Genomic DNA, 56068 nt, shown 5'->3' with positions numbered 1-56068 from the left:
CGCTGACGTCGCCGTTGAAAGCGCGGGCATCACGCTGTTGGGTGGCGATCTGACGGGCATTGTGCGCGCACGGAAGCTGGCACGCGCCACGCTTAAGAACATCAAGCAGAACCTCTTCTTCGCCTTTGCCTACAACGCCCTCGGCGTGCCTGTGGCTGCAGGTGTGCTCTATCCCGTCTTCGGATTGCTGCTGTCGCCCATGATCGCGGCGGCCGCGATGAGCCTTTCTTCCGTCTCTGTTATCACCAATGCCCTGCGCCTCCGGCGCGTGGACCTCTGAACGCGAAAGGCACACACAATGGCAACCGGACATTCAGGACATCTGCCATCAGGTGGCTGGGGTCTTGCGATCTCAGCTTGGTTGACCGGCATATACTTCTTCGTGGAGCTTGGGATCGGTCTTTGGACCGGGTCTGTTGCTGTCATGTCGGATGCGTTTCACACGTTTTCCGCAGTCGGCGGTGTGTTGGTAGCCATCGTGGCCCGCCGCCTGGCGGAGAGGCCAGCGGATGACACAATGAGCTTTGGATGGTACCGCGCCGAGGTCATTGGAGCGCTGGTCAACGGTGGCTTCCTCCTCGCAATGGCCATTGTCGTTATTGCCATGGCGGCCATGCGGCTATCAGATCCAATTGATCTACCCACGACGCCTTTGTTGATCGCGGCGGCCGGTGGATTGTTCACTGAGTTCATATCCTTGGCCCTTTTGTGGAAGCAAAGCAAAGACGACCTGAACACAAGGGGCGCGCTGTGGCATATCATTCAGACGTTCGTTGGCAGCTTGTTGATCATTGTGACGGCGTTGGTGATAGAATTTACGGGGTTTCTCCTCATCGACCCGATCCTTGGTATGGCCTTCGGCGTTGTCCTCATCTGGGCCAGCTGGGGTATCCTGCGCGATGCGATGCGATTGTTGATGGAGGGCACTCCTGACGGAGTAGACTTGCCCGATGTCGACTTAACTCTTGAGCTGATCCCGGGCGTCCAAGACGTCCATCATTTGCATGCTTGGGCGTTGACCAGCGGTCGCAATGTCGTTTCGGCTCATATGCGCATTGAAGAGGGAGCTGACGCAGAGAAGATCCTGGAAACTGCGCACGCGCTCCTCAAATCCCAGTTCGGTTTCTTCTTTGCAACGATCCAGATAGAGACGACCTGCCTCGACGAGAGCGATGCGCGCAGTGTCGACCTGAAGTTCATCTCTGACACGCCCCATGGCACGCATTCGTGATGTGCCGAGACATACGTCACCTTTGTTGTGACGCTGCTTCCAGCCTATGGTTCAATCAAAGGGCCAAACCATCAAAACTTATATTACTTCGACAAGTCAAAGGACCTACTCCATGAATCGACGTACGCTTCTTCTTTCTGCCATCGCATTGCCGCTCATGTCGCGCGTCGCATTGGCTACTCCAACCAGAATGACGGTGTATCTCTCGCCCACATGTGGGTGCTGCAGTGCTTGGGTCGAACATGCTCGGACTGCTGGCTATGATCTAACAGTGATCGAATCTGATCAGGAAGAACTTATGCGCCAAAAGAGTGAGCGCGGTGTCCCCGATGCCCTTGCCGGGTGCCATACGGTGGACGTGGACGGTTATACCATCGAAGGCCATGTGCCGATGGAAGACATCGCTCGCCTTCTGTCTGAGCGGCCTGACGCGCTCGGCCTTGCTGTGCCGGGTATGCCAGCAGGATCGCCGGGGATGGAGATGGGCGCACGCGTCGATCCCTTTGACGTCATTCTCTTTGCAGCAGACAATGAAAGCAGCGTCTTTGCGAGCCATAGCTAGAATGCCTCGGTTCAGCCAACGGAAGCGCCTTCTTGTCGCCATTGCTTTGATTGCCATGTCTGGAGCCAATACTGCCGGGGCATCCGGCCATGGCGGCGCGGTCTTCTCGAACATCGTTGAGGTGCCCGTTCCCGTAGGTCCCGGCGCGCAAGACCCGTCGCTTTTTGCGACTGAAGCTGGCGAAATTCTGATGAGTTGGACGGAACCTTCCGAGGAAGGTCATGCCGTCCGCATTGCAAGATTTGACGAGCAATGGACCGCGCCAATGACCGTGACAGCATCGGACCAGCTTTTCGTGAACTGGGCCGATATCCCATCGGTCGCGGCGTTCCCAGACAGCACCTTGGCCGTGCACTGGCTGCAAGACAACGGGCGCACGGCGTATGCCTATGACTTCACCGTGGCACTCTCGGACGACGGTGGTGAGACGTGGGGCCACGCGCAAACGCCACATCGTGATGGGCGTTCCGTGCAGCACGGCTTTGCAACGCTGTTGCCTGTCGCCACAGATCAATTGATGGCCATCTGGCTGGACGGCCGCCAATATGGATTGGCCGATTTGGATAATGAAAGCGGTGGCAATCCCAATGAGATGCAGCTGCGCGCAGCGATGGTTGGATCAGACGGAGTCATTGGCGAAGAAATGCTGATCGACGCCCGCGCCTGCACCTGTTGCCAGACCTCTGCTGTGGTGGCCGGGGACGGGTCCGTTTTGCTAGTTTACCGCGATCGAACGTCCGAGGAAATCCGCGATATCTCGATCGTGCGGTACATGGACGGCGAATGGTCAGCTCCCGTGAATGTCCATGAAGATGGCTGGCAAATCTCTGGCTGCCCCGTGAACGGACCGGCCATTGATGCCGAAGGCGCGCTTGCAGTCGTGGCCTGGTTCACAGCGCCAGATGACATTCCCGCAGTCTATGTATCGTTCTCTGAAGATGCAGGTGTCAGCTTTGGCGATGCATTGCCTATTGGCGGAGAGGATGTCGCTGGAAGGGTTGACGTGTTGATGCTGGATGTCGGCGCGGCACTGGTATCTTGGGTTGAATGGACGGATGAGGGCGAGGCGCTCATGGTTTGCTTGGCAGATAGCGGTCAGGGATGCCACGCAACGCAACAGGTGCACTTAAACAGTACGACCGGATCCATCAATTTTCCGCGCATGGTTTCTGGTCCCTCCGGTGTTCATTTTGCATGGACGCAGCCCGGTGAACGCGGGGCGGATGGTCAGATGCAGGCTGATACGATCAGGATGGTGTTGGCACAGCGCTGACACTTTTCGTGCTTCTGCGCCAAAGCAGAAGGCAATCATCCTGCGGTGATCACGATAGAGGCTCACTTGAATTCAGAGCTTCCGGGTCGCGGTGCTATCCTTACAGATATTTGAAGTATGTAAGCTTTGTTACATGGGTTTCAGAGGGTATTTGAATGGCAACCAACAGGCCCTTCAATCATACCGCGAGGAACGATTGCCATGATCACTCGTCGACATTTTATCAATACCTCCGCCGCCGGCTTAGTCTTTGCCACAGCGTTTCCAGCCTTCGCACAGGACGCCGTCGGCTTTGATGCGACCGTGACGCGCCCCGATGCCGATCCGATGGCCAATAACCCTTGGGGTTTGAACCCGCGCTACATGCCCACGCGCGTTCGGCACAATGCTGGATTGCAGCCCGGCAGCATCCATGTCGATCCAGTCGCAAAGTACCTTTACCATATCGGAGATGACGGCATGGCAATGCGTTACGGCGTTGCGGTTGGGCGATCAGGTCTCCAATCTCCGGGCACTTACACCATTCGCAGAAAGGTTGAATGGCCGAGCTGGACACCGACTGCCAACATGATCGCTCGGGAGCCTGACGTTTATGGACCTTACGCCAGTGGCGTGCCCGGCGGCCCCGATAATCCTTTGGGTGCAAGAGCGCTCTATCTCTACGACGATGCGGGACGGGACACGTATCTACGCATCCATGGAACGCCTCAACCTTGGACTATTGGGACGTCCGCATCCTCCGGGTGTGTCCGTCTGGTCAATGACCACGTCATGCGGCTTTACCTTGAGGTGCCTTTGGACACACCTGTCACGCTTCACTCGCCAGCCTAGCTTTGAAGTTGGCCTATGGACCATCCGGCTGATGCTTCAAGCTATATCGGCCTCGCCCTATGTGATCGATCCGCCCTTGCTGCACCAACGTGCGCAAGGCGCGGTACGTGGCCTCATGGGTCAGGGCGATCTTCGTGGAGCACTCCATGACGGTACCATCGAGTAGCCCTGCTACAAGGGCCGCGTAAACCCGTTCCGTCGCTGATCTGATGGACATGATCTCCAGCACACCCCGATACTGCTGCACCTGCTGCGAAATGTACTTGATATAAGCGTTTGCAAATTCTGGGTTGGACATGTGCTTGAGGATAACGGATTTCGGGATATGGACAATCTGACCAGCCCCCTTGACCACCGCGTCGCAATGATACCGGTCGGCATAAAGCGATGCCTCTGCCAATGCTTGACCGGGCCCGGCACGGTGTAAGGTGATGCTCTCTCCATCTGGTCCCACTCGGACCAGATGAACAGTTGCGTCCACGCAGACGAAAATGCCGCGTGTTGTGTCGCCTTCTCGGAACAACACCTCCCCCGCAACAGCATTGAGCGGGTTCAGGTCAGTGTCTGGAAGCAGATGGAACGGAGATGTGAGCATGTGATCAGGATCATATCTAGCGGTCACGTGTTCGGCTACTCATATCGAAAGAGAATTGGAGTAACCCTGATGATCCGTCCCCTTGCCGTCCTTCTTATGCTCGCCGCCACGCCGAGTAAGGCCCAACACGCTCATTCTGCCATGGGTACAGCCGATGCGGGCCCCTCGGAAACAGGACAATCCGCCTTTGCAGCTATAGCGGAGATCGTAGCCTTGCTACGGCCTGATGACGCTACTGATTGGGAGGCTGTGGATATTCCTGCCCTGCAACAACACTTGATCGATATGGACTTGCTGACCACGCAAGCAGTCTCTGTCGCAACCCCGACCTCCACTGGAGCCGTGTTTGAGGTGAGCGGGTCCGGCGAGGTGATTGATGCCCTGCTTCGTATGGTCCCGGCCCATGCTCCCTTCCTTGACGCGGAAGCTGGTTGGACCACAGAGGTCGCTGAAATGCCTGATGGTGTGATGATGACCGTCACAGGGGATGCATCCATGATCCAAGGATTGGGTTTCCACGGATTGATGACTATCGGAGCCCATCACCAAGAACATCATCTGATGATTGCGACGGGGCAATCACCGCATCTTTGATGGGGATTAGTTGAAGTATCCAATTTGGCGGCATCATTGACTTGCCTGTTCGTTCTTAGCGTTAGCGAAAAGAGACGTGGCAATGCTGAGTCTTGTAGGTTGTTTGCAGGCAGTAGGACGTGGGTCCAAAATGCTACCTGAACTTTCGCAAGCCTCGTTCGGCGATTGCCCATGAAGCAGCCATCTTAATCCATTTTGCGTTCCGGGATGTTAAGAACACCGCGACCATGTCGTTTCCTCTTCGAATTGGGGCCAAGATCAACCCTCCGCCGCATTCGTGCATTCTTGGAGAAGGCTCATCTTTAATTTGGAATTCCAAACGTTGCGCGTTTCCGAAACTGGTTCCCGTGCTCGGTTTCTGACTCCTTCCTCATAGAGAGTTAGAGGCCTGAGGTGGTTCCCCTGACGGGTTTGGAGGTCGAGAGAGAGGCTCCTGACCGCCCGTCTCGGGAGAGTCCCAATGAGTATGGAAATTCTGGACGGCCATCGCGATCCAAGCGGCGGCTACAAGGTGGATGTGTCTCGCGGCGCGCATGTGGACCGCGTGTCGTCGGAGTGGTTTTCGCGGCCCGACGATGACCGGTATCTGTCACTGGATGCCCTTTTTGCGTCCGTGAAAGGCCGGGCCGAGCGGAGCCGGACGCGGACGGTGGAAAGCGCTACGATCCGGGTTGAGGCACATCGTGACAATCCGGAACGCTTGCAGTTGATGATGCCGGGCGCGGAAGGTCCTATCGCCCCGACGCATTGGAGCTTTGGCCAGTTGTCGAGCCTTATTGGCGCGCCCGCTGCGTATTTGCGTCAACTGCCGGCGCCGCTGGCAGGCATCAACCTGCAATACGGGCTGACCAACCACCGCGCGGAACAGATCAAGACGCTGGAAACCGAGGATGGTAGAACGGAACTGCGAGCTGTGACTGGGCCTGATTACGGGCGCATCTATGACCATGAGCTGGTCTCTGCTGTTCAAGGAATTGCGGGCAACGGGACCGGAGATACACGGTGGAAGGTCCCCGGCGTGCTCGATTGGTCGACTGGCATCTACAATCCGCGGGTCGATATCACCAAGGACACTACGACCCTCTATGCATCTGATCGCGACGTTTTCCTCTTTCTGGTGGATGACCTGAACCCGATTGAGGCGGGGACACTGCCCGATGGAACGCCGGATCTCTACTTTCGCGGGTTCTACTGCTGGAATTCAGAGGTCGGCGCAAAGACGCTTGGCATCGCCAGTTTCTACCTCCGCGCGGTTTGCCAGAACCGTAATCTCTGGGGAGTTGAGGACTTTCAGGAGATCAAAATCCGGCACTCGAAGTACGCAGCCAATCGGTTTGCCCACGAGGCCACCCCAGCGCTGGAGGCCTTTGCCAATTCGTCGCCCGCGCCGTTTATCGATGGCATCCGCGCCGCGCGCGAGAAGATCGTGGCGCGGACGGACGAAGATCGGTCGGATTTTCTGCGTAAGCGCGGATTCTCGAAGGCCGCTGCTACGACGATCATCGACGCCGTGCTGATCGAAGAAGGCAGGCCACCTGAGAGTGTCTACGATTTCGTGCAGGGCGTCACTGCGGTCGCGCGTAACAGGCCGCAGCAGGACGCACGGTTGGAGATGGAAACCCGCGCGAAAAAGCTTCTGGAAAGCGCTGCCTGAAACCTGACGCGCCCAGATAGATCCGGTTCACCCCTTTCTCAGAGGAAGAGGTGGGCCGGGTTTTCGTGACGGGTTTGGAGGTCGAGAGAGGTTCCCGACCGGCCCGTCGCGGAGACCCCCGATGACCAAGCAACAGAAAATCACCCTCAGCGCCTCGCGCGACATTCCCTTCAACAAGCTTCTGCTCAGTCAGTCCAACGTCCGGCACATCAAGGCCGGCGTTTCGATTGAGGAACTGGCCGAGGACATTGCCCGGCGCACCCTTCTGGCCAGCCTTACGGTGCGGCCCGTGTTGGACGAAAACGGCACCGAGACTGGCATGTTCGAAATTCCCGCAGGCGGGCGGCGTTTTCGAGCGCTGGAACTGCTCGTCAAACAAAAGCGCCTCAACCGCACAGCACCCGTTCCCTGCATCATCCGCACAAATGGTCTGGCAGAGGAAGACAGCCTGGCCGAGAATATTCAGCGCGCGCCGCTGCATCCGCTGGATCAGTTTCGCGCCTTTCAAGCGATGCGCGAGAAGGGCACGAGCGAGGAGGAGATTGCGGCAGCCTTCTTCGTCTCCGCCAGCATCGTGAAGCAGCGGCTCAAGCTTGCCGCCGTAGCTGCTACGTTGCTGGATGCCTATGCCGAGGAAGAAATGACGCTCGACCAACTTATGGCGTTCACGGTCAATCCCGATCATGAGCGGCAAGAGCAGGTTTGGGAGGCGTTGCAGCGGCACTATTCCAAGCAGCCTTATGAAATCCGCCGCATGCTGACTGAGGGCGCGGTGCGCGCCTCAGACCGCCGGGCGCAATATGTCGGGCTGGACGCTTATGTCGACGCAGGCGGTGCGATCCTGCGGGATCTGTTCCAGACCGATGACGGTGGCTGGCTACAGGATGCCGGGCTGCTTGATCTGATGGTCACTGAGAAACTGCGGGAAGACGCAGAGGGCGTTCAGGCGGAAGGGTGGCATTGGGTCGAAGTAGATACTGACTTTCCATATGGCCACACCTTTGGCATGCACCGCATTCCCGGCGAGGCAGAGCCCATGAGTTACGAGCAGGCCGCGACCTACCAAGCGCTTAGAGCGGAGTACGATGCGCTCGAAGCAGAGCATGCGGATGCGGAGGAGTTGCCTGACGACGTTGATGTGCGTCTTGGCGAGATCGAAACGACAATGGAGGCGCTGCAGGAACGCCCAATCCGTTTCGAAGACGAGGATTTTGCGCTGGCTGGTGCATTTGTCAGCATCGACAGCTCAGGCCGACTTCGCGTCGAGCGCGGGTACGTGAGGCCAGAGGACGAAGCCGATAATGGGCCAGAAGAGCCGGTTGATACGGCTGCAGCGGATCCTGCTGAGACGAACGAGGGAGATGAGGCAGAAGTTGGGAGCATTGAGGAGGAGGACGACGACGAGTTGAAACCTCTCTCGGACCGGCTCTTGACGGAGCTCACAGCGCATCGAACGCTCGCTTTGCGAGATGCCCTTGCGCAGGATCCGCAGATCGCCTTGCTTGCCGCCCTTCACGCCATGACGCTTCGGCTCTTTTACCGTCATGGAGGTGACAGCTGTGTCGAAGTTGAACTGCGCCATACAAGTTTTGGAGGGCAGGTGCCTGGTTTGGGGGATATGCCCTATGCGCAGGCGATTGAGCAGAGACACGAAACCTGGGTTCGTACACTGCCCAAAGCATCGGAAGATCTGTGGGACATCCTGACGGAGTTCGACAGATGCAGCCGAGAGGCCTTGTTCGCGCATTGTATCTCTCTGGGGGTGAACGCAACGCATGACCCCTACTACCGTCGTCCAAATGCGATGGCACACGCGGATGTTTTGGCCGGGACGGTCGACCTCGACATGGCGAAGGCCGGTTGGGGGGTGTCCGCTGACACCTACCTCGGCCGTGTGACGAAGGCCCGTATTTTGAAGACTGTTCGGGACGCAAAAGGCGACGATGCCGCCGCGCGGCTCGTGGGGCTCAAGAAGCCGGAGATGGTGGCTGCGGCAGAAGAGCTTCTCGCTGGAAGCCGCTGGCTGCCGGAGGTGCTGCGTACGAACCCATTGCCACAGGTTGAAGACCCGCAGATCGAATTGATCGACGACGCGGACAGCACAACCCTAGAAGCAGTCGAGCAATCGGCGGCTGATGGCGGCGAACAGGTTGTGGGGGATTTAGGCCCGGCACGCGAAGATGAGCCTGTTTCCGGTGAGGCGAACACACAGACCGCTGCCGAGTAACGCATCCGGGCATTCGGGTATGAACCGTCCCCCCAGGCCACCCGACACGGCCGGACACCTTGGGCCCATCGGAAACGGTGGGCCCCTTTTTTGTCGGTGCTGACGAAAGGAGTTGTCCATGGAACACCCCGCAAAGGTTATCGCGCGGACACTGGCCGCCGATGCGGACGCAGTATGCCGCCACTACCTCTCCAATGGGCGCCAGCAGGGCCGATATTGGATCGTTGGCAATGTGGAGAATGCGCCCGGTCGCAGTCTTTATGTCCGTCTAACCGGGCCGATGTCGGGCCCCGGAGCTGCGGGAAAGTGGTCTGACGCCGCCACGGGCGAACATGGCGACCTACTCGATCTGATCGCCGCCACGATGAGGATCAGCACTTTGACTGACACTCTCGAAGAGGCGCGTCGCTTCTTGGTTCTTCCTCAACCCGCGCCCCGACTGAAGTCATATGCCCCCGCTGGACGAGGCTCGCCAAAGGCCGCCCGGCGTCTTTGGGCAATGGGGCGGCCCCTCGCAGGCACAATAGCCGAACGTTATTTGATCAATCGTGGGCTTTCAGATGTAGCGCATCACAAGGCGCTGCGGTTTCATCCGGATTGCTATTATTGGCGGGAGGGCCATTCACCGCTGGAGCAGCCAGAGACATGGCCCGCGCTTCTTGCGCAGGTGACGGATCTGAACGGCCGGCAGACTGGTTTGCAACGTACATGGTTTGACTCTGCGACAGCACAGAAAGCGCCTGTTGAGCCCTGTCGCAAGGCGATGGGATGCCTATTGGGAAACGGGGTCTGGTTGGGGAATCCTGATGACGTCACGGCAGCGGGTGAAGGTCTGGAAACGATGCTTTCGTTGCGAATAGCGTTGCCAGCGTTGCCCGCCGTTGCGGCGCTCTCCGCAAATCACCTTTCCGCGCTACGCCTTCCGGAAACCACGCGCCGTCTTTACGTTGCGGTCGACAACGATCCTGCGGGTCGCTCTGCGGCAAAAGCACTTGCGGAACGTGCGATGAATAAGAGCATTGAAGTTGTTCGGCTGGTCCCCCGGCTTGGTGACTTCAACGACGATCTGCGTGCTTTTGGGCTCAATGAGCTGCGCGTCCATCTGCGCCCGCAACTGGCGCCCGGGGATGCGGGCCTGGCGTTACCCGATTAAGCGCCGCGCCTGCAGGCCTTCCGAGAGCAGGCGAGGCGGAGCAGAGGCCGGGCGAACCCGCAACGGCAAGCCGTCCTCCGCTGCGCTCCGGTTCCACCCCATCGCGCAGGCGCGAAGGGGACCCCTGAGAATGCAGGCGCGACCAGCCCCTGCTTTCCCGTCGCCCGGGAAGGCCGCGACAGGCGCGGCCCTCGAAAACTGGAGCCACCTTATGTCCCACATTTATCCTCAAACCCAATCCTCGACCGCTGTCGTTCTAGAGGAACTGCAACTCTACGGTTGGCACGCCTTCAGCGATCAACCTGACCCGCGACCGCTGCCAGAAGCTGACGCCGTACGCACGGCTGTCACTGACATCTTCGACGCACTCGTCGTCACTCTGTCGGACACTCGACTTGAGCCCGACCTTGACGACTTGCTCTGGGCCACTACCAACCTTTTCCACCGCAAAGCCACACGGGTTGATCGTGATCTGGATGCCAACGAACAGGCGCAGAAACGGGCGCAGCGCGAACAAGACGGGTCGGAAGTTCGCTCGGTTGAACTGGAGACATTGATCGCCGAAGGCCTTACGCTTCTAGAACGACGCAACACGTATGAAGCTATGCGCGGTCTCGCCGCAGATCTATTCGAAACCCATCTTGGCCAGACATGGCATCCGCGCACTGGCAGCCATGTGAACCATCGCGCCATGACCGCATCGTTGATCGACAGCCGCGACCATATCGCTGCAAAGCGCCGTGCCGATCTTGAACCGCTGTTGCCAGTTGGTCCAAAAATCGCCTTTTCCGGTGGGCTCGATTCTGTTGATCACACCGCGATCTGGGATGCGCTTGATCGTGTCCATGCCAAACATGATGGCATGGTACTTTTGCACGGAGGTGCTCCGCGAGGAGCCGAGCGTATCGCGAGTGCTTGGGCCGATAAACGCGGCTGTCCGCAGATCGTATTCAAGCCCAACTGGTCGCGTCACGGAAAAGCGGCTCCGTTCAAGCGCAACGATACGTTGATTGAGGCTCTGCCCATAGGCCTCGTGGTCTTTCCGGGGTCAGGCATCACCGACAACCTCGCCGACAAGGCCCGTTCAATGGGGATCCCACTGTTCGATTTTCGTCCGAAGCTCGCCCCCTCCGCCTAATCGGAAATCCGCTAATGCCCATCCCGGCCTCTCCCGGGGGGGGGGGGCGATTTCTGCTATAATGGATTTGCGCTGTTGGAGGTGGTGGAGGCGCAGTCCCTTCAAAAGGAGCACACCATGATCATGTTAGTTTTGCTTGCCGTATTCGGCCTTGTTTCAATCTGCTGGGCGATGTTCAACCTGGCCGTCTATGCCGTCCCATTTTGGATCGGATTGGCATCGGGCGTCTATCTTTATGATTCCGGGCAAGGTCTTTTGGTCTCACTTGCGGCCGGGTTGTTTCTTGGTACCGCGACGGTGGTCGTGGGTGAAATCGTGTTCGTCAGCATCCGATCGACGTTGATCCGTGGTCTATTCGGCCTGCTTTACGCGGTGCCAGCCGGGGTTGCAGGTTTCCACGCGGCGAAGGGTCTTTCCGACTTGGGCGGTGCGGGTGAAACGACTGCCACTGTCCTATCATGGATCGGAGCGGCGCTTGTTGGAATAACTGCTTGGGTCCGCATTGTGGGATGGTTCGAGGGGAGGGCCCTTGAGCCTCAATCGCGGTCGGGCCTTTAGGCGGCGGGTAATTGGCTGGCATCATGCCCTCGGATTGTTCAGTTTGCGGGGTAGTCGTTGTGATCGCGGTCCTAGAAGTATGCGGTTCAGCCTGAGGCATGGCACGGCGACACTGTGGAGCTCACGGGTTGCAGCGCCAACAGGCCTGCCCACTTATGCTCAGAGCCGGGGCGTGTCATAAGCTTATGTGTCCATCGAAGCGGGCACCTGCACCGAATGCACGCCATTGCCTGCCTTTCTACGACGTGCGCTGCAGGGGCCTTGCCGGGTCCAGCGAGAACCTGTCAGCACTTCTCCCATGACTTGTGCCGCGCGTCCTAAACGGACCTCTCAACGGGCTGATCTGATCGGGATCGGCTGACGCCTCGACCGCCTAAGCCGCAACGGGGCGCCCAGACTTTCTTCCCCCGGCGGGTACACCCACCATTCCTCGCGGAACAAGAAAGTCTGTGCGCGCCGTCCTTCGCTGGCGCTGCGGGCCAAATGGCTGCGTCGGCGGATCGTCCCGGTCCCGAAGATCGCCATCGAGGTCGCGATAGGCGCGGGCTCGGACAACTCAAAAGGAGAGCTGACATGGCTACCATCGGAACCTTCAAGAAGACCGGCAGCGAATTCGTCGGAGAAATCGTAACCCTCAGCGTGCAAGCGAAAGGGGTCCGCGTTGTCCCCGAGGACAGCACCGCAAATGGCAACGCCCCTTCCCACCGCGTCTTCGTTGGCCGCGCAGAAATCGGTGCCGCATGGTCCAAGCGCTCTACGGAGGGCCGCGACTACCTGAGCCTCAAGCTCGACGACCCAAGCTTCACCGCGCCGATCTACGCCAACCTCTTCGACGACACGATCATCGAAGGCGGTGAAGAGACCTACAGCCTCATCTGGTCGCGCCCCAGCAGCCGCCGCAACGGCGACTGAAGGCAATGTGCCTTGCCCCGAACACTTCGGAGCAAGGCACGCACTGATAGGAAACAGCCCCTTGAGAGCGGTTAGTTTTCGCCGAAAAGCTGCCTTGACCAACGAACCAATTGAAAAATCTGAAGCGTAGAATAGCGTAGGAATGGGAAGGGTAGCCCTATGAGGCTATCCAATGCACTTCGCAACGCCGATTGACCATCTTGAACCCTACCTAATGACGCAGGATGCTTCTGCGCTTTGGGATCGGTTGCATGTCGACTTAGAGAACGCGGGGTTTCTGCGGATTTTCTATGCGGCGTCGCGCCGACGCCAGGCGAACACCCAACAATCTCAACACGATACCATTGTGAAGTCGAGCTACGGCGACGAGTTCGACGAGTTCTTTGTCAACGGTGCGGCATTTGAATCTGACGTAAATACTGAATGGGCGTTGAATAGTCAGGGCGCAGTCAGCTGGGATTTGACGCGACGATTGAAGTCGGAAGGCAAACTCTCTCCTCGTCAGGTTGCAATTCACGAACGCTGTCTCGATCTTGGCCTGGTGAACGGATACACCATCAGCCTTCGCAACTATGGTTCAGGCTTGATCACCGGGTTTGGCCTAAGCGCTGACGATATTTCACAACAAGAACAAGTCGACCGGATTTGGGTAGAAAACCGAAAGCTGTTGTTTTGCGTTTTGAGCGCGTTCGATCTTTCGACCAGGCTGCTCCCGCAAGTTCCTGACGGTGAGGAGCTGACGGAACGCCAGCGGGAAGTTCTCGCCTGGGTTGGCGATGGCAAAACCATCGATGATATTTCTGAAATAATGGGGCTGCATCGCAGCACAATCGTCAAGCACATGAGAGAAGCGAGGGAGCGGCTGAGGGTTGCAAATACGCTCCAAGCTGTCATGCGCGCGACCTTGCAGGGGCAGATTTACAGATGACCAAACCAATCAAAACCTTCTCAGTTTGCCTGCTGGCTGCGGCCGTCGGACTAAGCGTTCTGGGCCTTTCATCGGTGTCGCGAGCAGATCAATCAACAGATCAGCGTCATCGTGATCTCACCCGCGTTCTTTCGGAAGTCGTCCATCGTGCTCACAGTCAGGCGCAACTGGGGCACGTCATTCGGCCCGAGTTTTCAAACCCAACAATCTCGCTTTCAGCTCCTGACCTGCATGATGGCTGGATCCCATCCTGCGCCACGGAGGTCGAAGCGACACCCTCCAACCCGTCTCGAAATCTGCAAAGTCTTGTGTTGGTCCCGCGCGACCGAGTTGCAAACGACGGGTCGAGTTTTGAGGCCTTTGCCTTCATCGCAAACGACTTCGCTCTGACCGATGCGGACATGGTCCCTCCATATCCCAATTGGCTCACCAATGAGGTGGGAGGGTATGCCTCGCTTGATCGGGACATCGAGACCCTGTTTGGCGACCTGACAATCACCGTCCAAACGACAGCCTGCGACGGCTTTTCGTTCTATTCGATTTCGGGGGAGCGACCATGACAACTTGGGAAATGCGACTGAACGTTTACAACAACAGCTTACCCGGCCACGCCAATATTTCGTTCTATGAAGACGGCGAGCACCAGTACACGATTGGTGCGAACATTCTGCACGAGACGACGAAACTTGCGTTTCCGCAGACGCTTCCATTCATGCCGGACGACGGAATCTATAGGGATGAGAGCGCATATCACCTTGCAGAGTTGGTTGCTGACACGGTTGTATGGGCATCGGTGCCATTGCCGGAGGTGACCTATGATCACCTGCTGAACGAGGCGCGTGCTTTGGAGAACGAGACCTATAACTATAGCCTATTGACCGAAGCTTGTGTCGATTTGGCTGCAGAATTTTACGCGCAAACTGGCCATCCTGGCGAGATCGGGGACCTATTTGCTGCGGAAGATCGACACGGATCTCTTTCTTGGTTCCGTATCCCGGTAACAGATAGCCCTGAACTTGACCTTTGGCCGGAAGACGTACCGTTCTACGTCCCGTCAGAGATCATATATGTGCATAAACTTGAGGTAAGCGACCCTACAGATTCCGGCCAGTTGCCGTCGGCAGATGAACAAATGGCTCCCCGGAAGGAATGGGTATTGCCGGACGGTGAACTGATCGACGTTCCAAAACCAGACGCCGACCGTGAGGACGTGTTTGTCGCGGAAGGGTCGCTCAAAGATGAAGAGAACGATGGCGTTCTGGTTACTTTTGGCCCTACAGAGCAAAAGCCAGACCCATTGCAGCCTGAACTTGAACACAGTGATCCCTCTTCAGGGATGGATACAAAGGACGATCCGTTTCAATTCGACATGAAAGAAGACCACTTTGAATTCGAAGCGTTTGACGGGATCGAAACTAAACCTGAGCCAAATGAGTATGAAAGCCAGCCGACCGTCGTGGAACACAAATCTCCTCCGCCGCCCGCTGTGGTAGAGACACCAAAGTTTGAATCGGAACCTACCTTCGTTGATCCAGATTACTACGGCTACTTCTAAGCGAAGGCCGTTCCTATTCCGGCTCCATCGGCGACGTCTCTCCCGTTAACAACTCGCTTGATTTGACCCCTAAAGCGGCCGCAAGCTTGTCAAGAACATCGAGGCTCGCGGAATACCGCGATCGCTCGAGCGCACTTATGTATGTGCGGTCAAGCTCAGCGAGATGAGCCAGATCTTCTTGCGAAAAACTGCGCTCACCCCGAAATTTCTTCAGATTAACTGCAAGGATACGTCTGCTGTCCATGCGCGGAACTCATCCGCGTTGCAGAGTATTTAACCACGGAGTATACTCTACATGTCTCCATGGGATGCCCCTATGGGGTCCATTGGAGGGCTTCGCTTTGTCTATCAATCGCGATGGCATTGCTGAATTTACGGGTGCGGACCAACTGGACCGCGAAATGATGAAGACGTTTCTTCGACTTCTGGACGCCTATCACGAGCAGGCCAGCTGGAAAGAAGCTGCGGAAATCGTTCTGGGTCTTGACGTCGAGAGCGATCCACAAGGTTCGCGTGCTTTGTTCGACAAGACCCTAAAAAGGGCTCTCTGGCTGCGGGACAGAGGGTATCTCGGCCTTGTCGGATCGACCCCGTCCTAACGTCAAAAGTGCCTGTCAGGTGTCATATCTGACACTCGGCATCGACGGTCGGGCACTCCAAAACCAACCCCAGATGTGATTTCTTGCGGGGGAAGGTCGATGGCCCGAGATTGGCGGAACGAAGCCGACTACAGCTACATCGAAACGCTCGATGTCTCTGGCTTGGCCTGGGAATGTCTGCGCCGAAACCCAGAATACTGCGCGCAATACCCCCTGATGCTTGATGGCTTGTCGTCCCCCGCAGATTGGGGGTTGCGATTTCCCTGTTGATCCAGACCTAGAAGCCCCCAACGCACCAGTTTTTTGGCTACCGCAAGTAGCGCCTGCAGCGGTCTGCTATTTTGCTGAAGTGCCGGGCGAAACTGTCCCAACGCTGAACCTCGAAAACGTTGCTTTGGACGCTGTGCGTATCGATGAGACTGTCGCCGTTCTCCGGATCAAATCAGGCCCATCCCTTGTCCTTGATGTCAAAAATCTAAGGTGCGTCTTAGGCATTCTGCTGCCTCTGGATGAGCATTGGAGCACACGCGTCGTCGCCGCGCGGCGTTTGCGGGAGCACCTTCTCGGACGCAGCCCCACGAAAGATCGACTGACCCGGCAGCAGCGGGCCCGCATCCTGTCGGCATGCCGATTGCTGGATGCGCGGGCGGTGGAGGCCAGCTATCGGACAATTGCCCAACATGTCTTCGGGCCATCCCGGGTCGACCAAGAGCCCTGGAGAACGAGCTCGATCAAAGCGCAAATCGCCCGCCTCGCAGCTCACGCAACGCATCTGACCGAACGCGGGTACCGCTCCCTTCTTCTCGGTCAAAGCCCGACCACCGGTCAGTATTGAGCACTCCGAAAAACCAAGTCACGGCCAACAAGTTCGCCCATCCCACTCGAGCCTAATGGCAAGCGGCGGGGTGATGAAATCCCCGAGCCATCTTCGTCATCCCCCTCAAGGTCAATTCTTCGCTTTGATGACCTCCGACAGTTCGCGGCGCGCCGCTGCGGCGCATACCAACCGGAGATGCCCAATGCCCGATCCAAATTTAGGCCTACCGCCCCGCTACCTCAGAACCCCGGAAGCCGCGCGCTTGCTCGGCCTCTCTGGACGCACACTGGAAAAACACCGCACCTATGGGACCGGGCCTCGCTACTCCAAGATCGGCGGGCGCGTCGTCTATGCGGTCGATGATTTGCAGGCTTGGGTCACCCGGGGCGAGAAAACCTCGACCTCTGACGAGACCGGGGACTGTGTGCTTCCTGCCAAACGCCATGCCGCGATCTCGCCCGCCTATCTGCGTCGGGACCGCTGAGACAATGCGCACAACGGTCGATCTCACTTGGATTGAGGGGCGCGTCGAGCGCTGGATCCGCTTCGGGCGCGTTGCAGAGGAAACCATTCTGACGCGCGCGGACAAGCGGGTGGCCTTCGAGCCGGGCGCAATCTTCGCACTCGTGCGCTGGTCGTCGAACGAGTACGGCACGGTAGAAAGTCGGCTCGACATTCTTCGCGCCGTCAAGGCAGGCCAACGCTGTTCAACCGTTCCATATGTCTCGCCAGGTGCAGGCGTCCTTTTGCGTCTGTCCGGCTGGCCGAAGGTCGAGGCGGCACTGGTCGCGGTCGACATCGTGGAGAGCTACGGCATCGCGCCGGAGGATGTATGTCCCAACCATTGGCAGCACGTTCACAACCGTCTGACCGCGGGATATGAGCCCCGGCCTTACACACCGGCTCGGCATGCCGCTTGGCTCAAACGTCGCGCGGTGACGCCATGACCATCGCAACTCCTCCCCTCATCGCGGTCTGTCTTTCTGTCGGTCTGATCACGGCTTCAGAGTTGGACCGGACACCCCTTTTCGTGTGGAACCAGTCCGAAAGCGTGCCAATCGGTCTCTATGTCCTGCGCCCATCGATCGCGCCAAGGCTTGGCGATCTCGCAGCCATTCAATTGCCTTTAGACTGGTCCGATTGGATGATCGAGCGTGGCTACTTGGGCGTAGACTCCTTGCTTCTCAAACGCGTTGCGGCAACCGCTGGCATGGTGGTCTGTCGCGACGGCCTTGCCGTCTCAGTGAATGGCACCATCATCGCGATGGCAGCAGAGACGGACCGGAACGGACTCCCCCTTCCGAGTTGGACAGGGTGTGTCACTCTCGGCCCGGAGGAAGTCTTCCTGCTTAATGCACATGTCGATGACAGCCTCGACGGGCGGTACTTCGGCACGATCAACGCAGTCCAGATTGTCGGCCAAGCGCTACCTCTCTGGACGACCGGAGGGTGATCACATGACCCGTTTCTCGTCCCCAACCAGCTTTTCTCGCTCCACTTTTGCCGCGACTCTCGTGCTGACCATGTGCGTGCCGCCCACGTTGGCGCCATCGGTTGCGATGGCACAAGATCGCACGCTTGCTGCAGCCGGAGAACAGTCGTTTGACGCCCAGATCGCAGAGGCCGCGCACAGGTTTGGCATTCCAGGCCCTTGGATCAGCGCCGTGATCGAGGTCGAAAGTGCGGGTGATCCGCGCGCTGTCAGCAGTGCGGGCGCCATGGGTCTGATGCAGATCATGCCCGGCACCTGGGCCGACTTGCGCAGAGCTCACGGCTTCGGAGATGATCCTTTCGATCCCCGCGACAACATCCTCGCCGGAACGGCCTATCTGCGCGCCATGTACGACCAGTTCGGATCGCCGGGCTTTCTTGCGGCCTACAATGCGGGACCTACGAGATACGAAGATTACCTCACTTCAGGACGCCCGCTGCCCGCCGAAACGCGCACCTATCTTGCCACTCTGGCGCCGATCACTGGTGCGCAGCAGGATGGTTCTCTTGCTGACGAACTGCCCCTGCGACCGCAGGATTGGCGAGAGGCACCGCTGTTTACCGCAACTCAGGTTGCGCCGTCGGACGCGGGTGAAACCAGCCCCCAATCCGGTAACCACGGGGTTGCGATCGGCATGTTTGTGCCTCTCAGCGAGATGGAAACGCCATGAGCGTGGAAATCGCACCTTGCCGCAGGCTGGCGTGCTCCATCGTGGAGTTCTGCCAGAGCGAAGCCGAGCACGAAATCTCAACGGAAGAGTTGCGAGATAAAAGGCCTGGCACCGTGGCCAGGCATGCGGTTGTTTTTTGGGCCGTCTTACCGTGCCAGGTCGGGACCGACCGTGCCGACTTTTCCGGGAAGCCTCTGATCGCAATATATTTTTACGGTGCTTTCTCTTTTAGCAAGGATCAAAGCCATGAGCCGGGATGAAGACTTCGGACCGCGCCCAGGTCGCATCCGAAACGGAAGCCCCCCTTCACGCCGGGCAACCCGCTTCGTCGGCGAAGTGATGCGCGCGGCCCGGAAGACTGGCCATACGGGCAAGCGCTTCAGCGGATCGAGCGGCGGCCGTTCGATCGGAGGCCGGGGACGATTTGCCCGAACCGCCAAAGGGCTCTCCCGAGACTCCCGTCGCGTCATCATCAAGGCCCGTGTTGTTCGGCACAGCGGGGGCCGATATCGGTCCGTTCCGCTTTCCCAACACATCGGGTATCTGCAGCGCGACGGGGCCGGCCAGGATGGGCAACGCGCCGATCTCTTTGGCCAGGACAGAGACACGCTTGACGGTCCTGCCTTCTCCGAAACTTGGGAGGAAGATCGCCACCATTTCCGCTTCATCGTGTCGCCCGAAGATGCCCATCACCTCGAGGACCTGCGCGCCTTTACCCGCGACCTGATGGTCCGCGCCGAGCGCGACCTCGGCACAAAGCTCGATTGGGTGGCGGTCGATCACTGGAACACTGACAATCCGCATATCCATATCCTCGTGCGCGGCAAGGCAGACGATGGCCGCGATTTGGTCATCTCGCGGGACTATATCGCCCACGGTCTGCGCGCGCGCGCCGAGGATCTCGTGCAGCTCGAACTCGGTCCCCGAAGTGCGCGCGAGATCACCAGCGAGTTGGAACGTCAGGTCACCACCGAACGCTGGACCGACCTTGATCGAGGCCTGCGCGCATTAGCCGACGATCACGCGGGCATTGTCGATCTGCGCCGAGGCACGCCAGAGCCCCGCGATCCGGAACTGCGCCGCCTGATGATCGGACGCGCGCAGAGATTGGAACGGTTGGGATTGGCGACGCCGATCCGCCCCACCGTCTGGGAGTTGAAACCGGGGGCAGAAAATACACTGCGCGATCTCGGCCTGCGCGGCGACATCATCAAGACCATGCATCGGGCGCTGGCCCATGGCCCAGGTCGCGCGGATTTTGACTTTGCCATCGAAGGCACACCCGCCACCCCAATTCTCGGGCGGCTTGTCGAACGCGGCTTGCAGGATGAACATCACGGCACCGCCTATGCAATCATCGACGGGGTCGACGGACGCGTTCATCACTTGCGGTTTCCCGATATCGCGGCGACCGGTGACACCGCCCCCGGAGGTATCGTCGAGACGCGCTTATGGACTCCGAAAACGGGCGGACGGGCGCGGCTGGCACTGGTCGGTCGCTCCGATCTGGATTTGTCCGCTCAGATCGGAGCCGAGGGCGCGACCTGGCTCGACCGGTTGCAACTGGCACGCGACCGTGTGCCGCTCAGTGGATCAGGGTTCGGAGCGGAGGTGCGGACAGCCATGGACGGCCGAGCGGATCACCTGGTCGACATGGGGCTGGCGCAACGGCAAGGGCAGCGGGTGAACTTCTCCCGCGACCTCCTCTCCACGCTGCGGGCTCGCGAACTGGACGCTCAGGCCGCAAAGCTCGCAACGAAGACGGGCCTGTTGCGCTTCTGGCACCATGAGGGCGACGCTGTCGAAGGAACCTACCGCCAACGCCTCAACCTCGTCTCGGGCCGCTTCGCCATGATCGACGACGGGCTGGGGTTCTCCCTCGTGCCCTGGACACCGCAACTCGACCGGCAACTCGGGCGCTCTGTCTCTGGCATGGTCCGGTCAGGCGGCGGCATCGACTGGACCCTCGGTCGCAATCGCGGCCTTAGCCGTTGATTGAAAGGAAAGCCAATGCGCCGCACCGACACCTCACCAGCCACCGCGATCCTTTGGGGCCAACTCGTGATCGTCAGCCTCGTAGTCCTCGGGTTCCTCTGGGCGTCAACACAATGGGTTGCCTTCCGTCTCGGACATCAGGCAGCGCTCGGCCCGCCATTGACTGATCTTTTTGGTTGGCCCGTCTATCGACCTTGGGACGTCTTCCTCTGGTGGTATTGGTATGACGCCTACGCGCCACGTATTTTTGTCGAGGGTGCCGCGATCGCGGGCGCCGGTGGGATCGCTGCCATCGTCGCCGCTATCCTCATGTCAGTCCTGCGCGCCCGCGAGGCGAGCGATGTCAACACCTATGGCTCGGCCCGATGGGCGACGGCATCAGATGCAACTGAAGCGGGGCTGCTCAGTGAGGACGGGGTTGTTCTTGGTCGGCTGGACCGACGCTACCTGCGCCATGACGGCCCCGAACATGTGCTCTGTTTTGCACCAACCCGGTCCGGCAAGGGCGTGGGGCTCGTGATCCCCAGCCTGCTGACCTGGCCGGGGTCTGCCATTGTCCATGACATCAAGGGTGAAAACTGGCAGCTGACGGCTGGCTGGCGCGCGCGGATCGGTCCCGTGCTGCGCTTCGATCCAACGAACGGGAACAGTGCCGCCTACAATCCCCTCCTCGAGGTCCGGCGCGGCCTCCGTGAGGTGCGCGATGTCCAGAATATCGCCGACATCCTCGTCGATCCTGATGGGCACCTGGAGCGGCGTAGTCATTGGGAGAAGACCAGCCATTCCTTGCTGGTCGGCGCCATCCTGCATGTCCTCTATGCAGGTGATGACAAGACGCTGGCCGGTGTAGCCACGTTCCTCTCCGATCCAACCCGCGGCATCAAGGCGACACTCAACGCGATGTTGAATACTCCGCATCTGGGAGACCGACCGCATCCCGTCGTGGCTCAAGCCGCCCGCGAGCTCTTGAACAAGTCTCCGAACGAGTGTTCGGGCGTTCTCTCGACCGCGATGTCGTTCCTCGGTCTCTACCGTGACCCTGTGGTTGCCACCGTGACGTCGCACTGCGATTGGCGGATTACCGATCTGGTCTCCGGTGAGCGCCCTGTGACGCTGTACATTGTGGTGCCACCATCCGACATCTCGCGCACCAAGCCGCTGGTCCGACTAATCCTGAACCAGATCGGCCGACGATTGACCGAAGAGCTTGAAGCGACCACGCAGCAGCACCGGCTCCTGTTTATGCTCGACGAGTTCCCGGCCTTGGGTCGCCTCGACTTTTTTGAGACGCAACTGGCGTTCATGGCGGGCTACGGTTTGAAGGCGTTCCTGATCGCGCAGTCGCTGAACCAGATCGAGAAGGCCTACGGACAGAACAACGCCATCCTAGACAACTGCCATGTCCGCGTCGCCTTCGCGACAAATGATGAGCGGACCGCGAAGCGTCTGTCCGATGCCCTCGGAACCACAACTGAACTGCGTGCCATGAAGAACTACGCCGGTCACCGGCTGTCGCCCTGGCTCGGACATCTGATGGTCTCGCGGCAGGAAACGGCGCGTGCCCTGCTGACCCCCGGCGAGATCATGCAACTGCCCCCCGACGATCAGATTGTCTTGGTCTCCGGCGCCCCGCCGGTCCGCGCACGAAAGGTGAAATACTTTGCCGACACCCAACTCAAGGCGCGCGTAATTGAACCGCCGACTTGCAGTGCGCGGTCCCCACTCAAATCGGAAATGGACGATTGGAGCGGGATGGCACCGATAGCCTCCCCTGCGAAAGACCACGATGCCGCAAATGCCGAAGACGAAGAAGGAGGCATAGATCGAGCGCATGAGTTGTCCGAAAAGCAGAAGAATGCGCTAGTTCGCCCTGCGCGCGAGGCAGAATTCGAAGGCTTGGATGACGACACTCAAGATAAGACAGCTTCCGCGCACACAATTCTCGAACGCGAACGCTCTGTGGCTCGGATGGCCGCGATGGACCGGAGTGACGATTTGGGAATATCGGATTAGAACCGATGGCAAAGGTCCGCCTCAACGTTTACTTCGATCCCGCCCTCTTCGACCAGCTTGAGGCCACTGCGAACAGCAGACGTGTCCCAAAGACACACATCGTCGAGGCGGCGCTGGCTTCCTTCCTGACGCCCGATGAGGCAGATCAGCGCGAGGCGGCCCTGGTCCGCCGCCTAGATCGAATGACGAGGGCAATCGAACGGTTCGAGCGCGATCAGGAAATCGCGGGCGAGGCACTTGCGCTGTTCATTCGCTTTTGGCTATCCGCCATACCTCCCGTCCAGGACGACCTTCGAGAGGCTGCTATGGCCCAAGGAAAAGAGCGTTACGCCGGGTTTGTAGAGACTCTGGCGCGGAGGTTGGCGAAGGGCTCAACGTTGGCAAAGGAACTGAGCCGTGACATCAAAGGGGAGGCCGACGATACGAGGGGCAGAATTTGAAGAGGAACGCCGTAGCGGGCGGAAAGCGGAAGTTCGCTGCGCTATGAATGCTAACCAATGCCACGGACAAAGCTGACTTTCGTTAACGTTTTGGACACTGAGAAAAGCCGCATCACACGGATGCAGAAGCGTGTCCAGAGTAAGAACCCGGCACTCGTGGCCAAAAACGACTTTGGTTCTGACTCGCGGCGTTTGTAGCGAACTGGGCCAACGCGTTGCGCTTGCTCTCTCAACCGTGCAAAACTTGCATGCAGCAGGTACAAGTTAGGCTTAGAATCCATTGGAAGGTAGTCGTTATCTCGATTTGGCTGAGAGAATTATCTCAGTGCGCGGCGTTCCACTTACCGGCGCGCAAATCATAGATTTTGCCGAAGAATACAACGCTCTTCCATTTGACAGCTACAACACCATAGTCAAAACACTCCAAGCACGCATAGCTGAAGACATCGCAAAACACCGCAACAAATCAAGATTTGTTCGAATGGGAATCGGAGTCTATTTCTTACGTCGATTGGCAAGAGAAGATAGGCCAATTGGTTTCAAGCCTTGGCTCAACCCACACTATTCTCGCAAGAAACCGGAACACCCACATCGCATTCTTACTGTACCGAGGGAGCTTGTTTCAAGCCAGTATGAGTCAAGTAGTTGGCGAAATGTTAAGGAAATACTGAAGAAAGGAAAGTACGATTACCAGTCAGAAATAGAGAGCGACTATCTACCGGTGGTCACTGGAGTTGCGCTACGGTGGCGATCTCAATACCTTTTTTTTCGTGTTGGCGTCCATACACACTTTAGAAGTTTGACCGGCTCCCATTCAATTTTGCTTCGAAAATATGTTGATGAATTTGATCTTGATCTCTTTGAGACTGATGGCACGGGAGCAACTTCAAGCACAGCAAGAGCAGCGTTGCCTGTTTTGGCACCCGGTCGCCGTTCGCGGCTCGAAAATGGAAGACTCCGTGAAAGCGAAAGGGTACGCTTCTACCAAGTTGCAGATTTATTGAAAGCCCAAACGGTAACATTCTCTGGCAGCACTAGTTCACTGGTATTAATCAGCACAATGGACTTGAGTACCGTGTACGCGCATGTGCCGAAAACCCAGCGTCGACTTGAGATCAATCACGCAGATTGGATCACCGCGCAAAAGCTCGTTTCAGTCGAGTTGGAAGCAGACTCCAGCTGGCATGTTGGCAAGATAAGAGAAGTAGTGAGTTAGGTTTGGACGCAAAGCCAGTATTTCTTGATTTTCTCAACAGAGAGGCCGCGCGCGCGATAGAGCGTGAACGCGATGAAAACACTGATCTTGAAATCATCCGGACGCTCACTGTTGCGCTTCCCTACAAGTTTTCAGCCAACATCTCGCAGCTAACTGAGTATGGGAACGCCAGACCTAGACTTTTTTCAGAACTCATGAAACTTATTGATGCCAAGGTAATAGACGCAACAAGCACTAGTGCAACAATCGGTGAATTCATTACAGATCGTCAGGCCAGATACGCGCACGTACCGGATCGCTATCCGTTTTACTTCAAGCAATCGGGCATTCTTGAACGTGTTCGGCTAGGCTCACATAACTCTTTTAGTATGACAGACGATTTAAGTAGAATTATCTCAGGATACAGCTCAAATCAGTTTGACTTTGAATTAGTCCGGGCAAATCCGGGTGACAAAGCTCATTTTGAAGGCGCGCTTAAGGCGACGGTTACCAAAATTCTCAACCGAGACGACTTGGCCATTACTAGAGATCTACTTGAGTCCAACCGTGGAGGGACTACACTGAACCCTCAAGAAATTGCCGCTACGACTAGGGCAATCTCGGCCATATACATGAAGAATTACTCAGAGCAGCGCGGGCTGGCAACGTGCACTGGAATTCCAGACTTCAACTACCGTGAAATCGACCTGTACTTCCCAAGATATGATTTTCCATTGATCCGACGCATTGTGCAGTCACTTGGCGGCGCTCCATTGATTTACGCCGCCAACACTGAAGAGATCCTTGCTTTATACGGTACACCAGAGCATGAACACTTTGGCTACTGTTTAGGTGCGTTCCTTGAAAGCGTTGCGGCGACGGTGAGACCGAAAACCAACCAACCTAACGACTTAGCTTCGTTGCGGACGCTTTTTCATCAGGTTTTCATTCGTGAGCTAGATGGCAGCACAGAAGCGCAGCCACAAAATGTAAAGGAGTTCTATACTAGCGGCCAACGGAGACTCCTGGCAGCCGGTGAGCGTATCGCATCCAAAGACGGATTGTTTGAAAATACATGGAGAGATTTTGTGCCCGCAAAGATGACTGGGTTGGTCGCAATCACGACCGCTACGGACAGTGAAGACACGGCACTTTTTGCATGCCTAGATGCACACGGCTTTTCGCAGAGCAGATTGTTGCGCGTTGGCGACGGTGTTCTTCAAGAGTTCGTACGCGGAGTTACACAACGCGTCGTGCACATAAGGACGAGTGCTGGGTCGATGGGTGTCAACAGTGCGGGAATGGTGCTACCCAATGTGCTGCAGGAGCTCGATATAAAGTATCTCGTGAGTGCAGGAATTTGTTTTGGCCTTAAGCCTGTAAAGGATGGACAGGAATTTCAAAAACTTGGTGACGTCTTGATTGCAACTCATATTCAAGACTATGAGACTAAACGCAAAGGTGAACAGGAGATCCCTCGTGGAGAACGCACATCTGCAAGCCCGGGGATTCTTCAAGCCACCAGAATTGCTCGCTCCCAGGCGACTGGAATAGAATATCAGATTTCAGAAGGCGTTCTGCTATCTGGCCAAATGCTGGTTGATGACGAACAAACGGTTGAAGATTTGAGAGCGACATTTCCCGAGGCGATTGGCGGTGAAATGGAAGGCAATGCTGTGGCCGGTGCTAGCATCTATAAAGGACGTCAATGGATACTGATCAAAGGTATTTGCGACTGGGGAATGGGGAAGGAAGACGGCTCACAATCCATCGCGGCGGAGCGAGCATGTAGTCTTGCGGTAAAGGCTATCGTAAACCTACTTGACGCAGAGTCCCCTTAACTCTCGGGCAAGATGCGTCTGATTTAAGAGCCAAAGAGTTTCGAAATTTCAAACTTTATCTTAAGCCGGTTGATCCAAAGCCACTTTCACCTCGTTCAGTTTGCGTAAGGTCTTGGCTCAACTCAAGAGAGATATCGGGTATTGCGACAAAGACTAGTTGAGCGATACGATCACCATGTCTTATGCGGAATCCATCTTTGCCGTGATTGATCAGGAGAACTTGAAGTTCCCCTCTATAGTCACTGTCAATTGTCCCCGGTGCGTTCAACACAGTTACACAGTGCCTTGCCGCCAAGCCCGACCGTGGCCGAATTTGCCCTTCAATTCTTTGCGGCATAGCAATTCGAATGCCCGTTGGCACTAAACGGCTCTCTTGCGGCCTAACCAGTAGCTCTCGTGAAGCTTCCGACAATCTGAGAAGGTCAGCGCGTAGATCAAATCCAGATGAGCCTTGAGTGGCTCTGGACGGTAATTCCAGTTCAACATCGGCGCCGTCAACATACTGAAATTTCACAACTTTAGTGCCCATTGTGCTGAATGCTCCTCGTCTTGAAGAAAGATGTTCACGCGCCGATACCGACGCCCAACAGGTATCAAAGAGACAGACAAAGCACAGCCCCATTTGACGCTTGAAAGTACGCTAATCGCAGCAATTTTCGAGCCCCCTCTGTCCCTTCGACTTAGGACTCCTTTGAAGCGCGCTTGAGTAGCGCTGAGAAGTTGACGACATTTTCGGTCACACAGTAAAGTACAGCTTGCCAGTATGAGCCAAATTCCGTTTTGGGAAGCTGCGAGGCGGCGAACGGCAGGTTCGAGGCCAAGGTGTCGAATGTCGCGCCTCGTAGTTGCAAACGCATTCCTCACTATCTGGGCAAGCCACTCATCGGATTTGATGGGAATACTGGGAAATGAAAACTATTGCCCGTTAATCAGTTCTGAGATCGCGGTTTGAATATCGTTCATTGTACCGACGGCGCGCTGTCTATCTTCACTCGGAACACTATTCCAACCTAAAATGTTAGCCTCTACATCGTCATAGCGCGTCTGTTGCGTCATGATTTGTTCGAGTAAGGGATTTGGATCCAGTGACAAAAATTGAAGCCAAACCCCACCAAAAAAAAGCACAAGGCAAAAGGCCATAAATACGTATAAAGGCTGGTTGTTTGTTCGCTCAGTTGACAACAAGCGGTATGCCAAGAATGCTAGCAGAAATCCCAGCCCGATTGCGCCATATCCGAGTATTGACAAAACATTCATCTGAAACTCCAATTATTATCGATCTCACTTGCGTGGCCAATAGGCACGTATCGTAGAATCTAGGCAGCGGAAATTGAGAAAAATTTCTAGCATAACACAACATACAATGCAAAACCTCTGCACCTGGGCAGGCAAGGTTTTCAGGTTAAAACCGTTAATGGCCCTTTGGTCAACTGCTTCAAATCAAACGCTTTAAGGCGAACCTTTCGCGACTGACCATAGTTGGTCGCTTTGTCCTGCACTCCTGACCCCCACATGTTCACGGGCATTGCTTCCGCAGCTAACGTCGGCTTTGTGGGCTGCGACCGCAGATAGCCAACCAGTCGGTGAAAGGCGGGTATGGGCTGTGAGTCCCGCGGACGACAGTTTGGAAGACTCGATGCTTCGACGCGGCGAGCGGCAGCACGGAGGCCTAGCACGCCATGCGATGGTTACTTCCAAAGTAGGAATTGCCGAGATGCAGCTAAACCACAGCCAGCAGCAGCAGTATGACCTCGGGTCGTCCTGCATATTTTGGTCACCAGCGCCCCGGGGCAATTCCAGCCCATGTCCTTAGAGAGCAGGCCGAAATCGCTTTGGGAACTCTGGCACGCAGTTATCTAGGCCGAGGACCATCGTCATCCTTTTTCACTGGCTGCGGTTCCCTTGCTAATCTATTCTGCATGATACACCTCATGAGGCTCTAAAATGGAAAACCTAAATCGTTTGTACGAAGAGGCCTACCGTTTAAGTGAAAAACGACTTCAAGTGCAACTCACGGCCGCGCTTGCCGCGGACGCCAGAGCTATGGCCTTTGCGGGAATTTGCCTGGCAGCTGCAGCTGTGTTGGGCGGGTTAGCCAAAGATGCTGCTAACCCAATTTTGCTATTGTCCGGGGCATTCTTGTTGGGGTTGGCTGCCTTCGTTGCCGGGTTTTCGGCCCGACCGATCGACTTTCACATGCCAGGCGCAAAATTCTCGGACTTGGAGGATGACTTTGCCAACGACGAAGATTACTATTTAGTTATCAAGCAGTTAGGTGGATTCGCTGACAGGCGCTCCGTGCAAAACGACCAGAAGCTTAGCCTGAATTCGAGATTGTTTCACTTCGCTCTAATCCTCGCAGTTATTGGGGTTGGCGTGGCTGTAGTTCCTCAATTGCTCGATGCTTTTGCTGCTGACTGCTAGCGCTCTCACCTATTTACAGAATCTTTGAGAGCTTTCGCTATCGTCATTTTGATAACTTTGTCCGCATCTTTTGCAATTATTTCTCCAGTTGCGGGATTTCGAACCATCCGTCTGGGGCGTACTCGCACAAAGACTTTTCCTATGCCGGGAATTGTCACTGCACCTCCACTAGACACTTCACGAGTGACAATTCCACCCAATGCGTCCAGCGCCAAAGAGGCTTCGCTCTGGTCGATCCCGGCTTCATTGGCAAGCGCCGCAACCAGTTGACTCCTCGTCATGAGTTTTGGCCTAGCCTTTTTGATTGGATCAGGTTCTCTGGCCATTCTCAATACCTTACGACTGTTTCGAAAGCATGCTGCCAATCATGTTGAATGACAATATTTATCTGTGACATAATCTCACATTGGCTCATAAAATCATCTTACCAGAGCTGATCTTGAACGTGAGGAACGCAACGACAATTTCTTCTGCGCAGCAGACATTCAAGCTCCTATCGCTTTCCCTTGTTCGGAGAACGGCGGCTTTGTGGTCTGCGCGCGCAGCATTCTAGTCGACTGGTGAACGGCAGGTTTGGGCCGCTCACTACCTTGTCGATCCCAAATTGGAGGTAGCAGCCTTACACTTATCCCTGCCGTTCTACGCCACGCCACTACTACGCCCTGTCTGCTGTTGCTCCTAAGCAAAGAACAGTCTTCTTGATCGATCCCGTAATCCAACGCGGGAACGACCATGACAATTACACCTCTCAAACCCGAATTCTCCACCCGCGGCGCCCGGATGCTGCGATCCGCGTTTGGTGCCGATATCGCTGCCTGGCTCGAGGACCCAACCGTCGTCGAAGTGATGCTGAACCCGGATGGTCGGATCTGGCTAGATCGCCTGTCCGAAGGGCTGTCTGACACAGGCATTCAAATCACTCCGAAGAACGGCGAACGGATCATTCGTCTCGTCGCGCATCACGTCGGTGCCGAGGTCCATGGCGCGGCGCCCCGGATATCCGCCGAACTACCCGGCACCGGGGAACGGTTCGAAGGGCTCCTCCCCCCCGTTGTCGCGGCCCCGACATTCACGATCCGAAAGCCGGCCGTCGCTGTGTTCACGCTTCAGGATTACGTCGCCAGCGGCATCATGACGTCTGATGCTGCCCAAATGCTGCGCGACGCAATCGTTGGTCGTGCCAATATCCTTGTTGCCGGTGGAACGTCGACGGGAAAGACGACGCTGACCAATGCTTTGCTGGCAGAGGTCGCCAAAAGCTCCGATCGCGTGGTCTTGATTGAGGACACCCGCGAACTTCAGTGCCTCACTCCCAATCTGGTCGCACTCCGCACCAAAGACGGCGTCGCATCCCTGTCCGACCTCGTGCGCTCGTCCCTTCGGCTTCGACCCGACCGCATTCCCATCGGGGAGGTCCGTGGCGCGGAAGCGCTTGATCTGCTCAAGGCATGGGGTACCGGCCATCCTGGTGGAATCGGAACGATCCACGCAGGGTCCGCCATGGGCGCAATCCGCCGGCTCGAACAGTTGATCCAGGAAGCCGTGGTGACGGTTCCTCGTGCGCTCATAGCGGAGACCATTGATCTCATCGCTGTGCTCACAGGCCGAGGCGCAGATCGGCGCTTGTCAGAGCTCGCCCGCGTCACCGGCCTGACCGCTGCAGGCGACTACTCCCTCGAACAGCATTTCGCCCAATCCCATGGAGATCGTCCATGACTCGCTCGCCACTATCCCGCCCCTTCCTGATTGCTCTCGCGGCGACCTTCGCGCTTACACTCGCCGACCCAGCATTGGCCGCCGGATCCGGCATGCCATGGGAGGCACCGCTTCAATCGATTCTTGAATCCATCGAGGGGCCCGTCGCCAAAATCGTTGCGGTCATCATCATCATCGTGACCGGACTAACCCTCGCGTTCGGCGATGCAGGCGGCGGGTTTCGGCGGCTCATTCAAATTGTCTTCGGGCTCACCATCGCCTTTGCCGCGTCGAGCTTCTTCCTGTCCTTCTTCTCTTTTGGCGGCGGGGCACTGATCTGATGCAGGACCACTCGACCGATATTCCCGGCTTCTACGCGCCCGTTCACCGCGCCCTGTCTGAGCCGATCCTACTAGCTGGCGCACCACGTGCGGTCGCAATCGCCAACGGCACGCTGGCCGCAGCCGTCGGCCTCGGGCTTCGTCTCTGGATCGTCGGACTGCTGTTCTGGCTCGTGGGACACCTCCTTGCGGTCTGGCTCGCGAAGCGGGACGCGCAGATTGCCGAGGTCGCGCGACGGCACCTGCGCTATCCCTCTTGGTTCGGGGTGTGATCTGATGATGCGCCTCACCGAATATCGCTCCAAATCTGCTCTTCTGGCTGATTTCCTGCCGTGGGCTGCACTCGTCGCCGATGCGGTCGTGCTCAACAAGGATGGCAGCCTGCAACGCACTGCGCTGTTTCGCGGCCCTGATCTCGATTCCGCCACACCGGCCGAGCTGGTCGCGACATCGGCCCGCCTCAACAACGCGCTGCGTCGGTTGGGCTCTGGTTGGGCCGTCTTCGTCGAGGCACAGCGCGTGCCAGCGCGAGACTATCCCGCCTCGACTTTTCCCGATCCGATTTCGGCCCTCGTGGACGTGGAACGTCGCGCACAATTCGAAGAGGCGGGGTCGCATTTCGAGAGCGCCTATTTCCTGACGCTCGTCTGGATGCCGCCCTCAGACGAGGCAAGCCGTGTTGGTGGTTGGCTCTTCGAGAACGCGCCTGACAGAGGTGCCGATCCTCTCGAACAGGTCAGAGCCTTCACTCTTCGAACAGATCGCCTGCTCGATCTCTTGGATGGCTTCATGCCGGAGGTCACATGGCTCTCGGACGAGGAGACGCTGACCTACCTCCACTCGACGGTTTCGACCCGGCGACAGCGGGTGCGTGTCCCGGACACCCCGATGCATCTGGACGCTTTGCTTGCCGACGAGCCGCTTGTCGGCGGGCTGACCCCGCGCCTCGGCTTCCAATATTTAAGAACGCTAACCATCATCGGCCTCCCCAGCGTGACGTGGCCTGGGCTGCTTGATGAGTTAAACAGCCTGCCGCTCGAGTATCGCTGGTGTACGCGGGCGATCTGCCTCGACAAGACCGATGCCACGAAACTCTTCACCCGCATCCGCCGTCAGTGGTTTGCCAAGCGTAAATCCGTCGCCGCGATCCTGAAAGAAGTGATGACGAACGAGGCCTCGACGCTGCTGGACAGCGATGCCGCCAACAAGGCTGCCGACGCTGACGAGGCGCTGCAGGAACTTGGCGCAGATATCTCAGGCGCTGCCTATGTCACGGCAACGATCACCGTCTGGGATGAGGATTCACGCACCGCAGAGGCGAAGCTCAAGGCCGTGGAGAAAATCGTCCAGGGGCGCGATTTCACCTGCATCCCGGAAACGCTCAACGCGCTCGAGGCGTGGCTTGGCTCCTTGCCCGGACATCTCTACGCCAATGTCCGGCAACCGCCGGTCTCGACGCTCAATCTCGCGCACATGATCCCGATCTCGGCGGTTTGGGCGGGACCTGAGCGCAACGACCATCTCGACGGCCCGCCGCTTTTCTTCGCCGACACGGAGGGATCGACGCCGTTCCGCTTCTCGACCCATGTGGGCGATGTCGGTCACACGCTCATCGTCGGGCCAACCGGCGCAGGCAAGTCGGTGTTGCTTTCTCTCATGGCGCTGCAATTTCGCCGCTACCCGGATGCGCAAGTCTTCGCCTTCGACTTCGGCGGCTCGATCCGATGCGCCACACTCGCCATGGGCGGTGACTGGCATGATTTGGGCGGTGCGTTTGCCGACAGCGATGACGGCGCCGTCTACCTACAACCGCTCGCGCGCATCGATGATTCCGCAGAGCGGGCCTGGGCTGCAGGCTGGATCGGCGCGATCCTTACCCGGGAAGGCATCGCGATCACGCCGGAGGTGAAGGAGCACCTCTGGACCGCCCTGACCTCTCTCGCCTCGGCCCCGATCGGGGAACGCACGATTACTGGCCTCGCCGTTCTCCTACAGGCCAATGATCTGAAACAGGCCTTGGGGCCTTATTGCCTCGGCGGCCCCCATGGGCGGCTGCTTGACGCCGAGATCGAGGACCTGGGCGCGGCATCAATCTCGGCCTTCGAGATCGAAGGACTAGTCGGCACCACGGCGTCGCCGCCCGTCCTGTCCTATATCTTCCACCGGATCGGCGATCGGCTCGACGGGCGGCCCACGTTGCTCATCATCGACGAAGGCTGGCTCGCGCTGGACGAAGCGAGTTTCGGCGGCCAACTCCGCGAGTGGCTCAAGACGCTGCGTAAGAAGAACGCCTCCGTCGTATTTGCAACCCAGTCTCTGGCCGACATCGATGCATCCCCGATTGCGCCGTCCATCATCGAAAGCTGCCCGACCCGCATCTTCCTGCCCAACGAACGCGCCTTCGAGACACAGATCGCCGACACCTATCGCCGCTTTGGGCTGAACGACCGCCAGATCGAGATCGTCGCGAGGGCTTTCCCGAAACGCGATTATTATTGCCAGTCCCGACGCGGGAACCGGCTCTTCTCGCTGGGTCTCGGCGACGTCGCACTCGCCTTCACTGCGGCCTCCTCAAAGATCGACCAGACCGCGATCAGCGACCTTCTCGTGGAACATGGCCGTGAGGGTTTTGCCAAAGCCTGGTTTCACCATCGCGGTCTGGATTGGGCCGCGGAGCTTCTCGATCCTTCAGCTGCCGCTTCCCCCGACTCTGAACCAAATCCAACACCAAAGGAGACCGATGATGACCTTCAATCCTGATCCTCGGGCGAAAGCCTGTAAGCTGACGACTGCACTGCTTGCCGCAGCCTTAGCCGTCACACCCATTCTCACCACGCCGGCCCAGGCCTTCCTCTTCGGGGCGGCCGGGCGCATCGTCTACGATCCGCAGAACCATGCCGAGAACATTCTATCCGCCGCACGGTCGCTGGAGCAGATCAACAACCAGATCACCCAGCTCCAGAACCAGGCGCAAATGCTGATGAACGAGGCGCTAAACCTTGCCAGCCTGCCGCACTCCTCCTTGGGACAACTGCAAAGTGCCCTCGGAGAAACCCAGCGGTTGCTGACCGAGGCCGAAAGCCTCGCCTTCGACGTCGCCACCATCGAAGCGGCCTTTGCGCAAAGCTACGGCACTGCCGCAGCGCAAGGCGATTTTGACGCAATGATCGGTGGCGCACGCGACCGGTGGGAGGCCTCGGTCAATGGTTTTGAGGATGCCCTCCGCATCCAGGCCGGTGTCGTCGGCAATATCGATGGTGCCCGCACCGAGATGGCCGCACTCGTCCGGGAGAGCCAGGGAGCAACGGGCGCATTGCAGGTGGCTCAAGCCGGTAACCAACTCATGGCACTTCAATCGGCGCAACTCGCCGATCTCACCGCCGCGATTGCCGCTCAGAACAGCGCGGTGTCGCTGGAGGCGGCGCGTGTCGCCTCCGCCGAAGCACAGGGCCGCGAGAACCTCACGCGCTTTCTCGACTACGGCAGCGGCTATGCACCGGGTGCCACCCGTCTGTTCCGGGATTGAGCAGATGCCACTCGCCACACATCACGTCCTGCGCGGGATTGCCATTGGTCTGGGCGGGCTTACCGTCCTCGCGGCTGCCTTCGAGTTAGGCAACTCGATACGCCCGGAACCGGTTCAACAACCTGCACCGGAAACCCCGCTGCGCACCACGCTTGAGCAATGCCGCTCTCTCACACCGGAAGACTACGCGACTGACGAAGCCTGCCGCGCCGCCTGGGACCAATCCCGGCGCCGGTTTTTCGGACTGCCATCCGATATGGCCGGGACGGAGTGAGGTCATGGGCGGTGTCGGTGTCATTGATCGGTTTCTGGAGGTCTTCGCCTCCTACATCGATTCCGGCTTCGGCCTTCTGGGCGGCGATGTCGCGTTCCTGGCGACCACCCTCATTGTCATCGACATCACGCTCGCGGCGCTGTTCTGGGCCTGGGGTGCCGACGACGACATCATCGCCCGACTGGTGAAAAAGACCCTCTTCGTCGGCGTCTTCGCTTACCTGATCGGCAACTGGAACACGCTCGCGCGGACCGTCTTCGACAGTTTCGCAGGCCTCGGGCTCGTTGCCACCGGCGGCACGATCAGCGCCGACGAATTGTTGCAACCGGGCCGCATCGCACAGGTTGGGATGGACGCCGGTCGTCCGATCCTTGCATCAATCTCGGACCTCATGGGCTTCGTGTCCTTCTTCGAGAACTTCCTGCAGATCACGATCCTGTTCTTCGCCTGGCTCGTGGTCTTGCTGTCCTTCTTCATCCTCGCGATCCAGCTTTTCGTGACGTTGATCGAATTCAAACTCGCCACCCTCGCGGGCTTCATCCTCGTCCCCTTTGGTCTGTTCAACAAGACGGCCTTCATGGCCGAACGCGTTCTCGGCCTCGTCATTTCCTCAGGCGTGAAGGTTCTCGTTCTCGCCGTCATTGTCGGGATCGGCTCGACGATCTTCGGAGACTTCACCTCCGGCTTTGCCAGTGAGCCTACCATAGAAGACGCGATGTCGGTTGTTCTCGGCGCTTTGGCGCTCCTGGCTTTAGGCATCTTTGGTCCCGGCATCGCCAACGGGATCGTTTCCGGCGGCCCGCAACTCGGCGCAGGGAGTGCTGTCGGGACCGCCGTTGCGGCGGGCGGTCTGGCGGTCGGTGGAGCCGCCGCCGGACGCATGGCACTTGGAGCGGCAGGCGCTGGCGCGCGCGGCGCAAGCGCGATGGCTGGAGGAGCTTCGACGGCGTACCAGCTTGGCTCGGCATCACGATCAACAACGGCCGGAAAGGCCGCAGGGGGCATCGCCGCCATTGGAAAGGCCGGAGTCGGGGCCGCCACGAGCCCACTGCGACGCTCGATTGCAGAGAGTGCGCAGTCCGGCGCGCGCGCTGCTTTCGCTGCAACCGGCGGCACTCATGCCGGACATTCGAACGCACCGGCGCAGAACGCGAGCCCGCCCGCTTGGGCGCGCCGCATGAAACAACAACAATCCATCCATCACGGCGTCAGCACCGCCTCCCATGTGATCCGCTCCGGCGATCATGGCGGTGGCGGATCAGCCGTCAGCCTATCGGAGAGATCCTGACCATGTTCCGACGTCCAACAGTCCGCTACTCCACCAGCCCCGAGCCCGTCACGCCCTACCAAAGGGCCTCGCAAGCATGGGACGACCGCATCGGCTCCGCCCGTGTCCAAGCCCGCAACTGGCGCTTCATGGCCTATGGGTGTCTTGCGCTAGTCGCTGGCCTCAGCGTCACGCTCGTCTGGCAATCGACGCAAAGTACCGTCATTCCGTATGTGGTCGAAGTCGACAATCTGGGCGCCGCGCAGGCGGTTGCTCCCGCATTCGCCGACTACGAGCCGACCGATCCGCAGATCGCATGGCATCTGGCCCGCTTCATCGAGAACGTTCGGCAGGTACCTGCCGACCCCATCGTGCTGCGCCAAAGCTGGCTGCGCGCCTACGACTTCACCACGGATCGCGGTGCTGTCGCTCTCAACGACTATGCACGTGTGAATGACCCCTTCGCAGCCGTCGGCGAGACCCAGATCGCCATCGAGGTCTCCAGTGTCATCCGCGCCTCCGACACCAGCTTCCGCGTCGCCTGGATGGAGCGGCGCTACGAGAACGGCCAACTCGCCGCCACCGAACGCTGGACAGCCATCCTCACCATTGTGATCCAACCGCCCCGCGATTCCGAGCGCCTGCGTCAAAACCCGCTCGGCGTCTATGTCCATGCCATCAACTGGTCGAGGGAGAGTGCCCAATGACCCATCTCAGAACCCTGTCCTGTCTTCTTCTCGCAACGACCGTCCTGACGGCCTGCGCCAACGAGCCTCCCCCGCAGATCGCCTATGACGATATCGTCCCGACCCTCTCGCCGCCCCCTGCGCCCCCGGCGGAAGACCCCCTGCGACCGGTCCACATTCCGCCCCCCTGGACGCCATCTCGTGGCGGCGACCCGGACGCAGAAACACCGGAAGCCCGGATCGCGGCCGCCAACGCCGCCGCTCGGATCGAGCCGCGCCCGGAAGGCTATTACAACGCGTTGCAGGTCTTTCCGTGGAGCGAAGGCGCACTCTATCAGGTCTATGCCGCCCCCGGTCAGATCACGACCATCACGCTGGAAGCAGGCGAGCAACTGACTGGCCCCGGCCCCATCGCAGCAGGCGACACCGCCCGCTGGATCATCGGCGACACTATCAGCGGCGCAGGCCGAACCGCCCGCGTCCATGTTCTCGTCAAACCCACGCGGCCTGACATCACCACAAATCTCGTCATCAGTACCGACCGGCGTAATTACTTGATCGAGTTGCGCGCCAGCGAAGAGATCTGGATGCCCGCCGTCGCCTGGGCCTATCCCGCAGAGCCGACACAACCTCGCATGCCAACCCTGCTGCGCCCGACCATCCCGCACGAGGCAGACCGGAACTATCGCTACGGTCTGCAAGGTGACAGCCCGCCTTGGCGTCCGGTCGCGGTCTTCGACGATGGCCGCCGGGTCTACGTGGTCTTCCCAACCGGTATAGCCCAAGGCGAGATGCCGCCTTTGTTCGTGATCGGACCGGACGGCCAAGGCCAGATCGTCAACACCCGCGTCACGGGCAATGTCCTGATCGTCGATCGGCTCTTTGGGGCTGCCGAACTCAGACTGGGAGAAGCCCGACAGGAGGTGGTGCGGATCGTGAGGATGGATGGCGTCGAGCATCGACGCGCGAATCCAAGTGCTGCGGGGGACCAGCAGAGATGACAGCTCCAACCAGCGATCCCAAAGGCCCGCGCGAAGAGCAGGACATCGCCCAGGACCTCCGTCTGCGCCCCGATCCACCGCGCGTCATGCGTCTTTCCCGAAAGGCCATAGCAGCCCTCGTGGCGACCGGGGGGCTCGGCCTCGGCGCCATTCTCATCGTGTCCCTGCAAGGTCCTCGGGCCAGCGACGTTCCTTCCGAGTTGTATTCGACCGAAGGCATTCAAGCCGCAGAGGGCCTCTCACAATTGCCTACCAACTACGGCGATGTGCCGCGTCTGGGGCCGCCGCTGCCGGGTGAGCTTGGCCGGCCCATTCTGAGTGCGCAGGAACGCGGCGATCCGGTTCCCATTCCTCCCTTCACGGGCATATCTGCACCCGGGATCGATCCAGCGGAACAACTTCGTCTGCAAGAGATCGAAGCCGCAAGGTTGAGCGCCCTCTTCGCAGAAGCACAAACCGGTTCCCAAGGCGGAGGTGCAAACCTGGGGTCTGCCCCAATGGTTTCAAGCATGTTTCCTTCGCCGCAGGGCTCCTCCGCGCCTCAAGGCACTGCAACAGGCCAGGATGCGTTCCTGACACGCGGAACGGACGCCGGCCCCACTAGCCCAGAACGGCTGATATCCCCACCAAGTCCCTACATACTCCAAGCCGGCACTGTAATTCCCGCTGCGCTGATCACCGGCCTCCGATCAGACCTGCCGGGCCAAATCGCCGCGCAAGTCACCTCCAACGTCTATGACAGCCCCTCCGGTCGCTACCTCCTCATCCCACAGGGCGCGCGGCTCCTCGGCGAATACGACAGCAACATCATCGTCGGCCAGAACCGCCTCCTTCTGGTCTGGACCCGTCTAATATTGCCAGATGGCAGATCGATCAGCCTCAATCGTGAACCCGGCACAGATGGAACAGGTGCGGCAGGCCTGCAGGATCGGGTCAACTACCATTGGGGCCGGATCTTCCTCGCCGCAGGCCTCGCGACGATCCTCAACGTCGGCCTGGAAGGAGGGGCAGCAAGCGAAGACGACATCGCCACCGCCATCCGCGAAGCGGCTCAAGGAACAATCGGGCGCACCGGAGACGAGATCGTCCGGCAACAAATCTCCGTCCCGCCAACCCTCACGATACGTCCGGGCTTCCCGGTGCGCGTGATGATTACTCGAGATCTGATCCTCGAACCTTTGGGAGAAGTGCAATGACCAAACTAAAACTCGGGGCTGTCCCCGATGAGAAACCGATCAAGATGTCGGTCGAGGTATCCGCAGAGATACACCGAGACCTCGTTGCCTACGCGGAAGTTCTTAGCAGTCAAACCGGACATAAGACTGAGCCCAAACGTATCATTGCGCCAATGTTGGCAAAGTTCATGGCGTCTGACCGTGGGTTTATGAAGGCACGAAGGACAACTCGACAAACAGGCCCATCAAGCGGCTGACGCGATGAGCAAGCTAAGATGGTTGCAGGCTCCCGCAACCAATAATATCTCTACTATAGACGCTTAGACGCCTCCCACTGGGAGGTTTTTTGCGTTTCTCGGGCCAATTGGGCTCCCCAAACTGCCTTTGAGGATTGTTTTGCGGAAAAAATACGGAGAAAAACCGCGAAAATTGACTGGAAAACGGTCCTCCAAGACGCACAGTCGGCATGATTTGAGCAAGCGGAGAGGCCAGTTGAAGCCCTCCGATTGCATCGCATATGGGGCTACTACGCTGCGCGAAGGCCCAGTATCTTGCGTGCCTGGGCCGGTGTAGCGACGGGTCTGTCATACTTCGCGCAAAGGTCCACGGCCCGCTGGATTAGGGCGGCGTTGGACGGGGCAAGGGTGTTGCGATCCAGGCGAATGTTGTCCTCCAGCCCCGCGCGGGTGTGCCCGCCGCGCGAAATTGACCATTCATTCACCGTCAGCTGAGCCGGACCGATGCCCGCCGCACACCATTGGGCGGTAGGGGCGAGGCGGTTAAGTGTCTCGATATAGAAGTCAAAAATCCTCTCGTCCGCCGGCATCGCATTCTTAACCCCCATCACGAATTGCACGTAGAGCGGACCCTTAAGGCGACCATCTGCGGCCATGCGAGCGGCCTGGACAATGTGGCTTAGATCGAAGGCCTCAATCTCGGGTTTTACGTCGTGGGCGATCATCTCCGACGCCAGCCATTCCACCAGATCAGGCGGATTTTCGTAGACGCGAGTGGGGAAGTTATTCGACCCTACAGATAGCGACGCCATGTCTGGCCGAAGCGGTAGCATCCCGCCCCTCTCGGCCCCTGCGCCAGAGCGCCCGCCGGTAGAAAGCTGCACGATCATACCGGGGCAATGGGCTTCAATCCCTTCCTTCAGACGCGCAAAACGCTCGGGGTCCGAGGTCGGTTTGCCCGCGTCATCGCGCACATGGCAATGGGCGATACTGGCCCCCGCCTCGAAGGCGGCGTGGGTGCTTTCGATCTGCTCGGCGATGGTGACAGGCACAGCGGGATTGTCGGCCTGCGTCGGTACAGATCCGGTGATCGCGACACAGATGATGCAGGGTTTGGTCATGGAAACCTCTTGTCCGGGGCCGCGCAGAATACGCGTGAGAGGGTGACCCTGCCCAAAGCCCCCTTAGATGTCAAAAAACACCGTCTCGTCGGGCCCTTGCAGGTGGATGTCGAAGCGATAGACGCCGCCGCCCTCGGGCTTTGCCAGAAGAGTGGGGATGCGGTTTTGATGCTCGATCCGGGTCAGGATCGGATCAGCGGCGTTGGCCTCGGGCTCGTCCGCGAAGTAAATGCGTGTGTGCAGGCCGATGTTAATACCTCGGGCCACGATCCAAGCGGTGATATGGGGCGCTTGCATCCGCCCATCGGGGAAGGGGACGGCGCCGGGCTTGACCGTGTTGAAGGTAAATTCACCGGTTTCCATATCACCGGGCGATCGCCCCCAGCCGGTGAAATTCGGGTCCGCTGTGCCGCGCGTCTCATTGGCCGAGGGGAATAGCCCCGCCGCGTCCGGTTGCCAGATCTCGATCATCGCATCGCGCAGGGGGGTGCCCATGCCGTCAAAGACCGTTCCTTTGATGGTGATTTCCTCCCCCTGCACGGGGCCGGTTTTCATCGAGGTACCCAGATCGCCACCATAGATATCAATGCCGGTAAAGTTCGGCGTACAGCCGATGTGAACATAGGGCCCCGCGGTCTGGCTGGGGCTTTCTTTCAGGTAATCCAGCTTCTGAGCCATGATCAAAGCCCCTCCTTACGGTTCTCAAAATAGGTTTGCCGTTGCCCGCGCAGGACCATGTCAAAGCGGAAGGCGCGGCTATCCATCGGCACCGTCCGGTTCATGTCGAGCGGCGCGGTCAGGGCGTCCACCGCTTCCTGCGACTTAAGGATACCCACGATGGGGCACAGCGGAATATGAGGGTCGCCCTCAAAATACATCTGCGTAATCAAGCGTTGGGCAAAGCCATGCCCGAACAGGGAAAAGTGAATATGCGCAGGCCGCCAGTCGTTCATGCCATTGGGCCAAGGATAGGGGCCGGGCATGATGGTGCGGAACTCGTAAGAGCCGTCCTCCCCCGTGATCGTGCGCCCACAGCCGCCAAAGTTGGGGTCCAGCGCGGCAAGGTAGCTTTCCTTCTTGTGGCGATACCGCCCGCCCGCATTGGCTTGCCAGAATTCAACCAAGGCGCCGGGAACGCCGCGCCCCATCTCGTCCATCACCCGTCCGTGGACGATGATCCGCGGCCCAATCGCGCTTTCGCCGGGGCGCGCGTAGTTGAGGATCAGATCGTTATCCAACTCTCCCAACATATGATGCCCGAACATCGGAGAGGTCTCTTCGCTCAGCGTTGTGGGAAACGACAAAAGCGCCGCCTGAGGGCTGCGTTTCACGCTGGTCTTGTAGGGCGGCGTCAGGGCATCGGGCTGCCAGTTGCGATCCCGAGGGATAAAGCCACCGGCCTTGGGGGGCGTGTTGTGGGTGCTCATAGGTCTACTCCCATCTCGGCGTAGGTTTGCTTCGCCAGTTTGATCGCATGATTGGCCTTTGGCACGCCCGCGTAAACGGCAACATGCATGAAAGCCTGCAAAACGTCCTGCGGGCTGGCACCGGTGTTGGCCGTGGCGCGGATATGCATGGGGATCTCCTCGAAGTTGCCCATCGCGGCCAGAAGCGACAGCGTCAGCATGGAGCGTTCGCGGTGCGAGATCGTGCCATCGGCCCAAACCGTCCCCCAAGCGCCTTCGGTAATCATCTGCTGGAACGGCGCATCAAAGGCGCTTTTGTTGGCCTCGGCCCGGTCCACATGGGCATCGCCCAGAACCTTGCGGCGCGTGGCCATGCCTTGGGTTTGGCGATCAGTCATGGGTGTTTCCTTCTTGGGTGGCGGGCATCAATAGGGCAGGCCAACATAGTTTTCGGCCATGGATTTCTGTGCCGCTTCATTGGAACGCAGAAACTCAATCTCGGCCAATTGCATCTTCAGATCAAAGGGCGACTGGTCTGGGTAGGTGTGCATCAAGGACGAGAACCACCAGCTGAACCGTTCCGCCTTCCAGACCCGCGCCAGCGCCTTTTCCGAGTAGCTGTCAATCCCTGCCGTGCTGGCGTTCTCGTAGAAATCCCGCAAACCGTTGTAGAGGTAATGCACGTCCGATGCGGCGGTGTTCAGCCCCTTTGCGCCGGTGGGCGGCACGATGTGGGCCGCGTCCCCGCATAGGAACAGGCGGCCCCAGCGCATGGGTTCCGTCACGAAAGACCGCAGCGGCGCGATCGATTTCTCGATGCTCGGGCCGGTGACCAGCTTCGCGGCCTCTTCCGCAGGAATGCGACGCTTCAACTCGGTCCAGAACGCCTCATCCGTCCAATCCTCGGGCCGGTCAGACAAGGAGCATTGGATGTAATAGCGGCTAAGGTTTTCATTGCGCATCGAACACAGCGCGAAGCCGCGGGGCGAATTGGCGTAGATCAATTCGTGGTTCACCGGCGGCGTTTCAGACAGGATGCCAAGCCAGCCGAAGGGGTAGACCTTCTCATATTCACGACGCACATCCAGCGGGATTGTCTCGCGGCTGACCCCATGGAACCCGTCGCACCCGGCGACGAAATCGCATTCAATCACGCGGGTGTCGCCATCAACGGTATAGTGAACCTGCGGCGTGTCGGTATCGGCCCCTTGGATCACCACATTTTCGACGTTGAATTCGATCTTCCCCCCCGCCTTTTCGCGCGCTTCATAGAGGTCTTGCGTCACCTCGGTCTGGCCGTAAACCACCACAGGCGTGCCCGTGTGTTTGCGGAAATCTATGCGGAACTGTTCATCGCCGTAGGAAACAATTGTGCCGTCGTGGGAATAACCTTCGGCGTGCAACCGCTCGGCGCAGCCTGCCTCTTCCAGCAAGCTGACCAGCCCTTGTTCCAGCACGCCCGCGCGAATGCGCCCGAGCACATAATCTTTGGTCTTGCGCTCCAGCACGACGCTATCAATGCCGCGCGTATGCAGCAGTTGCGACAGAAGCAGCCCCGATGGGCCGCCGCCAATAATTGCCACTTGGGTTTTCATAGCGTCACCTTGCCTCTTTTTTCTCACTCTACTCTTGTTTGAAGGGGTATTTAAATTGAGATATTGAGCAACTTAGTTGTCGAATTTGGAATGAGTATGGACCGCCGGATCAAGTTTCGCCACCTCGAAGCGTTTAGCGCCATCGCCCGCGCCCGCAGTTTCAAGCACGCGGCGGAACAGTTGAACCTGACCCAACCCGCGATTTCCAAGACGATGAAAGAGCTTGAAGACATTCTTGGTGTTGTCGTCATGGTGCGCAGCCGGTCCGGCGTCTCCCTTACGCCCGAGGGGGAGGTGTTCCTTCAGTTTGCCGAACAAAGCACCGCCGCCCTGCGCCAAGGTTTGCGCAGCCTTTCCCCCGGTGCCAAGGCCGCGGGCCAGTTGAAGGTCGGCGCACTTCCCAGCGTTGCTTCTGCCCTGATGCCTCGGGCCGCTGTCTCCTTTGCCGAGGCCAACCCCGATACTCATCTGGAGGTTCACGAAGGGCTGCACCGGGATCTGACAGCACGGCTCCGCAGTGGCGGCCTTGATCTGGTCGTGGGCCGCTTGGGCACCCCCGATGCGATGGTGGGCTTGGGGTTTCAGCAGCTTTATACGGAAGAGGTGGTGATCGTCGCCAACCCCCAAAGCCCCGCCATCCACCTCCGCGATTTTGCCGAGTTGGATCGGTTCCGCGTGCTCTACCCGCCCAAGGATTCCGCCATTCGCCCCCTTGTGGCACGGATGCTTATCGCCCGCAGCGTGCCCCTGTTCCCGCACCGGATTGAAACCGCCGCCCCTGCCTTTGGCCACACGGCGACCTTGGCGGACCCAAACACAATCTGGGTTATCAGCCGGGGCGTTGTGGCCGAGGCGATTGCCCAGGGCCGCCTTGTGCCCTTGACGATCGATATGAGCGCGACACAGGGCGCGGTTGGTATCATGAGCCGGGCAGAGGATGTCCCCTCGGTCGCGCAGCGTGCCTTTGTCAAAGAACTGCGCCACCTCTGTGAAGGCCCAAGATAGGGGCGATCTCGCTTGCTCCGGTCCCGGGGGAACCGTAAGAAAAGGAAACAGAACTGCGCCCGATTGCGCGCCGATGGAAAGCGTTGTTTCCGAAAGTGACCATCCGCCTCCTCAGAACCCTTGTAGCCGTGGCCGACGCCAAGACCTTTTCGGCCGCCGCCGAGACGGTCCACGTCACCCATGCCGCCGTCAGCCAGCAAATGCGCACGCTCGAGGCTGACTTGGGCGTCGCTCTGTTTGACCGCAGCACCCGCACGCCCGAGCTGACGCCCATCGCTCACCAAATTGTTGCCAAGGCGCGGGTGCTCTTGTCCGATTACGATAGCCTCGTCTCCTCGGTTCTGGATGAGGATGGCCTGAGCGGCGATGTCCGCCTGGGGGCGCTCGGCACCACGTTGACCGGGCTGACGCCGCGCGCGATGGCCGTCTTGAAGGACCGGTTCCCCGGCATCGGTTTGCACATTCGCCCCGGCCTGACTGGCGATCTTCTGGCCGAGGTTGAACGCGGCGCATTGGACGCCGCAATTGTCACCAAGCCGATGTTACTGCCCCTGCGGGTGCAGTTTCGCCCCTTGGCGCACGAGCCCTTACAGCTGATCGCCCCCGCAGATGAGCCAAGCGATGATCCCATCGCGTTGCTGCAAAACCGCCCCTTCATCCGTTTCAACCGCAGCGCCGTGCTGGGCGTGTTGATCGAGAACTGGATACTCTCCAAACGCCTGCGCGTGTCCGAGGCGATGGAGCTCAACAGCGCCGAGTCGATTTCCTCCATGGTGCAGGCGGGGCTTGGGGTGTCGATTGTCCCCGATCTGGCCGTGCGCCCCGCCGATGGCGTCACCGTGAAACGCCTGTCCCTTGGGGCAGATGCGCCCTCGCGGACCCTTGGGCTTGTGTACTCCAAAGACCAGTTCAAAACCCGCGTGATCGAAGAGGTTTTTCAATCCTTGCTGAGCGTCATTCCCCCTGAACAACGGGCCGCGCAACCGTGAGTGCGCAACTCATCACTTTCCTGCTTCTGGGGGCTGCGGCAGGCGGCTTTATCAACGGGCTATCGGGCACAGGCACAGCCCTGTTCGCGCTGGGGTTCTACCTTGTGGTGCTGGACCCGGTCACCGCCGTGGCGATCGTGGCGCTGATGTCTGTGGTGGCGGGCGTGCAGGGCGTCTGGGTCGTGCGCGAGGCCATCCTTGCGCAACCGCGCCGCCTGTTGCGTTTCGTGCTGCCGGGGCTGGTGGGCGTGCCCTTGGGCGTCTGGCTGCTGAACGGGCTGGACGCCACGGCCCTGCGCCTTGGGGTGGCGGGCTTCCTGATCCTCTACGGCGGCTATTTCGCCATCCGTCGGTCCTTGCCCGCGTTCTCGCGCCGGACACCCGTGCTCGATGGTCTGATCGGCGGCTTGGCCGGCATCCTTGGCGGGGCGGCGGGCATGTCGGGGGCGTTGCCGTCGATGTGGATGTCCCTGCGCCCTTGGACCAAGTTTGAGACCCGCGCCGTTTTGCAGCCATTCAACATGGTGATGCTGATCACCACCGTGACCCTTTTGTACCTGCGCGGCGCTTACGAGGGCGCAGGAATGGCGCTTCTGATCACCATCCCCACGGGCCTGATCGCGGCGCAAATCGGCATCGCCGTGTTCCGGCGCTTGTCCGATACGGCGTTCCGTTGGGTGCTGATCCTGCTGACCCTCGCCATGGGGATCGGCGTGGGCATGAGCGAGCTTCTCTAGATCGGCTCCCCCCCCGAGGCGGATGCCTCAATTGACCTCACCCCGAGGCGGATGCCTCAATTGACCTCACCCCGAGGCGGATGCCTCAATTGACATCACCCATGAGGCGGATGCCTCAAATAACCTCACCCAAAGTCGGACGCCTCAAATAACCTCATCCGTCCGGTCATCGCTTTCGCCATAGCGCTTCAGGGTCGCAGGCCGTGTGCCTTCATACACCCGTGCCACGTTCTCGGCGATCTTGGCGTTTTCGCGCTCGAACAGGCAGTCGCCGTTCATGTCAGAGGCCACGATAAACGGCCCCATCTTGTTGCACTTCAACACCCACATCGCCTGCGCCAGACCCAACTCCTCGTTCCAGTGAACGGCCTCGACATTCTCCACCCCGCGCCCGAGCAAAGCGCCGGTGCCGTAACCCACGGTCGAAAGGTAAACCGCGCCATTGGGCACGAAGTATTCCCTATAGTCCTTCGACGTCATGCCGCCCTTACCCACGATCAGCTTCGCGCCGGTCTTCTCCATCCACTCCGGCAACCACTTGGCAAACCGGAAGGACGCGGTGGCCGTCACCGCCCCCATGTCGAAACTACCGTCTGGGTTGATCCGCGCCGCCGGAGAGCAATGAAAATTCGCCGCACTCTGCGCAGGCAGTTCCATCGGGATGTTGGCGCGGTCTTCCAACGCACGCATGTAAACGCCTTCGCGCGCCGTATACATCAGGCCGGAAAGGTAGACGATATCGCCCAACCGCAACTGGGCAATGTCCTCGTCCGAGGGGGTGGTCGATAGGATGATTTCACGCAGGCTCATGAGGTGCCTCCTAAAGTTGTGACGGTGTGGGCCGATGATATTCGTGAAGCGCACACATCCTTGCCCACCCGATGATTTTCTCGGTGAAAAATCATCGTCATTCTGCCGCCTCCAAACCCGCTTCCGGCCAATCCACCGTTTCCCGCCGCTGATAGGGCGTGAACCAATCGGGGTCCGTGCGGTACTCTACCCGCCCATCGCCATAGACCCTCGCTACAGCGCGGCGTGACGACAGACAGAACGCATGCACAGACATCGGCATGCCCCCGGTGTGGCAGTAACCCACCTCGATATTGCAATCGATCACCATGTTCTTGCCCACAAACCCCATCGCGCCCATGCCAATGGAGTTGCCAAGCTCCTTGAACTCATCCTCCATCTCCGCAATGCGCGGGTCCGAGTTGCGCGAACCAACCACCCGCAAGGTGGAGGCCCGCTTGCCAAGGTTCATGCACACATCCTTGGAGCCGCCCAACCCGATCCCGATGATCGCCGGCTGACACGCCAACCCGCGCTTGCCGAACGCCATCAGACTGTCCAGATAGAACCGCTTGATCCCCTGAACCCCATCAGACGGGAACAACATCCGGTAATCGGTGCCAAACAAGCCGCCCTTGTGAACGGTAATCAGATCGACCCAATCGGCCCCCTCTCCCGGTGCGGCGGGCTCAAACCCATACTCAATCTCAGGCGCCCCGATACCGACGTTGTTGTTGTGGTCCGTGCGCCACAACGGATGCACCCTGTTAGGCCTCAGCGGCACGCCATTGGTGGCGCTGGCCGTGGCGCGCCTCAACGCGGCCTCCAACCCCACCATGCCCCCCTCGACGCTGGCATCATTGCCCATCTTCACAAACCACCGTGGCACGCCGGTATCCCCGCACATCGCGCGGCGGTCCTCCTTGGCGGCCTCGTAATTATCCAACATTGCCTTCAGCACGAACGACGACAAATCCCCGTCTTCGGTTTTCGCCGCCTCCTGCAACCCATCCAGATAATCCTGTGGGATCTCGATCGCGGCCTTATCCATCAAGGCCTCAGCCGTCGCTTGTATCAACTTAATGGGGATCACGGATCCGCTCCTTCATCTTGGCCTTACAACTCCGGGGAGCGCGAGGGGCAGCGCCCCTCGCATTGGGCGACGACACCGTCGGCGCAATCCCTCTATGACGAGGCGCACACCTTACTGCGCCGCCACCAATGTCTCTGGCGCACCCTCCGGCAACACCGTCTCTCCGGGGCGCACTATGGTGAATTGCACCGGCTGGTTTTCCACGCGAACCTCCCCGTCCTTCAAACTTGCCACCGTAAACGCGCTGTCTTCCATCGCGCCCGGCTCGGGGAAATCCTCCCGGAAATGCGCCCCGCGGGAATTCTCTCTCTCAATCCCCGCCTTGGTAATCACCTCCGAGATATCGCAGAGCGACCGCAGGTTCAGCCAATCGTGCCATGTCAGGTTGAACGCCAGGTTCCCCCCGTCCACTCCCACATCCATCAGCGCGTCAGACACCTCTGCGATCCCCGTCAAACCGCGCTTCATGCCGGCTTCCGTCCGCATCACGCCGACCTCTTCCCACATCAAATCCTGCAATTGTTTGCGCAGGGGAAGCACCAGATCCGGCTTGCGCGATAGCGGATAAATTGCCCGCTCGAACTCTGCGGCCAAGACCTCTTCGTCAGGCTCGCGCAGCGCCATGCCCGCCACGTCACGGCCCATCGTGTCGCCCGCGATGCCGCCATAGACGGTAGAGTTCGCAACCCCGTTGCCCCCCAACCGGTTAGATCCATGGGCCCCGCCCGCGTCCTCTCCGGCCACGTACAAGCCCTCCATCGCAGTGCGCGTGTCCACGTCCACAATCACACCGCCCATGAAGTAATGGGCCGTCGGCACGACCTCTACCTTGCCAGCGGCCAGGTCAAAGCCACTGTCGGCACAGCGGTTCACCATGCCTTTGAACTTCTTGCGTACAAAGTCCGGGCCAAGGTGGCTCATCGAAATAAAGACCCCCTCCTGCTCGGGGTTATTGTTCTTGCGCATTTCGGCATAGATCCCTCGGGACACCACATCGCGTGTCGCCCGTTCGCCCTTGCCGTCATAATCAAACATGAACCGCGCGCCGGAGTGATTTATGAGCTGCCCCCCCGCGCCGCGCAGACCCTCCTCCAGCACGGTGCCAGTCATCCGCGTATGGTCCCCCGCCAGTAGCCCGGTCGGGTGGAACTGCACCATCTCCATATCGCGCAGGGGCAGCCCGGCCCGCAAAGCCATGGCAAGGCCGTCCATCGTCTTGTCGCCGCTGGGCGTGTGATACTTATACATCGTTGGCCCGCCACCGGTGCCCATCAGCACCGTCTTGGCCCGCACCAACCGGAATTTGCCGGTCCGCATGTCGATCATCAGCACGCCCGCCAGCGCCGAGCCGTCCTTGGTGGGGATCAGCCCCACGGCCCGGTGTTCTTGCAGCTTTTCGACACCACTGGCGAGGACCTTCTCCATCAGGCGGTTGATGATCTCGATCCCCGTCAGATCGCCCTTGTGTACGGTCCGGTCGGCGGTCTGACCTGCAAACGCCTTTTGGTGCAGCGAGCCGTCCTTGTTGCGATCAAAGAAGCAGCCGACCTCGTTTTCCAACTCTCGGATACGGACAACGGCCTGCTCACACAGCCGCCACGCCATGTCCTGATTGGGCAGCCATTTGCCGCCATTGATCGTGTCCATGAAATGCCGCTCGACCGTGTCGCCACCGCCAAGGGCCACGTTATAGCCGCCCTGCACCATCCGCGTGCAGCCGCATTTCCCGATCAGGCCCTTCACGGCAATGGTGATCTTGGTGCCCTCGGGCGCGGTCTGCTTGGCGTGCAGCGCAGCAAACAGCCCCGCCCCCCCGGTGCCGAGGATCAGGATATCGGTGTCGTGTCGCTCAATGTCCGAAATACGCATCAGATAGCCTGCATGAAAAAGAGGGTTGCGATAAAGAACGACGCGGCGGCGGCGCCTGCGGCCAGCGATTTTTGTGGCCCGCTCCACGGCAGGAACTCCATCGCCATCAGGCGCAGGCCCCCGAACATGTGAACGGCAAGCAAGAAGACGAGACCGAATTCCGCCACCTTCACAAGGCTGACACTGGTAATCTCCGCGAAAGCGTCAAAGCGGGCGGGGTTGGTCAGCGCCATCGCCATCACCCAGAAATGCACGGGCAGAAACAGCGCCAGCGCAAGGCCCGAAAGGCGGTGAATGATAAACGCCACCCACAGCGGATGGGCGCGGTTGATGACAGCTTTCATAGCGCCCCCCCAAAGGTTACGGCCCACACGGCACGGGCGCCAAGGGCAAGTAGCCCCGCGCCGATGATCCACATGACGGCCTCTAGCGCGGGGCCGCGCAATCCGGCCCATTCATGGGCAAGGACGCGCAGGCCAATGGCCCCGTGGATCGCCACGGCCACCACGAAGGTGCCGTAGAACAGGAACCACACGACTGACCCTTGGGTGCGGCCCAGGATTTCCTCGGCCGAAATCCCGCCCTGGATCGCGTAGATCATCACCGCCAAATGCCCCAACACCAGCGGCGCCATCAAAAGCGCCGTGACCCGTTGCATCATATAAAGCCTCAGCGTCAGCATCGCTCAGCGCCCCTTCCTGAAGAAGTTTCGCGCGGTTTCCCGCTTTAGCCCCGCAATCGCCGACATCGGGTCCAGATCGTTCGGGCAATAGGCCGTACACGACCCCATCGAATGGCAGTTGTGACAGCCGCCCGAACCGGAAACCGCGTCCAAAATAGCCTCTCGCCCTTCGTCCTTGGTGTCATTCAGAAGCGTCCACGCCCTCTGCAATGCCGCAGGCCCAAGGTAATCTTTGTTGCCCGCCACCGTATCACAGGCCGCATAGCAGACCGAGCAGTTGATACATTCGATCCCGGCATTGGCCTCGACCCTTCCGGCGCTTTCCTCATCCACAGGGGCGATTGGATCGTCTCGGGTCAGCGCCCCATGATGCACGCCCTCTGCGGCGGTCCATTTGTCAAAGAACGGGTCCATATCCACGGCAAGGTCTTTGATGACGGGCAAGTTGCGCAGCGGCCCAATCGTGACCTCATTGCCGTTCAACACCTTGGAGATATGGGTGCGACAGGTCCAGCGTGGCACGCCGTTCACCATCATCGCGCAAGACCCGCACATGCCTACACGGCAGGCGAAACGGTAGCTAAGCGTCGGGTCCGCGTTTTGCTGCACCCAGGATACAACATCCAACACCGTTTGGCTGTCATAGGCGGGCACCTCGAACACATCTTCGCCGTCCGGCCCGCGTTCGATTGTGACTTTCAGCACATCTGTCGTCATGGTGGCTCGCATCTTCCAAAGGGGCTTGCTTTGTGTGCAGTATAACAGGCAACATTACTTTATGAACGCGATATCTCGTTTACGTTTTTGTAAGATTTGCTAACATTAAAATGTCGGAGCCCCCATGGCCACCTCCCTCCAAGACCTCCTGTCGGCCCGCTATAGCGACGCGCCTGAAACGCGGGATATTGCCGCCTTGCGGGGGATGTCCGCGCGGGGGTCTTGCCGCGACTTCACCGATCACCCGGTGCCCGACGCTTTGTTGCAAACGCTCTGCGCCGTGGCCCTTGCCTCGCCCACCAAAAGCGACCTTCAACAACGCGATATCATTCTGCTGAAATCGGCTGAGGGTCGCGCGAAGCTGTCGCAATTGGTCAGTGGACAGGCCTGGGTGGAGAACGCGCCTATGATCGCGATTTTCTGCGGCAATAACCGCCGCCAACGGCTGCTGCACCAGTGGCACGATGTGCCCTTCGCCAACGACCACCTTGATGCGCTGGTCAATGCCACCGCCGACGCCGCCATTGCGCTGGGCGCTTTCGTGACGGCGGCAGAGGCCGTGGGCCTTGGGTGTTGCCCGATCAGCGCCGTACGAAATGAGGCGCAGGCAGTGTCCAAGATGTTGCACCTGCCCGATCACGTCTTTCCCTTCGCGGGCCTTGCCATCGGCTACCCCTCGGCGCCGCCCCCCATTTCCAAGCGTCTGCCCCTTGCCGTGACCGTCCACACAGATCGCTATACAGAAGACGGGTTGCAAGAGGCGGTAGCAGACTATGACACCACGCGCCCCTATGCCGCGCAACGGTTCCCGGACCTGTTCGGCACGTCAGACACCTACGGCTGGTCCGACGATAAAGTGCGCCAATACAGCCAACCCGAGCGCGCCGATTTCGGGGCGTTCATCCGCGCCAAGGGCTTCACGCTGGACTGACGGCGCGGACGGTCTAACGGGTTTCCAGATAATCCAGAAACTTCATCCAACGGATCACGTGCTTCATCCCCATCACCTTCAGGTTCCGCAGGGGGATGCCTGCCACCTTGGTGACCGGGAAGGGCAAATCTTCGGGCGCGGCCCCCAGAATGCGCTCCGCCATGACGCGGCCCATGACGTTAGACATCGCCACGCCGCGTCCGTTGTAGCCAAGGCCCACGATCAGGCCCGCTTGCGGCTCGTGCAGGTGGGGCAGGTGGTCTTCCGTGATCGCGATGTTGCCGCCCCATTTGTGCGTCCAACTTACCCCCTCCAGCTGAGGGAACACCCGCACCGCGTCTTTCATCAGCCAGTCAAACCCTTTTAGGCCGCCCTTGCCGTCAGGCTCTCCGTGGCCGCCGTAGACCATGCGGTTATCGGGCTCTCGCCGGGCGTACATGATGACCCTCCGACTGTCCGAGATCGTGTGCCCTTGGGGAAGGATATCCCCAATGACATCATCGGGCAGGGGATCGGTGGCGATCTGGATCGGGGTGATGGGAAAGATCGACTTTGCCAGATTTTTAACCAAACCGCCGGAATATCCGTTCGTGGCCACCACCACCCAATCGCTGCGCACCTTGCCGCCCGCGGTCTGGGTCAGCCATGTGGGGCCGTCCTTGGAAATCGCGCTTACGGCTGTTTGGCCAAACACCTCTACCCCGCGCGCTTTACCAGCGGCGGCCAACCCGCGCACGAACATCAGAGGATGCACCGCGCCGCCTTTGGGGTTGAGCGTGGCCGTGCTGTAGGCGCGACTGCCCGACAGGGTGGCGACCTCGTCTTGGTCAATCACCCGCATGTCCGCCCCCACGGCGTTCCAATCGGCGATATCGGCCTTTGCCTTGCGCTGGGCGGCTTTGGAGTGATGCACCCTCAGCCAACCTTTCTGCCTTGCCTGACACTCTATCTGATAGGTGTTAATCAGCGAAAACACCTCGTCGGCAGAGCCCAAAGATTGCGCGGCCAGCTTCTCAAACACCTGACGTCCCACGATCTTTTCCACCGTTGCGGGGGCGTTGAACGGCAGCATCGGGTTCACTTGCCCGCCTGTGCGCCCCGACGCGCCAAAGCCCACGTCGCCCGCGTCCAGCACGATCACCCGCATCCCGGCCTCGGCCAACGCCAGCGCCGCGCGCAACCCCGTGTAACCCGCGCCTATCACCGTCACGTCGGCCTCCCGGTCTTGGGCAAGCGGTGGGTTGGGGGCCTCATCGGGGGCGGTGGTCTTCCAAAGGGATTGCGGCCATGGCAAAGCGGTCGTCATTGGCGGGTCTCCGGTTTGAGGCAGGGCAGGGCAGGGCAGGGCAATACTGCGCCTCGCGTAAGGAGCGTCAAGGTTTCACGGTGATAATTTTGAGCGTAATGGTCTCATTGGTTGAGACAGCGTATTTCGCGGGCAAACGGGCTTCTGGCCGTTTTTTGCCCCCAAATTGGCCCTATAGAATTTTCTTGACGCAAAGAAACCTCACTGCCTAGCTGTTGCCGAGCGGGGCTTATGTTCCGTTGACTGAATATGGTGGGGCGACGCGAATAGAGGCCGGAAAACTCGGACGGGCGCGACGTGATTGCCGAAACACAAGACGATCCCGACAGGAGAGACCAAATGAAAAAGACAATCGCATCGCTGCTCGCGGGCACCGCGATCCTTGCGTCCGGCCAAGCTGCTCTGGCAGACGGCCACGTAGAAGAAATCACCGTTGCTTACTTCCTTGAATGGCCGCTGCCTCTGTACGACGCATGGGCCAATGGCGAGTTTGAAGAAGCCATGGGCATTGACCTGAACTGGGTCTCCTTCGAGACCGGTACCGCCATGTCCGCCGCCATGGCATCGGGCGACGTGCAAATCGCCGTTTCCCAAGGCCTGCCGCCCTTCGTTGTGGCCGCTTCCGCCGGTCAGGACATCGAAGTGATCGACGTTGCCGTGACCTATGCCGACAACGATAACTGCGTTGTCCGTTCCGACCTTGAAATCGACGCTGAAAACGCGGGCGAGCTTGCGGGCCGCCGTGTTGCTGTGCCGCTTGGCACCGCCGCGCATTACGGCTTCCTGCGTCAGATGGACCACTTCGGCATCGACCTTGCCGGTCTGGAAATCGTTGACATGGCGCCACCGGAAGGTGCGGCAGCCTTGTCTCAAGGCGCTGTGGACTTCGCCTGTGGCTACGGCGGTGGCCTGTCGCGCATGTTGGAATACGGCAACGTGCTTCTGACCGGTGAAGAAAAGACCGAGCTTGGCATTCTGGTGTTCGACGTGATCTCTGCCCCGGCTGAGTTCGTGGCCGAGAACCCCGATCTGGTCGCTCAGTTCCTGGCCGTGGGTCAGGCCGCCAACGACCGTTGGAACGCCGACCCAAGCGACGAGATGCTGGCCAATATCGCAGACGCCGCTGGTATGGATATGGAAGCTGCCCGTGGTGCTATCGGCACAATGGCCTTCCCATCGGCTGAAGAAGTGCTTGGTCCGATCTGGATGGACGGCGGCATGGCAACCTTCATGGGCGGCGTGGCAAACGTCTTCGTGGAAGCGGGCTCCATCGACGCGGCGCTGGACGACTACACCGATCGCGTTAACGCTGGTCCGCTGACCGACGCTGTGGCCAACTAAGCGCAAGAACCAAACTTCGGGGGTCCGGTCACCGTTCAAGGGCTGACCGGGCCCCTATACGCTTCGCTTCCAACACCTACATATGACACGGAAGGGCCGCAGATGACCGGCTTGGCCATTCGCAATATCTCCATGCGCTTCGATATCCCCGGCGGCGGGGCGGTGCAGGCGCTGCAAGATGTCTCCCTCGACATTAAACAGGGTGAAATCATGTCTGTCCTTGGCCCCTCGGGCTGCGGCAAGACCACGCTTCTCAACATCGTTGCCGGATTTCTTGCGCCCACCGAGGGCGTGATTGAACTCAACGGCCACGCGGTTCACGGCCCCGATGCCGAACGCGGCATGGTGTTCCAAAAGGGCGCGTTGTTTGAATGGATGTCGGTGCGGGAAAACGTCAGCTTCGGCCCCCGGATGAAGGGCCAGCGCGAAGCCGAATACGGTGCCAACGTGGACCACTTGCTGGATATCGTCGGCCTGCAAGACTTCAAGAACAAAGCCATCTACGAGCTTTCGGGCGGGATGCAGCAGCGTGTGGCTTTGGCCCGCTGTCTGGCCAATGACCCCGATGTAATCTTGATGGATGAACCCCTTGGCGCGCTGGACGCGCTGACCCGTGAGAAGATGCAAAGCCTTGTGCTGAAGCTGTGGAAAGAGACAGGCAAGACCATCATCCTGATTACCCACTCCGTTGAAGAGGCGCTGCTTCTGGGGGAACGTCTGATCGTCATGGCCCCGCGCCCCGGTCGCATCCACAAGGAATACCAACTTCCCTTTGCGGATATGGGCGTGGATGCCGATCTGCGCGAAGTGAAGAAAGATCCACGTTTCCATGAGGTTCGCGAAGAAATTCTTGGCATGATCTGGGACATGGAAGAAGAAATTATGGGCCGGACGGAGGCAAGCGCATGATCCCTCTCCTCATATACGTCGCAATCTTTATTGGCTGTTTCTACGCTGTCCGCCTGATCTCGGGCGGGGCAAATCGCACCGGCTATACGGCCCTCAAGACCGTAACCTTCGGCGACGAAAGCGCCGTGACGCCGAACCGTTGGGCCTCGGTCCTGTCGGTCATCACGCTGTTCTTTCTGTGGGGCACGTTTACCGGCTCGGTCATTGTGCCATCGCCGTTGCATATGCCCGGCCCGCCTTTGGGCGAGCATACGTTCACCCACACGGTCCAAGACGCCGAAGGCAATACCGATGACGCAACCGTCACCTTCCTTCTGTACGAGACGACAGTAGACGAGGAAGGCAACGAATCCGCCGAGCCCGAGCCCCCCGTGGTCGACCCCGGCGATGGCTTCGCCCTGAACGACTCACTGGTGATCGAGGCTTATGGGTCCGAGCTGGCCCCCTTGCAAAACAACGACGTGCTGACCCGGGACGATGGCACCAACATCATCGCGGTGAACGGGCAGCCGATCTCGCCCGGCGAACGGCTGGAGTTCGACTTCGGCACGCTGGCCATGTCCACGCGCGGGTCGATCAACATCTCTCCCGCGCAGGGCATCCAGATGGAGCCGATCTGGCTTCCGCCGCCAGAGGACGTCTTCAACCGGTTCCTGGAAATCAGCTGCATCAACAAGTTT

Annotated in this window: 63 protein-coding genes (2 of these 63 cut by a window edge); 46 read left to right on the top strand and 17 right to left on the bottom strand. The window is 59.3% G+C overall.

The genetic code is table 11. From position 1 onward, the window contains the following. From K3728_17835 to K3728_17815, 5 genes are all read left to right on the top strand, one after another. Positions 1–280, top strand: partial view of a heavy metal translocating P-type ATPase gene (locus K3728_17835; GenBank protein ID UWQ95507.1) — the 3' end only. 2060 nt of this gene lie to the left of the window's left edge; only the last 280 of its 2340 coding nucleotides appear in the window; its start codon lies beyond the left edge, outside the window; its stop codon occupies positions 278–280. An 18-nt stretch (positions 281–298) separates the two neighbouring features. Next, the gene (locus K3728_17830; protein UWQ95506.1) at positions 299–1231 is read left to right on the top strand and encodes a cation diffusion facilitator family transporter; all 933 of its coding nucleotides are present in this window, start codon (positions 299–301) and stop codon (positions 1229–1231) included. A 112-nt stretch (positions 1232–1343) separates the two neighbouring features. Further along, the gene (locus K3728_17825) at positions 1344–1793 is read left to right on the top strand and encodes a DUF411 domain-containing protein (GenBank protein UWQ95505.1); all 450 of its coding nucleotides are present in this window, start codon (positions 1344–1346) and stop codon (positions 1791–1793) included. Positions 1794–1848: 55 nt separating this feature from the next. After that, positions 1849–3066 (top strand): exo-alpha-sialidase, encoded by a 1218-nt coding sequence (locus K3728_17820; protein UWQ95504.1) that lies wholly within the window; start codon positions 1849–1851, stop codon positions 3064–3066. 201 nt (positions 3067–3267) lie between these two features. After that, positions 3268–3897: a L,D-transpeptidase gene (locus K3728_17815; protein ID UWQ95503.1), complete on the top strand. Its 630-nt coding sequence runs from the start codon at positions 3268–3270 to the stop codon at positions 3895–3897. Positions 3898–3910: 13 nt separating this feature from the next. On the opposite strand, the gene K3728_17810 is transcribed toward K3728_17815, so the two are convergent. Then, a complete protein-coding gene (locus K3728_17810; GenBank protein UWQ95502.1) occupies positions 3911–4492 on the bottom strand; it encodes a Crp/Fnr family transcriptional regulator in 582 nt (193 codons plus the stop codon). Positions 4493–4564: 72 nt separating this feature from the next. On the opposite strand from K3728_17810, the gene K3728_17805 reads away from it, so the two are divergent. From K3728_17805 to K3728_17760, 10 genes are all read left to right on the top strand, one after another. Further along, positions 4565–5086, top strand: a complete 522-nt coding sequence (locus tag K3728_17805) for a hypothetical protein (GenBank protein ID UWQ97616.1) — start codon at positions 4565–4567, stop codon at positions 5084–5086. A 460-nt stretch (positions 5087–5546) separates the two neighbouring features. Then, positions 5547–6740 (top strand): DUF932 domain-containing protein, encoded by a 1194-nt coding sequence (locus K3728_17800; protein UWQ95501.1) that lies wholly within the window; start codon positions 5547–5549, stop codon positions 6738–6740. A gap of 121 nt (positions 6741–6861) precedes the next feature. Continuing rightward, a complete protein-coding gene (locus K3728_17795) occupies positions 6862–8967 on the top strand; it encodes a ParB/RepB/Spo0J family partition protein (GenBank protein UWQ95500.1) in 2106 nt (701 codons plus the stop codon). A 118-nt stretch (positions 8968–9085) separates the two neighbouring features. After that, the gene (locus K3728_17790; GenBank protein ID UWQ95499.1) at positions 9086–10120 is read left to right on the top strand and encodes a toprim domain-containing protein; all 1035 of its coding nucleotides are present in this window, start codon (positions 9086–9088) and stop codon (positions 10118–10120) included. Positions 10121–10331: 211 nt separating this feature from the next. Then, on the top strand, positions 10332–11258 hold the full coding sequence (locus K3728_17785) for a DUF2493 domain-containing protein (protein ID UWQ95498.1): 927 nt from the start codon (positions 10332–10334) through the stop codon (positions 11256–11258). Between the two features lie 117 nt (positions 11259–11375). After that, a complete protein-coding gene (locus K3728_17780) occupies positions 11376–11816 on the top strand; it encodes a hypothetical protein (protein ID UWQ95497.1) in 441 nt (146 codons plus the stop codon). A 573-nt stretch (positions 11817–12389) separates the two neighbouring features. Beyond that, positions 12390–12728, top strand: coding sequence for a DUF736 domain-containing protein (locus tag K3728_17775; GenBank protein ID UWQ95496.1), 339 nt, complete (start codon positions 12390–12392; stop codon positions 12726–12728). A 214-nt stretch (positions 12729–12942) separates the two neighbouring features. Next, positions 12943–13656 (top strand): LuxR family transcriptional regulator, encoded by a 714-nt coding sequence (locus K3728_17770; protein UWQ95495.1) that lies wholly within the window; start codon positions 12943–12945, stop codon positions 13654–13656. Continuing rightward, complete coding sequence (locus K3728_17765; GenBank protein UWQ95494.1) at positions 13653–14216, top strand: hypothetical protein; 564 nt, start codon at positions 13653–13655, stop codon at positions 14214–14216. Before K3728_17770 ends, K3728_17765 begins: the two co-directional genes overlap by 4 nt. Continuing rightward, positions 14213–15211: a hypothetical protein gene (locus K3728_17760; protein UWQ95493.1), complete on the top strand. Its 999-nt coding sequence runs from the start codon at positions 14213–14215 to the stop codon at positions 15209–15211. Before K3728_17765 ends, K3728_17760 begins: the two co-directional genes overlap by 4 nt. 13 nt (positions 15212–15224) lie before the next feature. On the opposite strand, the gene K3728_17755 is transcribed toward K3728_17760, so the two are convergent. Then, positions 15225–15455, bottom strand: a complete 231-nt coding sequence (locus tag K3728_17755; protein UWQ95492.1) for a helix-turn-helix transcriptional regulator — start codon at positions 15453–15455, stop codon at positions 15225–15227. A 97-nt stretch (positions 15456–15552) separates the two neighbouring features. Here K3728_17755 and K3728_17750 point away from each other — a divergent pair, with 97 nt between their 5' ends. From K3728_17750 to K3728_17695, 12 genes are all read left to right on the top strand, one after another. Beyond that, on the top strand, positions 15553–15810 hold the full coding sequence (locus tag K3728_17750) for a hypothetical protein (protein UWQ95491.1): 258 nt from the start codon (positions 15553–15555) through the stop codon (positions 15808–15810). 99 nt (positions 15811–15909) lie between these two features. Beyond that, entirely contained in the window at positions 15910–16080 is a 171-nt protein-coding gene (locus K3728_17745; GenBank protein UWQ95490.1) for a hypothetical protein, read from the top strand. 133 nt (positions 16081–16213) lie between these two features. Further along, positions 16214–16645: a DUF2285 domain-containing protein gene (locus K3728_17740; protein ID UWQ95489.1), complete on the top strand. Its 432-nt coding sequence runs from the start codon at positions 16214–16216 to the stop codon at positions 16643–16645. A gap of 184 nt (positions 16646–16829) precedes the next feature. Then, positions 16830–17111, top strand: a complete 282-nt coding sequence (locus K3728_17735; protein ID UWQ95488.1) for a helix-turn-helix domain-containing protein — start codon at positions 16830–16832, stop codon at positions 17109–17111. Beyond that, complete coding sequence (locus tag K3728_17730) at positions 17071–17574, top strand: DUF2840 domain-containing protein (protein UWQ95487.1); 504 nt, start codon at positions 17071–17073, stop codon at positions 17572–17574. The genes K3728_17735 and K3728_17730 overlap by 41 nt, the downstream gene beginning before the upstream one ends. After that, complete coding sequence (locus tag K3728_17725) at positions 17571–18080, top strand: S26 family signal peptidase (protein UWQ95486.1); 510 nt, start codon at positions 17571–17573, stop codon at positions 18078–18080. Before K3728_17730 ends, K3728_17725 begins: the two co-directional genes overlap by 4 nt. Positions 18081–18084: 4 nt before the next feature. Next, positions 18085–18789, top strand: coding sequence for a lytic transglycosylase domain-containing protein (locus tag K3728_17720; GenBank protein UWQ95485.1), 705 nt, complete (start codon positions 18085–18087; stop codon positions 18787–18789). A gap of 246 nt (positions 18790–19035) precedes the next feature. Beyond that, positions 19036–20784: a DUF3363 domain-containing protein gene (locus K3728_17715; protein ID UWQ95484.1), complete on the top strand. Its 1749-nt coding sequence runs from the start codon at positions 19036–19038 to the stop codon at positions 20782–20784. A gap of 15 nt (positions 20785–20799) precedes the next feature. After that, entirely contained in the window at positions 20800–22797 is a 1998-nt protein-coding gene (locus K3728_17710; GenBank protein ID UWQ95483.1) for a conjugal transfer protein TraG, read from the top strand. 5 nt (positions 22798–22802) lie between these two features. After that, complete coding sequence (locus K3728_17705) at positions 22803–23237, top strand: CopG family transcriptional regulator (protein UWQ95482.1); 435 nt, start codon at positions 22803–22805, stop codon at positions 23235–23237. A 280-nt stretch (positions 23238–23517) separates the two neighbouring features. Then, a complete protein-coding gene (locus tag K3728_17700) occupies positions 23518–24453 on the top strand; it encodes a hypothetical protein (GenBank protein UWQ95481.1) in 936 nt (311 codons plus the stop codon). 2 nt (positions 24454–24455) lie between these two features. Beyond that, entirely contained in the window at positions 24456–26273 is a 1818-nt protein-coding gene (locus tag K3728_17695; protein ID UWQ95480.1) for a hypothetical protein, read from the top strand. A 55-nt stretch (positions 26274–26328) separates the two neighbouring features. Here the strand turns inward: K3728_17695 and dut are convergent, their stop codons facing one another. Both dut and K3728_17685 read right to left on the bottom strand, forming a co-directional pair. Beyond that, positions 26329–26802: a dUTP diphosphatase gene (gene dut / locus K3728_17690; GenBank protein UWQ95479.1), complete on the bottom strand. Its 474-nt coding sequence runs from the start codon at positions 26800–26802 to the stop codon at positions 26329–26331. 386 nt (positions 26803–27188) lie between these two features. Next, positions 27189–27530, bottom strand: a complete 342-nt coding sequence (locus K3728_17685; GenBank protein UWQ95478.1) for a hypothetical protein — start codon at positions 27528–27530, stop codon at positions 27189–27191. Between the two features lie 687 nt (positions 27531–28217). Here K3728_17685 and K3728_17680 point away from each other — a divergent pair. Further along, a complete protein-coding gene (locus tag K3728_17680) occupies positions 28218–28697 on the top strand; it encodes a hypothetical protein (GenBank protein ID UWQ95477.1) in 480 nt (159 codons plus the stop codon). A gap of 5 nt (positions 28698–28702) precedes the next feature. On the opposite strand, the gene K3728_17675 is transcribed toward K3728_17680, so the two are convergent. Further along, positions 28703–28978, bottom strand: a complete 276-nt coding sequence (locus K3728_17675; protein UWQ97615.1) for an HU family DNA-binding protein — start codon at positions 28976–28978, stop codon at positions 28703–28705. Positions 28979–29429: 451 nt separating this feature from the next. Here K3728_17675 and trbB point away from each other — a divergent pair, with 451 nt between their 5' ends. The 11 genes from trbB to K3728_17620 all read left to right on the top strand — a co-directional run bounded on the left by trbB (position 29430) and on the right by K3728_17620 (position 38919). Further along, a complete protein-coding gene (trbB, locus tag K3728_17670; protein UWQ95476.1) occupies positions 29430–30413 on the top strand; it encodes a P-type conjugative transfer ATPase TrbB in 984 nt (327 codons plus the stop codon). Beyond that, the gene (locus K3728_17665; GenBank protein ID UWQ95475.1) at positions 30410–30733 is read left to right on the top strand and encodes a TrbC/VirB2 family protein; all 324 of its coding nucleotides are present in this window, start codon (positions 30410–30412) and stop codon (positions 30731–30733) included. Before trbB ends, K3728_17665 begins: the two co-directional genes overlap by 4 nt. Continuing rightward, positions 30733–31005 (top strand): VirB3 family type IV secretion system protein, encoded by a 273-nt coding sequence (locus K3728_17660; protein ID UWQ95474.1) that lies wholly within the window; start codon positions 30733–30735, stop codon positions 31003–31005. The genes K3728_17665 and K3728_17660 overlap by 1 nt, the downstream gene beginning before the upstream one ends. A 4-nt stretch (positions 31006–31009) precedes the next feature. Then, entirely contained in the window at positions 31010–33493 is a 2484-nt protein-coding gene (locus K3728_17655; GenBank protein UWQ95473.1) for a conjugal transfer protein TrbE, read from the top strand. Next, a complete protein-coding gene (gene trbJ, locus K3728_17650; protein UWQ97614.1) occupies positions 33477–34259 on the top strand; it encodes a P-type conjugative transfer protein TrbJ in 783 nt (260 codons plus the stop codon). The genes K3728_17655 and trbJ overlap by 17 nt, the downstream gene beginning before the upstream one ends. A gap of 4 nt (positions 34260–34263) precedes the next feature. Continuing rightward, entirely contained in the window at positions 34264–34533 is a 270-nt protein-coding gene (gene trbK-alt / locus K3728_17645; GenBank protein ID UWQ95472.1) for a putative entry exclusion protein TrbK-alt, read from the top strand. Between the two features lie 4 nt (positions 34534–34537). Further along, complete coding sequence (gene trbL / locus K3728_17640) at positions 34538–35821, top strand: P-type conjugative transfer protein TrbL (protein ID UWQ95471.1); 1284 nt, start codon at positions 34538–34540, stop codon at positions 35819–35821. Continuing rightward, complete coding sequence (locus tag K3728_17635; GenBank protein ID UWQ97613.1) at positions 35818–36507, top strand: conjugal transfer protein TrbF; 690 nt, start codon at positions 35818–35820, stop codon at positions 36505–36507. Before trbL ends, K3728_17635 begins: the two co-directional genes overlap by 4 nt. Continuing rightward, positions 36504–37487 carry a P-type conjugative transfer protein TrbG gene (gene trbG / locus K3728_17630; protein ID UWQ95470.1) on the top strand — a complete coding sequence of 328 codons (984 nt, stop codon included), beginning with the start codon at positions 36504–36506 and terminating at the stop codon, positions 37485–37487. The genes K3728_17635 and trbG overlap by 4 nt, the downstream gene beginning before the upstream one ends. Positions 37488–37573: 86 nt before the next feature. Beyond that, a complete protein-coding gene (locus K3728_17625; GenBank protein UWQ97612.1) occupies positions 37574–38683 on the top strand; it encodes a conjugal transfer protein TraI in 1110 nt (369 codons plus the stop codon). Beyond that, on the top strand, positions 38680–38919 hold the full coding sequence (locus K3728_17620; GenBank protein UWQ95469.1) for a DUF2274 domain-containing protein: 240 nt from the start codon (positions 38680–38682) through the stop codon (positions 38917–38919). Before K3728_17625 ends, K3728_17620 begins: the two co-directional genes overlap by 4 nt. Before the next feature lie 269 nt (positions 38920–39188). Here the strand turns inward: K3728_17620 and K3728_17615 are convergent, their stop codons facing one another. The 5 genes from K3728_17615 to pobA form a co-directional block, all read right to left on the bottom strand. Next, positions 39189–40019, bottom strand: coding sequence for a 3-keto-5-aminohexanoate cleavage protein (locus K3728_17615; GenBank protein ID UWQ95468.1), 831 nt, complete (start codon positions 40017–40019; stop codon positions 39189–39191). Positions 40020–40082: 63 nt separating this feature from the next. Then, a complete protein-coding gene (gene pcaG / locus K3728_17610; GenBank protein UWQ95467.1) occupies positions 40083–40697 on the bottom strand; it encodes a protocatechuate 3,4-dioxygenase subunit alpha in 615 nt (204 codons plus the stop codon). Between the two features lie 2 nt (positions 40698–40699). After that, positions 40700–41446 carry a protocatechuate 3,4-dioxygenase subunit beta gene (gene pcaH, locus K3728_17605; GenBank protein ID UWQ95466.1) on the bottom strand — a complete coding sequence of 249 codons (747 nt, stop codon included), beginning with the start codon at positions 41444–41446 and terminating at the stop codon, positions 40700–40702. After that, on the bottom strand, positions 41443–41823 hold the full coding sequence (gene pcaC / locus K3728_17600) for a 4-carboxymuconolactone decarboxylase (GenBank protein ID UWQ95465.1): 381 nt from the start codon (positions 41821–41823) through the stop codon (positions 41443–41445). The genes pcaH and pcaC overlap by 4 nt, the downstream gene beginning before the upstream one ends. A 27-nt stretch (positions 41824–41850) precedes the next feature. After that, positions 41851–43020, bottom strand: coding sequence for a 4-hydroxybenzoate 3-monooxygenase (pobA, locus tag K3728_17595; GenBank protein ID UWQ95464.1), 1170 nt, complete (start codon positions 43018–43020; stop codon positions 41851–41853). Positions 43021–43116: 96 nt separating this feature from the next. Here pobA and pcaQ point away from each other — a divergent pair, with 96 nt between their 5' ends. The 3 genes from pcaQ to K3728_17580 all read left to right on the top strand — a co-directional run bounded on the left by pcaQ (position 43117) and on the right by K3728_17580 (position 45751). After that, complete coding sequence (gene pcaQ / locus K3728_17590) at positions 43117–44025, top strand: pca operon transcription factor PcaQ (GenBank protein ID UWQ97611.1); 909 nt, start codon at positions 43117–43119, stop codon at positions 44023–44025. 95 nt (positions 44026–44120) lie between these two features. Continuing rightward, a complete protein-coding gene (locus K3728_17585; GenBank protein ID UWQ95463.1) occupies positions 44121–45014 on the top strand; it encodes a LysR family transcriptional regulator in 894 nt (297 codons plus the stop codon). After that, on the top strand, positions 45011–45751 hold the full coding sequence (locus tag K3728_17580; protein ID UWQ95462.1) for a sulfite exporter TauE/SafE family protein: 741 nt from the start codon (positions 45011–45013) through the stop codon (positions 45749–45751). Before K3728_17585 ends, K3728_17580 begins: the two co-directional genes overlap by 4 nt. 144 nt (positions 45752–45895) lie before the next feature. Here K3728_17580 and K3728_17575 read toward each other — a convergent pair whose 3' ends face one another. The 6 genes from K3728_17575 to K3728_17550 all read right to left on the bottom strand — a co-directional run bounded on the left by K3728_17575 (position 45896) and on the right by K3728_17550 (position 50901). Next, entirely contained in the window at positions 45896–46561 is a 666-nt protein-coding gene (locus tag K3728_17575; GenBank protein UWQ95461.1) for a fumarate hydratase C-terminal domain-containing protein, read from the bottom strand. Positions 46562–46658: 97 nt separating this feature from the next. After that, on the bottom strand, positions 46659–47633 hold the full coding sequence (locus tag K3728_17570; GenBank protein ID UWQ95460.1) for a fumarate hydratase: 975 nt from the start codon (positions 47631–47633) through the stop codon (positions 46659–46661). 111 nt (positions 47634–47744) lie between these two features. Further along, a complete protein-coding gene (locus tag K3728_17565) occupies positions 47745–49502 on the bottom strand; it encodes an FAD-binding protein (GenBank protein UWQ95459.1) in 1758 nt (585 codons plus the stop codon). After that, the gene (sdhC, locus tag K3728_17560; protein UWQ95458.1) at positions 49502–49846 is read right to left on the bottom strand and encodes a succinate dehydrogenase, cytochrome b556 subunit; all 345 of its coding nucleotides are present in this window, start codon (positions 49844–49846) and stop codon (positions 49502–49504) included. The genes K3728_17565 and sdhC overlap by 1 nt, the downstream gene beginning before the upstream one ends. Further along, positions 49843–50184, bottom strand: coding sequence for a succinate dehydrogenase (locus K3728_17555; protein ID UWQ95457.1), 342 nt, complete (start codon positions 50182–50184; stop codon positions 49843–49845). Before K3728_17555 ends, sdhC begins: the two co-directional genes overlap by 4 nt. Before the next feature lie 3 nt (positions 50185–50187). Further along, complete coding sequence (locus K3728_17550) at positions 50188–50901, bottom strand: 4Fe-4S dicluster domain-containing protein (protein ID UWQ95456.1); 714 nt, start codon at positions 50899–50901, stop codon at positions 50188–50190. Between the two features lie 124 nt (positions 50902–51025). Between K3728_17550 and K3728_17545 the strand changes: the two genes are divergently transcribed. Then, the gene (locus tag K3728_17545; GenBank protein ID UWQ95455.1) at positions 51026–51832 is read left to right on the top strand and encodes a nitroreductase family protein; all 807 of its coding nucleotides are present in this window, start codon (positions 51026–51028) and stop codon (positions 51830–51832) included. 13 nt (positions 51833–51845) lie between these two features. Here K3728_17545 and K3728_17540 read toward each other — a convergent pair whose 3' ends face one another. Continuing rightward, positions 51846–53138 carry an FAD-binding oxidoreductase gene (locus tag K3728_17540; GenBank protein UWQ95454.1) on the bottom strand — a complete coding sequence of 431 codons (1293 nt, stop codon included), beginning with the start codon at positions 53136–53138 and terminating at the stop codon, positions 51846–51848. Between the two features lie 339 nt (positions 53139–53477). Here K3728_17540 and K3728_17535 point away from each other — a divergent pair, with 339 nt between their 5' ends. The 3 genes from K3728_17535 to K3728_17525 form a co-directional block, all read left to right on the top strand. After that, the gene (locus tag K3728_17535) at positions 53478–54479 is read left to right on the top strand and encodes an ABC transporter substrate-binding protein (GenBank protein ID UWQ95453.1); all 1002 of its coding nucleotides are present in this window, start codon (positions 53478–53480) and stop codon (positions 54477–54479) included. A gap of 102 nt (positions 54480–54581) precedes the next feature. Further along, positions 54582–55388, top strand: coding sequence for an ABC transporter ATP-binding protein (locus K3728_17530; protein UWQ95452.1), 807 nt, complete (start codon positions 54582–54584; stop codon positions 55386–55388). Further along, a protein-coding gene (locus tag K3728_17525) for an ABC transporter permease subunit (protein UWQ95451.1) crosses the window boundary here: on the top strand, positions 55385–56068 show its 5' portion. It continues 672 nt past the right edge of the window; the window shows 684 of its 1356 coding nt (coding positions 1–684); the start codon lies at positions 55385–55387; its stop codon lies beyond the right edge, outside the window. Before K3728_17530 ends, K3728_17525 begins: the two co-directional genes overlap by 4 nt.

This window comes from Rhodobacteraceae bacterium M385 (assembly GCA_025141835.1).
In the GTDB taxonomy this organism is placed as follows: domain Bacteria; phylum Pseudomonadota; class Alphaproteobacteria; order Rhodobacterales; family Rhodobacteraceae; genus Gymnodinialimonas.
Note: the sequence above shows the minus strand (reverse complement) of the source record. Positions and strands in the feature narration are given on the sequence as shown.

Excerpts from the sequence above, each read along its gene's own strand:
- K3728_17830 (UWQ95506.1), top strand. The coding sequence starts at position 299 with ATGGCAACCGGACATTCAGGACATCTGCCATCAGGTGGCTGGGGTCTT.
- K3728_17825 (UWQ95505.1), top strand. The coding sequence starts at position 1,344 with ATGAATCGACGTACGCTTCTTCTTTCTGCCATCGCATTGCCGCTCATG.
- K3728_17820 (UWQ95504.1), top strand. The coding sequence starts at position 1,849 with ATGTCTGGAGCCAATACTGCCGGGGCATCCGGCCATGGCGGCGCGGTC.
- K3728_17815 (UWQ95503.1), top strand. The coding sequence starts at position 3,268 with ATGATCACTCGTCGACATTTTATCAATACCTCCGCCGCCGGCTTAGTC.
- K3728_17810 (UWQ95502.1), bottom strand. The coding sequence starts at position 4,492 with ATGCTCACATCTCCGTTCCATCTGCTTCCAGACACTGACCTGAACCCG.
- K3728_17800 (UWQ95501.1), top strand. The coding sequence starts at position 5,547 with ATGAGTATGGAAATTCTGGACGGCCATCGCGATCCAAGCGGCGGCTAC.
- K3728_17795 (UWQ95500.1), top strand. The coding sequence starts at position 6,862 with ATGACCAAGCAACAGAAAATCACCCTCAGCGCCTCGCGCGACATTCCC.
- K3728_17790 (UWQ95499.1), top strand. The coding sequence starts at position 9,086 with ATGGAACACCCCGCAAAGGTTATCGCGCGGACACTGGCCGCCGATGCG.
- K3728_17785 (UWQ95498.1), top strand. The coding sequence starts at position 10,332 with ATGTCCCACATTTATCCTCAAACCCAATCCTCGACCGCTGTCGTTCTA.
- K3728_17780 (UWQ95497.1), top strand. The coding sequence starts at position 11,376 with ATGATCATGTTAGTTTTGCTTGCCGTATTCGGCCTTGTTTCAATCTGC.
- K3728_17775 (UWQ95496.1), top strand. The coding sequence starts at position 12,390 with ATGGCTACCATCGGAACCTTCAAGAAGACCGGCAGCGAATTCGTCGGA.
- K3728_17770 (UWQ95495.1), top strand. The coding sequence starts at position 12,943 with ATGACGCAGGATGCTTCTGCGCTTTGGGATCGGTTGCATGTCGACTTA.
- K3728_17765 (UWQ95494.1), top strand. The coding sequence starts at position 13,653 with ATGACCAAACCAATCAAAACCTTCTCAGTTTGCCTGCTGGCTGCGGCC.
- K3728_17760 (UWQ95493.1), top strand. The coding sequence starts at position 14,213 with ATGACAACTTGGGAAATGCGACTGAACGTTTACAACAACAGCTTACCC.
- K3728_17755 (UWQ95492.1), bottom strand. The coding sequence starts at position 15,455 with ATGGACAGCAGACGTATCCTTGCAGTTAATCTGAAGAAATTTCGGGGT.
- K3728_17745 (UWQ95490.1), top strand. The coding sequence starts at position 15,910 with ATGGCCCGAGATTGGCGGAACGAAGCCGACTACAGCTACATCGAAACG.
- K3728_17735 (UWQ95488.1), top strand. The coding sequence starts at position 16,830 with ATGCCCGATCCAAATTTAGGCCTACCGCCCCGCTACCTCAGAACCCCG.
- K3728_17730 (UWQ95487.1), top strand. The coding sequence starts at position 17,071 with ATGCCGCGATCTCGCCCGCCTATCTGCGTCGGGACCGCTGAGACAATG.
- K3728_17725 (UWQ95486.1), top strand. The coding sequence starts at position 17,571 with ATGACCATCGCAACTCCTCCCCTCATCGCGGTCTGTCTTTCTGTCGGT.
- K3728_17720 (UWQ95485.1), top strand. The coding sequence starts at position 18,085 with ATGACCCGTTTCTCGTCCCCAACCAGCTTTTCTCGCTCCACTTTTGCC.
- K3728_17715 (UWQ95484.1), top strand. The coding sequence starts at position 19,036 with ATGAGCCGGGATGAAGACTTCGGACCGCGCCCAGGTCGCATCCGAAAC.
- K3728_17710 (UWQ95483.1), top strand. The coding sequence starts at position 20,800 with ATGCGCCGCACCGACACCTCACCAGCCACCGCGATCCTTTGGGGCCAA.
- K3728_17705 (UWQ95482.1), top strand. The coding sequence starts at position 22,803 with ATGGCAAAGGTCCGCCTCAACGTTTACTTCGATCCCGCCCTCTTCGAC.
- dut (UWQ95479.1), bottom strand. The coding sequence starts at position 26,802 with ATGGGCACTAAAGTTGTGAAATTTCAGTATGTTGACGGCGCCGATGTT.
- K3728_17685 (UWQ95478.1), bottom strand. The coding sequence starts at position 27,530 with ATGAATGTTTTGTCAATACTCGGATATGGCGCAATCGGGCTGGGATTT.
- K3728_17680 (UWQ95477.1), top strand. The coding sequence starts at position 28,218 with ATGGAAAACCTAAATCGTTTGTACGAAGAGGCCTACCGTTTAAGTGAA.
- K3728_17675 (UWQ97615.1), bottom strand. The coding sequence starts at position 28,978 with ATGACGAGGAGTCAACTGGTTGCGGCGCTTGCCAATGAAGCCGGGATC.
- trbB (UWQ95476.1), top strand. The coding sequence starts at position 29,430 with ATGACAATTACACCTCTCAAACCCGAATTCTCCACCCGCGGCGCCCGG.
- K3728_17665 (UWQ95475.1), top strand. The coding sequence starts at position 30,410 with ATGACTCGCTCGCCACTATCCCGCCCCTTCCTGATTGCTCTCGCGGCG.
- K3728_17660 (UWQ95474.1), top strand. The coding sequence starts at position 30,733 with ATGCAGGACCACTCGACCGATATTCCCGGCTTCTACGCGCCCGTTCAC.
- K3728_17655 (UWQ95473.1), top strand. The coding sequence starts at position 31,010 with ATGATGCGCCTCACCGAATATCGCTCCAAATCTGCTCTTCTGGCTGAT.
- trbJ (UWQ97614.1), top strand. The coding sequence starts at position 33,477 with ATGACCTTCAATCCTGATCCTCGGGCGAAAGCCTGTAAGCTGACGACT.
- trbK-alt (UWQ95472.1), top strand. The coding sequence starts at position 34,264 with ATGCCACTCGCCACACATCACGTCCTGCGCGGGATTGCCATTGGTCTG.
- trbL (UWQ95471.1), top strand. The coding sequence starts at position 34,538 with ATGGGCGGTGTCGGTGTCATTGATCGGTTTCTGGAGGTCTTCGCCTCC.
- trbG (UWQ95470.1), top strand. The coding sequence starts at position 36,504 with ATGACCCATCTCAGAACCCTGTCCTGTCTTCTTCTCGCAACGACCGTC.
- K3728_17625 (UWQ97612.1), top strand. The coding sequence starts at position 37,574 with ATGCGTCTTTCCCGAAAGGCCATAGCAGCCCTCGTGGCGACCGGGGGG.
- K3728_17620 (UWQ95469.1), top strand. The coding sequence starts at position 38,680 with ATGACCAAACTAAAACTCGGGGCTGTCCCCGATGAGAAACCGATCAAG.
- K3728_17615 (UWQ95468.1), bottom strand. The coding sequence starts at position 40,019 with ATGACCAAACCCTGCATCATCTGTGTCGCGATCACCGGATCTGTACCG.
- pcaG (UWQ95467.1), bottom strand. The coding sequence starts at position 40,697 with ATGGCTCAGAAGCTGGATTACCTGAAAGAAAGCCCCAGCCAGACCGCG.
- pcaH (UWQ95466.1), bottom strand. The coding sequence starts at position 41,446 with ATGAGCACCCACAACACGCCCCCCAAGGCCGGTGGCTTTATCCCTCGG.
- pcaC (UWQ95465.1), bottom strand. The coding sequence starts at position 41,823 with ATGACTGATCGCCAAACCCAAGGCATGGCCACGCGCCGCAAGGTTCTG.
- pobA (UWQ95464.1), bottom strand. The coding sequence starts at position 43,020 with ATGAAAACCCAAGTGGCAATTATTGGCGGCGGCCCATCGGGGCTGCTT.
- pcaQ (UWQ97611.1), top strand. The coding sequence starts at position 43,117 with ATGGACCGCCGGATCAAGTTTCGCCACCTCGAAGCGTTTAGCGCCATC.
- K3728_17575 (UWQ95461.1), bottom strand. The coding sequence starts at position 46,561 with ATGAGCCTGCGTGAAATCATCCTATCGACCACCCCCTCGGACGAGGAC.
- K3728_17565 (UWQ95459.1), bottom strand. The coding sequence starts at position 49,502 with ATGCGTATTTCGGACATTGAGCGACACGACACCGATATCCTGATCCTC.
- sdhC (UWQ95458.1), bottom strand. The coding sequence starts at position 49,846 with ATGAAAGCTGTCATCAACCGCGCCCATCCGCTGTGGGTGGCGTTTATC.
- K3728_17555 (UWQ95457.1), bottom strand. The coding sequence starts at position 50,184 with ATGCTGACGCTGAGGCTTTATATGATGCAACGGGTCACGGCGCTTTTG.
- K3728_17550 (UWQ95456.1), bottom strand. The coding sequence starts at position 50,901 with ATGACGACAGATGTGCTGAAAGTCACAATCGAACGCGGGCCGGACGGC.
- K3728_17545 (UWQ95455.1), top strand. The coding sequence starts at position 51,026 with ATGGCCACCTCCCTCCAAGACCTCCTGTCGGCCCGCTATAGCGACGCG.
- K3728_17540 (UWQ95454.1), bottom strand. The coding sequence starts at position 53,138 with ATGACGACCGCTTTGCCATGGCCGCAATCCCTTTGGAAGACCACCGCC.
- K3728_17535 (UWQ95453.1), top strand. The coding sequence starts at position 53,478 with ATGAAAAAGACAATCGCATCGCTGCTCGCGGGCACCGCGATCCTTGCG.
- K3728_17530 (UWQ95452.1), top strand. The coding sequence starts at position 54,582 with ATGACCGGCTTGGCCATTCGCAATATCTCCATGCGCTTCGATATCCCC.